The organism is Halorubrum gandharaense, from assembly GCF_054654575.1.
On sequence record NZ_BAAIET010000001.1, the window covers coordinates 1,406,388 to 1,464,058 of the forward strand.

General features: G+C 66.0%; 49 protein-coding genes and 1 tRNA gene (2 of these 50 cut by a window edge). 27 read left to right on the plus strand and 23 right to left on the minus strand.

The window, feature by feature from the left end:
• The 8 genes from ACYQ07_RS06750 to ACYQ07_RS06785 all read left to right on the plus strand — a co-directional run.
• Nucleotides 1-3,019: the 3' portion of a DNA polymerase domain-containing protein gene (locus tag ACYQ07_RS06750; RefSeq protein WP_459879086.1), read on the plus strand. It extends 2,285 nt beyond the left edge of the window; the window shows 3,019 of its 5,304 coding nt (coding positions 2,286-5,304); the start codon falls outside the window, past its left edge; it ends in the stop codon at nt 3,017-3,019.
• Between the two features lie 127 nt (nt 3,020-3,146).
• Nucleotides 3,147-4,070, plus strand: coding sequence for an ABC transporter ATP-binding protein (locus ACYQ07_RS06755; RefSeq protein WP_459879088.1), 924 nt, complete (start codon nt 3,147-3,149; stop codon nt 4,068-4,070).
• Between the two features lie 53 nt (nt 4,071-4,123).
• Complete coding sequence (gene sufB / locus ACYQ07_RS06760; protein ID WP_459879090.1) at nt 4,124-5,554, plus strand: Fe-S cluster assembly protein SufB; 1,431 nt, start codon at nt 4,124-4,126, stop codon at nt 5,552-5,554.
• Nucleotide 5,555: 1 nt separating this feature from the next.
• Entirely contained in the window at nt 5,556-6,785 is a 1,230-nt protein-coding gene (gene sufD, locus ACYQ07_RS06765; protein WP_459879092.1) for a Fe-S cluster assembly protein SufD, read from the plus strand.
• A 153-nt stretch (nt 6,786-6,938) separates the two neighbouring features.
• The gene (locus ACYQ07_RS06770) at nt 6,939-7,424 is read left to right on the plus strand and encodes a ferritin family protein (protein ID WP_459879094.1); all 486 of its coding nucleotides are present in this window, start codon (nt 6,939-6,941) and stop codon (nt 7,422-7,424) included.
• A gap of 22 nt (nt 7,425-7,446) precedes the next feature.
• Nucleotides 7,447-7,878, plus strand: coding sequence for a metal-dependent transcriptional regulator (locus ACYQ07_RS06775; protein ID WP_459879096.1), 432 nt, complete (start codon nt 7,447-7,449; stop codon nt 7,876-7,878).
• A gap of 106 nt (nt 7,879-7,984) precedes the next feature.
• Nucleotides 7,985-8,057, plus strand: a tRNA-Gln gene (locus ACYQ07_RS06780).
• Between the two features lie 1,240 nt (nt 8,058-9,297).
• A complete protein-coding gene (locus ACYQ07_RS06785) occupies nt 9,298-10,464 on the plus strand; it encodes an ISH3 family transposase (RefSeq protein WP_459879098.1) in 1,167 nt (388 codons plus the stop codon).
• 211 nt (nt 10,465-10,675) lie between these two features.
• On the opposite strand, the gene ACYQ07_RS06790 is transcribed toward ACYQ07_RS06785, so the two are convergent.
• Both ACYQ07_RS06790 and ACYQ07_RS06795 read right to left on the minus strand, forming a co-directional pair.
• Nucleotides 10,676-10,987 (minus strand): DUF7521 family protein, encoded by a 312-nt coding sequence (locus tag ACYQ07_RS06790; protein ID WP_459879100.1) that lies wholly within the window; start codon nt 10,985-10,987, stop codon nt 10,676-10,678.
• 2 nt (nt 10,988-10,989) lie between these two features.
• Entirely contained in the window at nt 10,990-11,334 is a 345-nt protein-coding gene (locus tag ACYQ07_RS06795; protein WP_459879102.1) for a helix-turn-helix domain-containing protein, read from the minus strand.
• A 106-nt stretch (nt 11,335-11,440) separates the two neighbouring features.
• Here ACYQ07_RS06795 and ACYQ07_RS06800 point away from each other — a divergent pair, with 106 nt between their 5' ends.
• Together ACYQ07_RS06800 and ACYQ07_RS06805 are read left to right on the plus strand one after the other, a co-directional pair.
• Nucleotides 11,441-11,686: a PRC-barrel domain-containing protein gene (locus ACYQ07_RS06800; protein ID WP_459879104.1), complete on the plus strand. Its 246-nt coding sequence runs from the start codon at nt 11,441-11,443 to the stop codon at nt 11,684-11,686.
• Between the two features lie 102 nt (nt 11,687-11,788).
• Nucleotides 11,789-12,655 (plus strand): DUF7847 domain-containing protein, encoded by an 867-nt coding sequence (locus ACYQ07_RS06805; RefSeq protein WP_459879106.1) that lies wholly within the window; start codon nt 11,789-11,791, stop codon nt 12,653-12,655.
• A 529-nt stretch (nt 12,656-13,184) separates the two neighbouring features.
• Here ACYQ07_RS06805 and ACYQ07_RS06810 read toward each other — a convergent pair.
• Together ACYQ07_RS06810 and ACYQ07_RS06815 are read right to left on the minus strand one after the other, a co-directional pair.
• Nucleotides 13,185-13,418: an RDD family protein gene (locus ACYQ07_RS06810; RefSeq protein WP_459880258.1), complete on the minus strand. Its 234-nt coding sequence runs from the start codon at nt 13,416-13,418 to the stop codon at nt 13,185-13,187.
• A 427-nt stretch (nt 13,419-13,845) separates the two neighbouring features.
• Complete coding sequence (locus tag ACYQ07_RS06815) at nt 13,846-14,961, minus strand: M20 family metallopeptidase (RefSeq protein ID WP_459879108.1); 1,116 nt, start codon at nt 14,959-14,961, stop codon at nt 13,846-13,848.
• Between the two features lie 134 nt (nt 14,962-15,095).
• Between ACYQ07_RS06815 and ACYQ07_RS06820 the strand changes: the two genes are divergently transcribed.
• Nucleotides 15,096-17,003, plus strand: a complete 1,908-nt coding sequence (locus tag ACYQ07_RS06820; RefSeq protein WP_459879110.1) for a PINc/VapC family ATPase — start codon at nt 15,096-15,098, stop codon at nt 17,001-17,003.
• 137 nt (nt 17,004-17,140) lie between these two features.
• The gene (citZ, locus tag ACYQ07_RS06825) at nt 17,141-18,289 is read left to right on the plus strand and encodes a citrate synthase (RefSeq protein ID WP_459879112.1); all 1,149 of its coding nucleotides are present in this window, start codon (nt 17,141-17,143) and stop codon (nt 18,287-18,289) included.
• 220 nt (nt 18,290-18,509) lie between these two features.
• On the opposite strand, the gene ACYQ07_RS06830 is transcribed toward citZ, so the two are convergent.
• Entirely contained in the window at nt 18,510-19,655 is a 1,146-nt protein-coding gene (locus ACYQ07_RS06830) for an ABC transporter ATP-binding protein (protein WP_459879114.1), read from the minus strand.
• A gap of 208 nt (nt 19,656-19,863) precedes the next feature.
• Between ACYQ07_RS06830 and ACYQ07_RS06835 the strand changes: the two genes are divergently transcribed.
• The 3 genes from ACYQ07_RS06835 to ACYQ07_RS06845 are packed head-to-tail and all read left to right on the plus strand — an operon-like array spanning nt 19,864 to nt 23,222.
• A complete protein-coding gene (locus ACYQ07_RS06835) occupies nt 19,864-21,099 on the plus strand; it encodes a substrate-binding domain-containing protein (protein ID WP_459879116.1) in 1,236 nt (411 codons plus the stop codon).
• Between the two features lie 21 nt (nt 21,100-21,120).
• Nucleotides 21,121-22,155 (plus strand): carbohydrate ABC transporter permease, encoded by a 1,035-nt coding sequence (locus ACYQ07_RS06840; protein ID WP_459879118.1) that lies wholly within the window; start codon nt 21,121-21,123, stop codon nt 22,153-22,155.
• Nucleotides 22,152-23,222: a sugar ABC transporter permease gene (locus tag ACYQ07_RS06845; RefSeq protein ID WP_459879120.1), complete on the plus strand. Its 1,071-nt coding sequence runs from the start codon at nt 22,152-22,154 to the stop codon at nt 23,220-23,222. The genes ACYQ07_RS06840 and ACYQ07_RS06845 overlap by 4 nt, the downstream gene beginning before the upstream one ends.
• Before the next feature lie 126 nt (nt 23,223-23,348).
• On the opposite strand, the gene ACYQ07_RS06850 is transcribed toward ACYQ07_RS06845, so the two are convergent.
• Entirely contained in the window at nt 23,349-25,445 is a 2,097-nt protein-coding gene (locus tag ACYQ07_RS06850) for a DUF7997 domain-containing protein (protein ID WP_459879122.1), read from the minus strand.
• Nucleotides 25,446-25,549: 104 nt separating this feature from the next.
• Here ACYQ07_RS06850 and ACYQ07_RS06855 point away from each other — a divergent pair, with 104 nt between their 5' ends.
• The gene (locus ACYQ07_RS06855) at nt 25,550-27,832 is read left to right on the plus strand and encodes an alpha-amylase family glycosyl hydrolase (protein WP_459879124.1); all 2,283 of its coding nucleotides are present in this window, start codon (nt 25,550-25,552) and stop codon (nt 27,830-27,832) included.
• A gap of 63 nt (nt 27,833-27,895) precedes the next feature.
• Nucleotides 27,896-28,942, plus strand: coding sequence for a TrmB family transcriptional regulator (locus ACYQ07_RS06860; RefSeq protein WP_459879126.1), 1,047 nt, complete (start codon nt 27,896-27,898; stop codon nt 28,940-28,942).
• Nucleotides 28,943-29,075: 133 nt separating this feature from the next.
• Here ACYQ07_RS06860 and ACYQ07_RS06865 read toward each other — a convergent pair whose 3' ends face one another.
• On the minus strand, nt 29,076-29,990 hold the full coding sequence (locus ACYQ07_RS06865) for a serine/threonine-protein kinase RIO2 (protein WP_459879128.1): 915 nt from the start codon (nt 29,988-29,990) through the stop codon (nt 29,076-29,078).
• Nucleotides 29,991-30,155: 165 nt separating this feature from the next.
• Nucleotides 30,156-30,701 carry a DUF6149 family protein gene (locus ACYQ07_RS06870; protein WP_459879130.1) on the minus strand — a complete coding sequence of 182 codons (546 nt, stop codon included), beginning with the start codon at nt 30,699-30,701 and terminating at the stop codon, nt 30,156-30,158.
• 99 nt (nt 30,702-30,800) lie between these two features.
• Between ACYQ07_RS06870 and ACYQ07_RS06875 the strand changes: the two genes are divergently transcribed.
• Entirely contained in the window at nt 30,801-31,616 is an 816-nt protein-coding gene (locus tag ACYQ07_RS06875) for a lipoate--protein ligase family protein (RefSeq protein ID WP_459879132.1), read from the plus strand.
• 33 nt (nt 31,617-31,649) lie between these two features.
• On the opposite strand, the gene ACYQ07_RS06880 is transcribed toward ACYQ07_RS06875, so the two are convergent.
• Complete coding sequence (locus ACYQ07_RS06880) at nt 31,650-32,183, minus strand: redoxin domain-containing protein (protein WP_459879134.1); 534 nt, start codon at nt 32,181-32,183, stop codon at nt 31,650-31,652.
• A 99-nt stretch (nt 32,184-32,282) separates the two neighbouring features.
• Between ACYQ07_RS06880 and ACYQ07_RS06885 the strand changes: the two genes are divergently transcribed.
• Together ACYQ07_RS06885 and ACYQ07_RS06890 are read left to right on the plus strand one after the other, a co-directional pair.
• Entirely contained in the window at nt 32,283-33,113 is an 831-nt protein-coding gene (locus ACYQ07_RS06885) for a deoxyribonuclease IV (protein WP_459880262.1), read from the plus strand.
• A 273-nt stretch (nt 33,114-33,386) separates the two neighbouring features.
• Nucleotides 33,387-34,196 carry a class I SAM-dependent methyltransferase gene (locus tag ACYQ07_RS06890; RefSeq protein WP_459879136.1) on the plus strand — a complete coding sequence of 270 codons (810 nt, stop codon included), beginning with the start codon at nt 33,387-33,389 and terminating at the stop codon, nt 34,194-34,196.
• 397 nt (nt 34,197-34,593) lie between these two features.
• Here the strand turns inward: ACYQ07_RS06890 and ACYQ07_RS06895 are convergent, their stop codons facing one another.
• Together ACYQ07_RS06895 and ACYQ07_RS06900 are read right to left on the minus strand one after the other, a co-directional pair.
• Entirely contained in the window at nt 34,594-35,298 is a 705-nt protein-coding gene (locus tag ACYQ07_RS06895) for a DUF7095 family protein (protein WP_459879138.1), read from the minus strand.
• A gap of 580 nt (nt 35,299-35,878) precedes the next feature.
• On the minus strand, nt 35,879-36,403 hold the full coding sequence (locus tag ACYQ07_RS06900; RefSeq protein WP_459879140.1) for a DUF4442 domain-containing protein: 525 nt from the start codon (nt 36,401-36,403) through the stop codon (nt 35,879-35,881).
• A 197-nt stretch (nt 36,404-36,600) separates the two neighbouring features.
• On the opposite strand from ACYQ07_RS06900, the gene ncsA reads away from it, so the two are divergent.
• Both ncsA and mtnP read left to right on the plus strand, forming a co-directional pair.
• On the plus strand, nt 36,601-37,602 hold the full coding sequence (ncsA, locus tag ACYQ07_RS06905; protein ID WP_459879142.1) for a tRNA 2-thiolation protein NcsA: 1,002 nt from the start codon (nt 36,601-36,603) through the stop codon (nt 37,600-37,602).
• A 63-nt stretch (nt 37,603-37,665) separates the two neighbouring features.
• The gene (gene mtnP, locus ACYQ07_RS06910) at nt 37,666-38,532 is read left to right on the plus strand and encodes an S-methyl-5'-thioadenosine phosphorylase (RefSeq protein ID WP_459879144.1); all 867 of its coding nucleotides are present in this window, start codon (nt 37,666-37,668) and stop codon (nt 38,530-38,532) included.
• Nucleotides 38,533-38,557: 25 nt separating this feature from the next.
• Here mtnP and ACYQ07_RS06915 read toward each other — a convergent pair whose 3' ends face one another.
• The 4 genes from ACYQ07_RS06915 to ACYQ07_RS06930 all read right to left on the minus strand — a co-directional run bounded on the left by ACYQ07_RS06915 (nt 38,558) and on the right by ACYQ07_RS06930 (nt 44,461).
• Nucleotides 38,558-39,574: a segregation/condensation protein A gene (locus ACYQ07_RS06915; RefSeq protein WP_459879146.1), complete on the minus strand. Its 1,017-nt coding sequence runs from the start codon at nt 39,572-39,574 to the stop codon at nt 38,558-38,560.
• Nucleotides 39,567-43,148 (minus strand): chromosome segregation protein SMC, encoded by a 3,582-nt coding sequence (smc, locus tag ACYQ07_RS06920; RefSeq protein WP_459879148.1) that lies wholly within the window; start codon nt 43,146-43,148, stop codon nt 39,567-39,569. Before smc ends, ACYQ07_RS06915 begins: the two co-directional genes overlap by 8 nt.
• A gap of 27 nt (nt 43,149-43,175) precedes the next feature.
• Complete coding sequence (locus tag ACYQ07_RS06925; protein ID WP_459879150.1) at nt 43,176-43,538, minus strand: DUF7518 family protein; 363 nt, start codon at nt 43,536-43,538, stop codon at nt 43,176-43,178.
• A gap of 134 nt (nt 43,539-43,672) precedes the next feature.
• Complete coding sequence (locus ACYQ07_RS06930; RefSeq protein WP_459879152.1) at nt 43,673-44,461, minus strand: PAS domain S-box protein; 789 nt, start codon at nt 44,459-44,461, stop codon at nt 43,673-43,675.
• A gap of 296 nt (nt 44,462-44,757) precedes the next feature.
• Here ACYQ07_RS06930 and ACYQ07_RS06935 point away from each other — a divergent pair, with 296 nt between their 5' ends.
• The 3 genes from ACYQ07_RS06935 to ftsZ all read left to right on the plus strand — a co-directional run bounded on the left by ACYQ07_RS06935 (nt 44,758) and on the right by ftsZ (nt 46,990).
• Entirely contained in the window at nt 44,758-45,369 is a 612-nt protein-coding gene (locus ACYQ07_RS06935; protein WP_459879154.1) for a double zinc ribbon domain-containing protein, read from the plus strand.
• A 224-nt stretch (nt 45,370-45,593) separates the two neighbouring features.
• On the plus strand, nt 45,594-45,773 hold the full coding sequence (locus ACYQ07_RS06940; RefSeq protein WP_459879156.1) for a transcriptional regulator CdrS: 180 nt from the start codon (nt 45,594-45,596) through the stop codon (nt 45,771-45,773).
• Nucleotides 45,774-45,775: 2 nt separating this feature from the next.
• The gene (gene ftsZ, locus ACYQ07_RS06945) at nt 45,776-46,990 is read left to right on the plus strand and encodes a cell division protein FtsZ (protein WP_459879158.1); all 1,215 of its coding nucleotides are present in this window, start codon (nt 45,776-45,778) and stop codon (nt 46,988-46,990) included.
• 129 nt (nt 46,991-47,119) lie between these two features.
• Here ftsZ and ACYQ07_RS06950 read toward each other — a convergent pair whose 3' ends face one another.
• Both ACYQ07_RS06950 and ACYQ07_RS06955 read right to left on the minus strand, forming a co-directional pair.
• Nucleotides 47,120-48,115 (minus strand): YeiH family protein, encoded by a 996-nt coding sequence (locus ACYQ07_RS06950; RefSeq protein ID WP_459879160.1) that lies wholly within the window; start codon nt 48,113-48,115, stop codon nt 47,120-47,122.
• Nucleotides 48,115-48,270: a hypothetical protein gene (locus ACYQ07_RS06955; RefSeq protein WP_459879162.1), complete on the minus strand. Its 156-nt coding sequence runs from the start codon at nt 48,268-48,270 to the stop codon at nt 48,115-48,117. The genes ACYQ07_RS06950 and ACYQ07_RS06955 overlap by 1 nt, the downstream gene beginning before the upstream one ends.
• 136 nt (nt 48,271-48,406) lie before the next feature.
• On the opposite strand from ACYQ07_RS06955, the gene ACYQ07_RS06960 reads away from it, so the two are divergent.
• Nucleotides 48,407-48,565, plus strand: a complete 159-nt coding sequence (locus tag ACYQ07_RS06960; RefSeq protein WP_459879164.1) for a hypothetical protein — start codon at nt 48,407-48,409, stop codon at nt 48,563-48,565.
• A 30-nt stretch (nt 48,566-48,595) separates the two neighbouring features.
• Here ACYQ07_RS06960 and ACYQ07_RS06965 read toward each other — a convergent pair whose 3' ends face one another.
• The 5 genes from ACYQ07_RS06965 to ACYQ07_RS06985 all read right to left on the minus strand — a co-directional run bounded on the left by ACYQ07_RS06965 (nt 48,596) and on the right by ACYQ07_RS06985 (nt 53,811).
• On the minus strand, nt 48,596-49,291 hold the full coding sequence (locus ACYQ07_RS06965; protein ID WP_459879166.1) for an HD domain-containing protein: 696 nt from the start codon (nt 49,289-49,291) through the stop codon (nt 48,596-48,598).
• A 12-nt stretch (nt 49,292-49,303) separates the two neighbouring features.
• Nucleotides 49,304-49,999 (minus strand): phosphoribosyltransferase, encoded by a 696-nt coding sequence (locus ACYQ07_RS06970; RefSeq protein ID WP_459879168.1) that lies wholly within the window; start codon nt 49,997-49,999, stop codon nt 49,304-49,306.
• A 161-nt stretch (nt 50,000-50,160) separates the two neighbouring features.
• Entirely contained in the window at nt 50,161-51,675 is a 1,515-nt protein-coding gene (locus ACYQ07_RS06975) for a tripartite tricarboxylate transporter permease (RefSeq protein ID WP_459879170.1), read from the minus strand.
• The gene (locus tag ACYQ07_RS06980) at nt 51,672-52,595 is read right to left on the minus strand and encodes a hypothetical protein (protein ID WP_459879172.1); all 924 of its coding nucleotides are present in this window, start codon (nt 52,593-52,595) and stop codon (nt 51,672-51,674) included. The genes ACYQ07_RS06975 and ACYQ07_RS06980 overlap by 4 nt, the downstream gene beginning before the upstream one ends.
• A gap of 142 nt (nt 52,596-52,737) precedes the next feature.
• Nucleotides 52,738-53,811 carry a Bug family tripartite tricarboxylate transporter substrate binding protein gene (locus ACYQ07_RS06985; protein WP_459879174.1) on the minus strand — a complete coding sequence of 358 codons (1,074 nt, stop codon included), beginning with the start codon at nt 53,809-53,811 and terminating at the stop codon, nt 52,738-52,740.
• Between the two features lie 330 nt (nt 53,812-54,141).
• Between ACYQ07_RS06985 and gatB the strand changes: the two genes are divergently transcribed.
• Entirely contained in the window at nt 54,142-55,629 is a 1,488-nt protein-coding gene (gatB, locus tag ACYQ07_RS06990; protein WP_459879176.1) for an Asp-tRNA(Asn)/Glu-tRNA(Gln) amidotransferase subunit GatB, read from the plus strand.
• Nucleotides 55,630-56,286: 657 nt separating this feature from the next.
• Here the strand turns inward: gatB and ACYQ07_RS06995 are convergent.
• Nucleotides 56,287-57,671: the 3' portion of an MATE family efflux transporter gene (locus ACYQ07_RS06995; RefSeq protein WP_459880265.1), read on the minus strand. It continues 76 nt past the right edge of the window; only the last 1,385 of its 1,461 coding nucleotides appear in the window; the start codon falls outside the window, past its right edge; its stop codon occupies nt 56,287-56,289.

Genomic DNA, 57,671 nt, shown 5'->3' on the forward strand with positions numbered 1-57,671 from the left:
CCTTGACCGAATGCGACTGAACTACAGCGTTGATGAGGACCGCTACACCGTCTCCAACCGCTACCTTCACGACTGGTTCCTGGACAACTGTGGCGACGGGTACGACCAAAAACACGTCCCGGACTGGGTGTTTGAACTCGACGCCAGCCACCTCGAGACGCTTCTCGACGCGATAATCGCGGGCGACGGGAGCCGCGCGGACAGCGGCCTCGCGAAGTTCTGGACGAAAAGCGACCAGTTGAAAACGAATGTCGTTCGTCTCGCGATCCGGTGTGGCGAAAAGCCGACGGTATCGAAGCAGTCTGACGGAACGTGGTACGTCTCAATCGGCAAGCAGGGTTCGATGAAGAAGGCGGAGGCGACGACGGAACCACACGACGGTGACGTGTACTGTCTCACCGCGAAGGACAACCACGTCGTGCTCGCGGGACGGAACGGCCACCTCCAGTGGGTCGGCCAGTCACTCTACCCGATGTCAATGGTGACGATCAACGCGTCGCCGGAGACGAAAGTCGACCCCGAAACGTACGACGGCGAGACGTATCGGACGCCGACGGGCGTCCACTTCCGGAAGGAGCCCGACGGCATCATCCGGGAGATGGTCACCGAACTCCTCGACGAGCGCGAGGAGAAGAAGGCGCTGCGGAACGAACACGACCCCGGCAGCGAGGCGTACGAGCGCTACGACCGCCAGCAGGGCGCCGTGAAGGTGATCATGAACAGCCTCTACGGCGTCTTCGGCTGGGACCGCTTCCGGCTGTACGACCGCGAGATGAGCGCCGGCGTCACCTCGACGAACCGAGAGGTGATCGACTTCACCGCGGATGTCACCGATGAAATCGGCCACGAGGTGACCTACGGGGACAGCGTGACCGGGGACAGACCGGTCGTCGTTCGCGACCCCGATGGAGTCGTCAGAGTGCTTCCCATCGAGGACCTGTTCGACCGGGCCGGATCTGAAGGCACTGCCGACGTGCTCATCGCCGCCGACGGCGGCGCAGTGGCCGAATCATCGCTCGGAAAGGACCGCCGACCGATCAAGGAGTGGGAGGCGCTGTCGCTGTCCGACGGTGGAGAACCTGAGTGGCAACCGATCAACAACGTGGTCCGACACGAAACCGACAAGCCGGTCGTCAGGCTGCGACACAAGTTCGGTGAGTCGACGACAACACGAGACCACTCGTTCGTGGTTGACGACAACGGGGAGTACGTTGAGGCCACACCGGAGGATGTTGAGGAGCCGCTTCGGATCCCCGGCCTCCCCGACGTGGAGCCACTTGAGACGATTGACGTGTACGAGGTGCTGAACGGGTACACCCGGGAATACGAAGACGGCCGCAGCGTTGGGACGGGGAACGCGGAAACGAAGGTCAAGCACGTTCATGCGGACGATGAGTGGGTTTGGTTCGGCCACGCGCATCACGATGACCTCGGCAAGACGATTAAGGTGCAGCGACACGTCGACCTCGACTCGGAAGACGGCGAGGCGCTGCTCCGCCTCCTTGCCGCGTACGTCACTGAGGGAAGCGCCTCGACGGTCGAGACGACGAGCTCGCGGTTCGGTGCGAGCATCGCTGAATCCCGTGAGGAATGGCTGCAAGGACTCAAAGCGGACTACGAGCGTCTCTTCGAGGGCGCGACGGCGAGCATCATCGCATCCGACTCGTCGGTTGAGCGGACGGTTGAGTACGAAACTGCCGGCGGCGAGCAAAGCGTTACGTATGACGATACGACCTTCAAACTCCAGATGATGAACGAGCTGTCGGCGGTGTTCTTCCGGGGGTTCGCCGGACAGACATCCAGAGGAAAACGGATCCCCGGCTTCGTATTCAACCTCCCGGCGGAGAAACAGGCGATGTTCCTTGACGTGTTAGTTGAAGGAGATGGGTCGCGAGAATTCCCGCGATATTCCGACGAATACGCCGAGCGTAACTTCGACTTCGAGACGACGAGCCAAGAACTGGCCGCCGGGCTCTCGACGCTACTGATCCAGCGCGGCAAAAAGCACTCACTCAAGTATCGTGATACGAAGGACAGCTACACGATCCGAACGTGCGACTTCTATCGCAGCGGCCGTGCTCCCGTCGTCGAAGAGGTCGAGCACAACGGTTACGTGTACGACCTCAGTGTCGCGGAAAACGAGAACTTCGTAGACGGTGTCGGTGGGATCGTCCTCCACAACACCGACTCCGTCATGCTCTCGCTCGGTGATCGCGACAAACAGGGGGCGATCGACGCCTCCTTCGACATCGAGGACCACATCAACGACCGGTACGACGACTTCGCGGCCGACGTGCTCAACGCGGACGACCACCGCTTCCAGATCGAGTTCGAGAAGCTCTATCGGCGCTTCTTCCAGGCGGGCAAGAAGAAGCGGTACGCGGGCCACATCATCTGGAAGGAGGGGAAAGACGTCGACGACATCGACATCACCGGCTTCGAGTACAAGCGCTCGGACATTGCGGGGATCACGAAGGAGGTCCAGCAGTCGGTGATCGAGACGATCGTGACGGGCGACGACATCGACGAGGACCTCGAGGAGATCCGGACGTACCTCGCGGGCGTCATCGAGGACGTGCTCGACGGCGACATCGACCTCGAGGAGCTCGGGATCCCCGGCGGTATCGGCAAGCGACTCGACGCGTACGACACGCCGACCGCACAGGTCCGGGGCGCGAAGTACGCCAACATGCTGTTCGGCACGAACTTCGACCGGGGATCGAAGCCCAAGCGGATCTACGTAAAGAAGGTCCACCCCGACTTCTGGCAGCGGATGGAGTCCGGTGAGGATGCGCTCGATCCGCAGACCGACCCGTTGTACGGCGAGTTCAAACGCGACCCGGACGTAATCTGCTTCGAATACGCCGACCAGGTGCCCGAGGAGTTCGAGGTCGATTACGAGAAAATGCTCGAAAAGACGCTGAAAGGGCCGATCGAGCGGGTTATCGAGGCGCTCGGGATGTCGTGGGAGGAGGTCAAAACGGGCCAGGAACAGACCGGGCTCGGCTCCTTTATGTAGTGCATCGGGAAATTGAGTTTCTAATTCACAAAAAGACGTTCATTGTTCACCGACTTCCTCCGGGTGGATGCGTAAGCATTAACCCCCGTTGTGCCCACGTTACAGGCACGAGGCACTGACACTACATATGGCAACTCTCGAGATCAACAACCTCCACGCGAAAGTGGCGGAAGAGGGCGGCGAGCGCATTCTCCGCGGCGTCGACCTGACGGTCAACTCCGGCGAGATTCACGCGCTCATGGGACCGAACGGCTCCGGGAAGTCGACGACGGCGAAGGTCATCGCCGGCCACCCGGCGTACGAAGTGACCGAGGGGGAGATTCTGCTCCACCTCGACGAGCAGGACGTTGCCGACATCGACGCCGAGCTCACCGAGGCGGACCTGACGTGGGAACTGCTCGAACTGGAGCCCAACGAGCGCGCCGCGCTCGGCATCTTCCTCGGCTTCCAGTATCCGGCGGAGATCGAGGGCGTCACGATGACGAACTTCCTCCGACAGGCGCTCAACGCGAAAGCGGACGAGCGCGAAGAGCTGTTCGAAGACGAGGACGACGAGGAGGCCGAGGCGGCCGACGACGAGGGCGCCGGCTACGACTCCTCCCCCATGGAGGGTCCCACCGACGAGGGCGAAATCGGCGTCGCCGAGTTCCAGCAGATCCTCAAAGAGAAGATGGAGCTGCTCGACATGGACGAGAAGTTCATGCAGCGCTACCTCAACGCCGGCTTCTCCGGCGGGGAGAAAAAGCAGAATGAGGTGCTCCAGGCCGCCATGCTCGAGCCCGCCATCGCGGTGCTCGACGAGATCGACTCCGGTCTCGACATCGACCGCCTGCAGGACGTCTCCGAGGGCATCAACGCGCTCCGTGACGAGCAGGGAACCGGCGTGCTCCAGATCACCCACTACCAGCGGATTCTCGACTACGTCGAGCCCGACAGCGTCCACATCATGCTCGACGGCAAGGTCGTCAAGAGCGGCGACGCCGAGCTCGCAGAGAAGCTCGAGGAGAAGGGATACGACTGGGTCCGCGAGGAAGCCTTCGAGACGGCGTAACCCCACGTGATTACGCACCAACGCTATACGACCAGAGACGCAAACTCTACCCAATGAGCTCAGAACAAGACCACCTCAAAGAGACAGACACCGAAGCCCGCTTCGAGTTCAAGAAGGAGGAGAAGTCCGCCTTCAAGGCCGACAAGGGGCTGACCGAGGAGACGATTCGACTCATCTCCGAGGACAAGGACGAACCGGAGTGGATGCTGGAGCGCCGCCTGCGCGCGTTAGAGCAGTTTCAGGCGATGCCGATGCCGACCGACTGGCCCGGACAGCCGGACCTCTCGGAGGTCGACATCGACGAGATCGTTCCGTACATCCGTCCCGACATCGACAAGCGCGGCGGCGCGGACAACTGGGAGGACCTTCCTGAGGAGATCCAGGACACCTTCGACAAGCTCGGCATTCCGGAAGCCGAAAAGCAGGCGCTCTCGGGCGTCGGCGCACAGTACGAGTCCGAGATCGTCTACCAGAACATGCAGGAGCAGTGGGAGGAGAAGGGCGTCATCTTCTGTGACATGGACAAGGCCGTCCAGGAGCACGAGGAGATCGTCCGCGAGCACTTCATGACGAAGTGCGTCCCCCCGAGCGACAACAAGTTCGCCGCGCTGCACGGCGCCATCTGGTCCGGCGGCTCGTTCGTCTACGTCCCCGAGGACGTGACGGTCGAGATGCCGGTCCAGGCGTACTTCCGGATGAACTCCGAGGGGATGGGCCAGTTCGAGCACACGCTCATCATCGCCGAGGAGGGCTCCGAGATGCACTACATCGAGGGCTGTTCCGCGCCGAAGTACTCGGCGTTCAACCTCCACTCCGGCGGCGTCGAAGTGTTCGTCGGCGAGGACGCCCACGTCCAGTACTCCACGGTACAGAACTGGTCGAAGAACACGTACAACCTCAACACCAAGCGCGCCATCGTCGAGGAGAACGGCCGGATGGAGTGGATCTCCGGCTCGATGGGGTCGAAGGCAACGATGCTGTACCCGTCGACGATCCTGAAGGGTCGAGGCGCCTCCGACAACCACATCACCATCGCCATGGCCGGCGAGGGGCAGGACATCGACACCGGCGCGAAGGTGTACCACAACGCGCCCAACACCAAGTCGACCATCGAGTCGAAGTCGATCGCGAAGGACGGCGGCCGCACGAACTACCGCGGGCTCGTCCACATCGCCGACGGCGCCGAGAACTCCTCGACCGCCGTCGAGTGCGACGCGCTGATGTTCGACAACGAGTCGACGTCCGACACGATGCCGTACATGGAGATCAACGAGTCGAAGGTCGACGTGGCCCACGAGGCGACCGTCGGCAAGATCGGCGACGAGGACATCTTCTATCTCCAGTCGCGCGGTCTCGACGACGACGACGCCAAGCAGATGATCGTCTCGGGGTTCATCGAGCCGATCACGGAGGAACTGCCGATCGAGTACGCGGTCGAGCTCAACCGGCTGGTTGAACTCGAGATGGAGGGTTCGCTCGGGTAACATGAGCACGAAAGCAATCGAGAGTCTCTCGGACGAGACGGTACGACGCATCGCCGACGAACGCGACGAGCCCGAGTGGCTCCTCGAGGCCCGCCTCGACGCGCTCGCCGCGCTCGAAACGGCCGACCTCCCGGACGTCATCCAGACGCCCGGTCGCAAGTGGACCGACCTCGAGGCGCTCGACTTCGAGCAGCTGGTCGACCCGCTCGACCAGTCCGACGCCACGGAGCGGACGGGCGGCGGCGACGCCGTCGTGCTCCCGTTCACCGAGGCGCTCGACGAGTACGGCGACGTGCTCGAAGAGCACTTCGCGTCCGTGATCGACCCCGAGGAGAACTACCTCACGGCGATGTCGGTCGCCCTCTTCACGACCGGCACGTTCGTCTACGTTCCCGAGGGCGTCGACGTCGAGGACGTGACGATCCGCGCGGAGATGAACTCCCGCTCGCTGTTCAGCCAGACGCTCGTGGTCACCGAGGAGTCGTCCTCGGTGACGATCCTCGAGTCGATCGAGTCGGGCGATGGCGAGGCCGCTGCCTCGAAGCCCGTCGACGGCGACCGCTACTTCTCGAACCTGGTGGAGGTCGTCGGCGGCGAGAACGCGAACGTCCAGTTCGGGTCGCTGCAGAACCTCGACGACGACACGTACACGTACTCGCTCAAGCGGGGCGTGACGGACACGTACGCGACAGTCAACTGGATCGAGAGCAACTTCGGCTCGAAGCTCACGCGCTCGGACGTCGAGACGGAGCTGAACGGCGACGGCTCCGAGAGCCAGATCGTCGGGACGTTCTTCGGTAACGAGGACCAGCACTTCGACATCAACGCTCGCGTCTGGCACCAGGCCGAGAACACGACGGCCGACCTCGTGACGCGCGGCGTGCTCGACGACGTGGCGCGCTCCGTCTACGAGGGCGTTCAGGACGTGGGTCAGGACGCCTGGAACACGTCGAGCTACCAGCGTGAGAACACGCTGATGCTGTCGGACGACGCCGAGGCCGACGCGTCGCCCAAGCTCATCATCCACAACCACGACACCGAGGCGTCCCACTCCGCGACGGTCGGGCAGGTCGACGCCGAGGACCTGTTCTACCTCGAGAGTCGGACGATCGACGAGCGGACGGCCCGCAACATGCTCGTCGAGGGATTCTTCGTGCCCGTCCTCGAGGAGATCGCGGTCGAGGAGTTCCGCGACGACGTCGAGGAACTCGTGCGCCAGCGGCTGGCGTAAGCGGTCACGCCCCTTTTTCAACGCCGGCGGGTGAACGGAGCTCTCGTGTCGGAGCGGCGCGCTCGCCGGGCGCGCCCGCGAGGGAACCCCTTAAGTCGGGGTGGCCCCGACGTGTGGTCGTATGCGAACGGGTGTACCGTCCGGGTGGCGACCGTGAGCGTCGGACACAGCGTCCAGTCCGACGACCAGCTCGCACGCCTGCTCCAGATCGGCATCGTGCTGGAGGAGGTCGTGGAGGCGCGGGCGTACCACCACTACCGGAGCCTCGACGAGGAGCTCGACGAGGACATCGAGGAGCTGTTGGAGCACGCCGCCGAGGAGTCGGCCGAACACCGCGAGCGACTGGAGAACCTCATCGAGGGGCTGGGCGTCGATAGCGTGCCGTTCGACGAGATCGAGTCGCTCGTGGAGGCGCGCTACGGGCGCACGCAGCCGAACGACTTCGACGGCGTACTCTACGACCAGCTCTGTAACGAGGAGACAGCCTACAAGTTCTACGACGACCTCATCAAGGCGATCGAGGACTCCGACACGGAGTTCTCGCTGGATCGCGAGGAGCTGCTCGACACGCTCCGAACCATCCGCGAGGAGGAAGCGGAGGGAGTGCGCGAGGTAACCGAGATCATGGAGGAACGATGAACGGCGGCGACGGAGGGCACGCGTGAACACCGCCGACCAGTATCTCAAGACGATCTACGTCGTCCAGAAACAGGAGGATGGACCCGCTTCTACGGGCGCTATCGCCGACGCGCTCGGCGTCAGCCCCGCGAGCGCGAACGAGATGATCGGCAAACTGGAGGAGCGCGGCCTCGCCGAACACGAGAAGTACAAGGGAGTTCAGCTCACCGACGACGGCATCGTCCGCGCCCGGGACGCGCTCTCCACCTACTGCATCATCGAGCGCTTCCTCGCGAACGTGCTCGGCGTCGAGGAGTTCCGCGAGGAGGCCCGCGAGCTGGAGGCCGTCATCGACGGCACGGTCGCCGAGCGCCTCGACACGATCATCGACCGCGAGCCCGAGTGTCCCGACTGTTTCGACCCCGAGACGGACGCCTGTGCCTGCCTCGAACTCGCGTTCGAGTCGGCGGACTGAGGGCGGCGAGGGCTGCGGGGCCAGCGCTTGCCGGCGCCCGCCGACGCAGGCGCTGCTCACCGCGGAAAGTAACCTACTTGAGTGCCCAACGGCAACAAGAAGACGAAGTCTCGTGGTGTAGTGGCCAATCATATGGGCCTTTGGAGCCCATGACGGCGGTTCGAATCCGCCCGAGACTATTTTGCGCGAACGACGTGATCGCGAATAGCCGCATCACGAATTCGAACTAGGGAATGGAAAGTGGGCGAGGTGGCTCTGTTGAAAACCTTAGCAGGTGACAAATTCAGACCGTGCTGCGGTCTATACAGACTCCTCGGTGAGTGATATCGGGAGTAGGTGTTGCAGATCGTCGGTTGCGTCAGAGTATATAAACAAACGAGAGTGACATCGACGCTTCCCTTATAAACGGTCATGCTGTGCGGTGGCGCGCCCGGCGAGCGCCCAGCGGGTGCTCGCCGGCGCGCGAGGGAGTCGTCGCCGCAGGCGACGACGAGGCTGGGGAGGCGTGAGGTGCGGTGCTGTGTGGTACGGGGTGGGACTCAAAGGGGCAGCCGGCTCCGGGAAGACGGCCGACGCAAGCACTCAAAAGGCCGGGCCGTGCGGAGAGGCCTTTTGAGCGCGCAGCGAGGGTCCCGCGAGCAGGGCGAGAGCGACCGGAGGGAGCTCTCGATAGCGAACGGCGAAGCCGTGAGCAGCGAGCGGGACGACGGAAGTCGCAGCCGGCGAGCGCCCAACGGGCGCGAGCCGGACCGTCTTCCGGAACCCTCGACCGGAGCCGGCTGGGGCTTTGCAGGCGGTCCTCACCAGCACAAAACCAGCAACTCACCGGTCAACCTCTGCTTATAAACGAACCACAACTCCACCAACGCCTCACTCATAAACGCCGCACCCTCTCACCTGAAACACCGACTCCCGATCTCGATCAACAAGCAGGTCTCATCGACCGGCTGTTTTATCCAAATTTCAGTACCTCACAAAGCTAGTTAGCTGATATTACGGTAATTCCAAAGCTATTTACTGTAATAGAGATCCATGAGAGGCTATGCCGCCAGAAGGGAACCACACGATTACGGTTTCTGACGAGGTGTTTCAGCAGGTTCTCGCTGTGATGACTGAGTACGAATGTGACAGTGTAGCCGACGCGGTCGGCACCGCGTCGACGATCGCGCTCAGTCGAGATGAAGCTGAGCTCGCACGGATCCTCGCTGATCAACTTGCTGAATAACCACACTAAACCGCGGGACAGCAGCGGCTACCGTATAAATCGGCTAAATTACGGTAATATCACTCAAATTACTTTGTGAGGTACTGAATTTGTGTCTGAAAAAGAGGATTCCAACAGAGCTAACGGAGCCTCTTGTTTTGGGAGACTCAGTACTTCACAAAGCCGGTTAGTTAGAACGTCTGCTTGCTGAGGATGTGCACTCCAACAAGCAAGCAGACGGTGTGATCCACGAGGACCAGCTTCTTAACTTTCTCGTCAACCGGCTTGACGAGGAAGTTCCGCTCTCCTTAGCGAATAATGCTGAAATCACTGCTGAGGACATCTATGAGGTCCTCGTCGGCGCGTGCGCCGACGGGACCTCTGTCTCTACGCTCTGTGCGTCGAGCCAGAACACACCGACTGGGAACACGATCCTCTACCATCTTCGGACGAAGTTCGAGCCGGATCGGCTCGAACGAGTCGCTAATACGCTTCTTCGGAAGGACCTCGATGAACTACTTCCCGAGCAGGTGGAGGTCTGCGTAGACCTCCACCTGCGACCCTACTACGGTGACGAAGACGACACAGACGGCCTCTATCATTCGGTCGCAAAGCGTGGAACCACCGCGTTCCACGCCTACGCCACACTCTACGCGCGTGTGAAGAACAAACGCTACACGCTGGCGGTACGCCGTCTCGAAGACGGCGATACCGCCAGCAGCGTCCTCGCTGAGTTCCTCGGTGTCCTTGACGGCCTTGACACCAAGGTCAAGGCCGTCTACCTTGATCGTGGATTCTACGACAGTAAGTGCCTCACGCTGCTTCAAGCGCACGATTACGCGTACGTGATCCCGATCATCCGGTGGGGTGAGACGATTCAGCAAGAGCTCTCGAAAGGGTGGAGCCGCGTCATTCAGCATGATCTGACGGGGAAACTCGACGGTCACAGCTGGACCGTCGAGTTTCCCGTCTACATCGACTGTACGTACCTAAACGGGAAGTATGACGAGAACGGGATAGCGCGTCACGGCTACGCCGCTGACGCGCCGTTCATCGACTCACCACGAGACGCTCGATACCACTACAGCAAGCGGTTCGGTATCGAGTCGAGCTATCGCTTGTTTGAGCAAGCGATAGCGACAACAACAACACGAGATCCAACGGTACGGCTGCTGTACGTCGTGGTGAGCCTGCTCTTACAGAACGTCTGGCGGTACCTCCACTACGAATATGTGGCGACGCCCCGCCGAGGCGGGCGTCGCCTCTGGTGGTGGCCGTACAAGGAGTTCGTCAATATGATTCGACGAGCTGCGTGGACGGTCCTCGCGGTGCGTCGGGCCGTCCCCGCGAATCGGCCACCTGACGACCGATTCCACCGCTAACCACCGACGAGCAAGCCAGCGGAGTGAGTGGCGACGCTGTCGCGTCGGCGGCTGACCGCCGCCGACAGCGACAGCTCACCATCGATCCATCCGTGATTTCTTTGTCGAGACCGTCAGTACGACTGCTTCGACACAAAACTCAAGCTTCAGAAACAGCTAGCCGAGGATACTTTGTGAGGTACTGAGACTTGCTCTCGAAGTGAGTCGTCGACTACGTACGATAGAGTGAGTACAAGATCAGACAGAGGCCGGTAATCTCGAACAATCGGCTCGACATCGGGAGCACGTACGAGAGCAGGAACTCGCCGCTCTCGAGGTTCGGTGCAAGGAGGGTAAACAGCAACGAGATCCCGAACGGGGCAACGGTGATCAACGCGAGTCCAGCTGCGAGATACAGCATTCGCTGACTATCGTTGCGTCGGTATCCTCGGTAGGCCTGAAAGACGATGATCAGACCGAGTGCGCTCGCGATGAGCGTTGCCGCGAGCAACGAGAGGTACAGAAACGGTTCAGTTGTCGTCATCGTCAAATATCCTCCCACATTTGTGTGAATCGGTCCGCGGCATCAGGCGGCTCAGTTGTGATCTCTGTGGAGAACTCGCCATCCTCGAGCTCAAGCGTGACGCGGCTCAACGTGGCTTCGTACACGCTGTAGTGTCGTCCTTCGTCACCGAACTCCTTTCGCTCGGCAAGGAGGTCCTGCTCGGAGAGGCGGTCGATACGCCGATAGATTGTGGGAAGAGAGGCGTCACACGCCTCCGCGAGGTCCTTTGCAGACATCGGTTGTGTACTCGTTTCAAGGAGGATCCCGCGGGCGTACTCGTCATCAAGGAGTGACAACAACCCCTCGATCCCGGAATCCTCACTCACAATATCAGTGTGGACTCATGCCGACGTATAAACGGTCGGTCTTTTCAGCGGGAGAAAGTCGATTCTAGCCGTCCAATTTTATTACACGGGGCAGACATACACCGGCATGGAGCAGGTCCTCGCATCCTCCCTCAGCGGCTACAGCGTCATGACCACGACCGGATCGGAACTCGGCGTATTGGAGAACATCACCGTCGATCTCGAAACCGGCGAACTCCAGTATCTGCGTGTCGATCCGGACGGACACGATATTGGCGGTTTCAAAAAGGCTGATGACGGCCACGTACTCGTTCCTGCCGATGCGGTCTCCGCGAAAAAAGATTATCTCCTTGTTGAGCCAACGATGTCGTAGTAGTTCGTCGAATCAAGAATCGATATAAAAATACACCCGTTATCTTCCGGTTGCGAACAAGATAGTGGGTACTATGTTGTGTGCGTGAATCCAGCCGAACGAATGGCCCTCCACATTCGGCAGGTCGTTTCGGATGGTATTTCACTTGCAGTATCGCGAAACGGTGCGATCCTCGCATTCCTGTTTCTCGCAGCTGAGACCGCTGGGTTGCTTTTGTTTTTCGGTGCGGGAACGCTCTACATCCCGATCGATATCGGGACGGGTCTCGCCCCCGGGAGCGACATCGAGGCAGGCGGTGAGCTGCCGAATATCGCTTCCAGCATCGCGGTCATGCTCACGAGTTTGTTCATGTCCGTCATTACGATCCCACTTTCGATCATCGCGATCAGGACCTTCGTTGGGGGACGGACGGAGTCGATCCCCGATGCGTACATTTTCGACCGGATCGGACGGGCAACGCTCTCCGGTCTTATCGCCAACCTCCTGTACGGATTCATGCTGTTTCTCGTTCCGTTCGCCGCAGGGATCGTCTTACTCCTGTCGATTGGAGCGATCGGCGAGATCGGCGGCATTCCTGATCAGTACGCTGGGATCGTATTCGTCCTCGTCGCGCTCGTCGGAGTCCTCGCCACTATCGGCCTCCTCATCGTCATCTGGCTCCATTTTCTGTTTCTCCTTCACGAGATCAGTGTACGCCATCGCGGTGTGATTGGTGCGTTCAAGGGTAGTTGGGCGGCCGTGCGTGGGAATCGGATCAAATTGGGCCTCTTCGGAACCGTCCTCGTGACGATGCGCTTCAGTGCTGGCTGGTTCGGTGTGCCCCCCGCCGATGGTCAATGGACACTTTTTCAGTTCATCACGACACCGATTTCGCTCGTGATTTCGGCGATCGTTGGTGTGGTTGTTACAGCGATCTTCGCACGAGCGTATCGCAGTCTCCGTCCGGACGTAACTGACGATTTCTTGTGACTCCAGAAGGGTCCGTGGATCGGTCCCAGAGCGCTACTGTGCGATGGGCTCATGCACGGTGTCTCCAGAGTCCCGTTCGTCGGTCTGCTACTCCCGCTCCTCCGGGTACAGGCATATCCTGAGCGGACAACTGAGATCTGATCAAAAATAAAGCCGAATCGGAGGGCCGAAACGACAGCAAAGGGAGAGCGGTCAGCCGGCATTTTGCTGTCTCGCCAAATTCAATTATAAACAACCGAACTTTTCTCACTCAGAAAATCGCCGACTCTGGGTACCGGTTTTTCGGATCTGTTCGAATATTTATTAATTGATGACGCTCTTGTGTAGCACATTGTTGATGGAGAGCCGTCTTGCGATTCCGTGGTGGGCCGATCGGATCGAGAACGTACGACTCAGCGGTTCTGACGGCCGGCTACTGAATAAGATCTGTAACGGGTGACTGTAGCAACAATCTCCTACGGAAGGGCGAATTGATGATTTTGGCTCGTCTACAGCCGATACAGCTGAAGCAGATACCGACTCGCTCCGGTTACTGTTGCTTGACGACGACTGTATCCACAACGAGATCGCCAACTCGCTGGTTTTCGTCCGTAACCAGTATTAATACCATTGCGACGATGTTCCCGGTCGGGAGTGTGTCAACAACCCATAACGGATTCCGTACTATTGACGCACCGAGGGTACAGTTTGAGCCGTCGGACTTGATAACGACCAGTCCGAGTAGGTATTTCCCCGGCGTGTAGCCGTACAGACCCTCAAGCAGAAATCCGTACTTCTCATCGACCGGCTATTTCATGCAGTGTGTGCGAAGAATAGGCCTTCAACGGAGGTCTCCCAACCGGCTCCTTTTAACCGGTTGTTCGAGTGGGTGCGACGCCGATCGCGGGGAACACGACCGCAAAACCCCAGTCGGAACCTGATAAGTGGTTGGGAGATGACCACGCCGGCGAACGCCTCCAATGTCCTGTCGGCTCTTTGTAAGCAGTGAGTGCGGGAGCACGCCGACGAACCACGACAACGCCCCAGCTGGCGACGGCTCGTGCGGCTTGCTGCGCTCCTCGCTCGCATTCGCTCGCTTCGGTGTCGCCGGCGCTCCGAGCCGACCCTGGCGGGTCGAGCCCTCGGTCGCAAACTCGCGAGGACGCCGGCTTCAGGAGGGACCGCCGGTGTCGGGGTGGCCGTCTCGCCGCTCACCACTCCCGTTCGGCGAGGTCGACGTAGATCCGGTAACACCGGTCGAGCACGTCGATGCCGACGCTCTCGGTCTTCGTGTGAGCCTCGCCGGGCTCGGAGGCGCCGCAGACGACGGGCTCCGTGCCGGCTTCCGTCAGCCAGCCGGCGTCGGTCGCGTGGGGCTTGACGACGTGTTCGGGCGCGTCGAGACCCAGGTGGTCGTGCACGTCGCGGGCGCTCGCGAGCGCGGCGGCGGCGAACGCGTCGTCCTCACAGGCCATCGGCGGGAGGTCCTGCTCGACGGTCCACTTGACGCCGTGGACCGACTCGGCACGCCCGAGGTCGGCGCGCTCGCCGGGGACGGTTCGCTCGTCGACGGTGACCTCGCAGCGCTCGGGGATCACGTTCCACGTCTCGCCGCCGTGGAGCTTCGTGACGGCGACGGAGCCCGTCACCGTCTCGCCGAACACCGCCGTTTCGGGTGCGTCGAGGTCCCGGACCACGTCAACAGCGTCACAGGCGCGGTAGACGGCGTTCTCGCCGGCGTCGGGCTCGGAGGCGTGTGCGGCTTCGCCGCGCGCGACGAGCGTCGAGGCCCGCCGGCCCTTGTGAGCGACGACCACGTCCGTGACGCCGGCTTTCGAGTAGTTGGTGGAGCCCTCGGCGACGAGCGCGTAGTCGGGAGCGAACCCCTCGTCGATCGCGTGGCGGGCGCCGGTGCCGCCGACCTCCTCGCCGACGAAGGAGGCGAACGCGAGCTCGCGGCCGTCGGGCACGTCGGCGTCCCGGAACGCGAGCATGCAGGCCGCGACGGCGCCCTTCATGTCGGCGGTGCCGCGGCCGTAGATCCGCCCGTCGCGGCGCTCGACGACGTACGCGCCGTCGGTGCCCTCCCCCTCGGTCTGTCGTTCGGCGGGCGGCACCACGTCGTGGTGGCCGACCAGCGCGAGCGTGTCGGCGTCCGGATCGGCGGCGGCGCCCCGGCGGGCGATCACGTTGCCGACGGCGTCGCGCTCCACGGCGGCGTCGGTCCCGGTTCGGAGCCACTCCTCGACCGCGTCGCCGGCGGCCGTCTCGTCCTCGTGGGAGGGGATCGCCACGAGCCGTTCGGTCAGGTCCGCGAGTTCGTCCATACGCCCCGGTGGGGCGACGAGCGGTTAAAATCGGGTGGCACCGCGTCGGCGCGCGGCCGGCCGGGACGCCCGGAGCCGGTCGCGCCGGACGGCCCGTCGAACACCCTTATACGCTTCCCGCCCGGAATCGGGGTATGAACGTAGTACCGGACACCAGTGCGGTCATCGACGGCCGCGTGTCCGAACGCGTCGAGGGCGGCAGCTACGAGGGTGCGACGGTCGTCGTCCCCGAGGCCGTGGTTGGCGAGCTGGAATCGCAAGCGAACGACGGGCTCGAATCGGGCTGGGACGGGCTGAGCGAGCTCCAGCGGCTCGCGGAGTACGCCGACGAGGGGACGATTAGCCTCGACTACGTCGGGGTTCGCCCCGAGGGCGGCTCGAAGGAGCGCGCCGACGAGGGCGAGATCGACGCGATCATCCGTGACGTCGCCGCCGAGCACGACGCCACCCTCCTCACGAGCGACGTGGTGCAGGCGGAGGTCGCCCGCGCGAAGGGGCTCTCCGTCGAGTACGTCGAGCCGGTCACGCGCGGCGTCGTCGAGGAGCTCCCCATCGCGGACTTGTTCACCGACGAGACGATGTCGGTCCACCTGAAGGCGGGGACGAAGCCGAAGGCGAAGCGCGGCTCGCTCGGCGAGATGCGCTACGAGGTCATCGACGACGAGGTGACGAGCGACGAGCGGATGAACGAGTGGGCGACCGCCATCGTCAACCTCGCCCGGCAGTCCAATGAGGGCTTCGTCGAACTCGCCGGCGACGGGATGGACATCGTCCAGTATCGCAACTACCGGATCGCGGTGGCCCGCCAGCCGTTCGCGGACGCCACGGAGATCACGGCGGTCCGCCCCATCGCCAAGACGACGATGGACGATTACGAGAACGCCGACGTGCTCCGTGAGCGGTTCTTGGAGCGGAAACGCGGCGTCCTCATCTCGGGCTCGCCCGGCGCCGGGAAGTCGACGTTCGCGCAGGCGGTCGCGGAGTTCCTCAACGACTCCGACTACGCGGTCAAGACGATGGAGAAGCCGCGGGACCTCCAGGTCGGCCCGGAGATCACCCAGTACGGCGCGCTCGACGGCGAGATGGAGAACACCGCCGACTCCCTCCTCTTGGTCCGACCCGACTACACCATCTACGACGAGGTGCGCAAGACGAACGACTTCGAGGTGTTCTCGGACATGCGGATGGCCGGCGTCGGCATGGTGGGCGTCGTCCACGCCTCCCGCGCCATCGACGCGCTCCAGCGGCTCGTCGGCCGCGTCGAGCTCGGGATGATCCCCCAGATCGTCGACACCGTCGTCTACATCGAGGCCGGTGAGGTCCACACCGTCTACGACGTGACGACCGAGGTGAAGGTGCCCGCCGGCCTCACCGCCGAGGACCTCGCGCGCCCGGTCATTCAGGTGTCGGACTTCGAGACCGGCACGCCCCAGTTCGAGATCTACACCTTCAACCGGCAGGTCGTCACCGTTCCCATCGGCGACGAGGACGAAGAAGAGGCCGAAACCGGCGTCGGCCGGATCGCCAAAAAGGAGATCGAACGGGAGATCCGGTCGGTCGCGCACGGCCACGTCGACGTGGACCTCAAAGGCCAGAACGACGCCGTCGTCTACGTCGAGGAGGACGACATCGCCTCCGTCATCGGAAAGGGTGGCGGCCGAATCACGGACATCGAGAACCGTCTCGGCATCGACATCGACGTGCGCACCCACTCCGAGAAGCCCGGCGGGCGTGGCGGTTCGAGCGGTTCAGGCGGCTCGGGCAGCGCGGGCGGTTCCGGCGGTCCCGCCAGCAACGGGAGCCAGGTCGGTGAGGAACGCGGCACCGTCGTCCAGCCGGAGATCACCTCCCGACACGTCGTGATCAACGCTGAAACCGACGTGGGCGAGACCGTGGAGGTGCGTGCCGACGGCGAGTACCTCTTCACCGCGACCGTCGGGCGCGGCGGCGAGGTGCAGGTGTCGCGCGGCTCGGCGATCGCCGAGGAGCTGGAGGACGCCATCGACCGCAAGCGCACCATCACGGTCGTCCCGGCGCGGTAGCTGACGGCGACCGACACCACATCGAGGCGGAAACCCGAATAACGGACGGCGTCCGACGCACCCTATTTCGACGATCGACGTATTTCAATCCTCCTGAAAGATAACGCTTTTTGGAGGGTAGTGGGAACCACTAGCGTATGTCAGACGAGTTAAAGCGGGGGTTGGAAGGTGTTCTCGTCGCGGAGTCCGCACTGAGCCACGTCGACGGGGAGATCGGCAAGCTCGTGTACCGCGGCTACGACATCGAGGATCTCGCTCGCGGTGCCTCTTACGAGGAAGTGCTGTATCTGCTGTGGAACGGCGAGCTGCCGTCGCGCGCGGAGCTCGACGAGTTCGCGGACAATCTCGCGGCCGAGCGCGCCGTCGACGACGACGTGCTCGACGCCGTCACGATGATGGCCGACGCCGGCGAGTCGCCGATGGCGGCGCTCCGGACGGCCACGTCGATGCTCTCCGCGTACGAGCCGGAGGCCGACGCCGAGCCCGAGGATCTCGACGCCACGCTCCGGAAGGGACGCCGGATCACCGCGAAGATCCCGACGGTGCTGGCGGCCTTCGAGCGCGTTCGTCAGGGCGAGGAGCCGGTTGAGCCGGACCCGGAGCTCTCACACGCCGGCAACTTCCTCTACATGCTCACCGGCGCCGAGCCCGACGACGTGAGCGAGGAGACGTTCGACATGGCGTTAACGCTCCACGCCGACCACGGGCTCAACGCCTCCACGTTCACGTCCATCGTCATCGGCTCGACGATGGCCGACATCTACTCCTGTGTGACCGGCGGCATCGGTGCGCTCTCCGGCTCGCTGCACGGCGGCGCCAATCAGGACGTGATGGAGATGCTCCACGAGGTCGACGCCTCCGATAAGGACCCGGTCCAGTGGGCGAAGGACACGCGGGAGGCCGGCGGGCGCATCCCCGGCTTCGGCCACCGCGTCTACAAGGTGAAGGACCCGCGCGCGAAGATTCTCGAGGAGAAACTGCGTGACCTCTCGGAGTCCTCCGGCGACACCAAGTGGCTCGACTACACCACCGCCATCGAGGAGTACCTCACCGACGAGGGGTTAGTCGAGAAGGGGATCGCCCCCAACGTCGACTTCTACTCCGGCTCCGTCTACGACCACCTGGGCATTCCGATGGACATGTACACGCCCATCTTCGCGATGAGCCGCGCCGGCGGCTGGATCGCCCACACGATGGAGTACCAGGAGGACAATCGGCTCATCCGCCCGCGGGCACGCTACACCGGCCCCGAGAACGCGGAGTTCGTGCCGATCGACGAGCGGTAGAGTCGGTCGTCGCGCTCGCGCCACACGCCGACCGCTGCCGCCTCATTTCTAAGTCGCTGCCTATTCCACGGAATGACCGACGACTGGGACACGGACGCCTACGACGACTCACACGGGTTCGTCTTCGAGTACGGCGCCGACGTGCTCGACCTGCTCGACCCGTCGCCCGGCGAGCGCGTACTCGACCCCGGCTGTGGCACCGGCCACCTCACGGCCCGGATCAGCGGGCCGCCGGCGTCGGCTCTTCGGCATCCCGGTTCGGGTCGTAAAAGACGTTCTCTCCGGTCCCCACGTCGAAGAGATGGATCGCCTCCTCGACGAAGCTCACGCCGACCTCGTCGCCGGATTCTGGCTTGATCGACGGTTTCGACCGGGCGAGGAAATCCTCACACAGGTCGAGGTGGACGTAGTTGTCGGAGCCGATGGGCTCGACGACCTCGACGGTGGTGGTCGCGGCCTCGTCGCCGTCGAGCTCCTCGTGGATGCGGACGTTCTCGGGACGCACGCCGAGCGTGTACGTCTCGGCGTCGAGCGCGTGGTCGGCGACGTACTCCGCCGAGAGGTCGAGCTGGAAGCCGGCCGACTCGTTCACTAGCGTGACGCCGGTCTCGGCCCGCTCGACGTCCACCTCGAAGAAGTTCATCGAGGGCGAGCCGATAAAGCCGGCGACGAACCGGTTGATCGGGTTCTCGTAGACGGCAGTCGGCTTCCCGACCTGCTGGAGTTTGCCGTCGTTGAGGATCGCGAGCCGGTCGCCCATCGTCATCGCCTCCTCCTGGTCGTGGGTGACGTACATCGCGGTGACGCCGAACTCCTGCTGGAGCTTCTGGATCTCGGCGCGCATCTCCGTCCGAAGCTTGGCGTCGAGGTTCGAGAGCGGCTCGTCGAACAGGAACACCTCCGGTTCGCGGGCGATCGCACGCCCGAGCGCGACACGCTGTTTCTGACCACCGGAGAGCTCGTCCGGCTTGTCGTCGAGGAGGTCGCCGATCCCCATCATCTCCGCCATCTCCGTGACGCGCTCACGACGGGCCTCCTCGCCCATCTCCGTGCTCATCCGAAGGCCGAACTCCATGTTACCCATCACGGTCTTGTGGGGGTACAGCGCGTAGTTCTGGAACACCATCGCCACTGGCCGGTTTTTGGCGTGGATGTCGGTCACGTCCTCGCCGTCGAACCGGATCTTCCCGGATGTTGGCTCCTCTAGCCCTGCCACCATCCGGAGCGTGGTGGTCTTCCCGCACCCCGAGGGACCGACGACCGTAATGAACTCCCCGTCCTCGATCTCCAGATCGATGTCGTCGACCGCGACGATCGTCCCCCTGTCGAACTCCTTTCGTAGCTTCTCGAGCGTTACATCCGCCATTTAGTAACTACCAATTGTGTACGACCGTATTAGTGTTTTCCCGTTTTTCGAATTTTTGATGAACAACTATCTCTCGAATTCACTGAGAAACCCGCCTCATGCCGGATTTACCAGTATTCGACCTGTTAAACTTCTCTCCTGCCGGTTCTACCGAATCGACCCAAAAGACTAAATGAGTGAAAACGTAATTCATCATTCGTTACGTACCATGTACAAGAACCGACGGAATCTGTTGAAGGCGATCGGGGGATCGAGTGCGCTGGCGGCGTTTGCAGGGTGTGTGAGTCTCGGTGACGACAGTCCCGAGGACATCGACGAGGAGGCGGACGCCACGATGTGGATCGACATGGAGGAAGCGGAAGGTGAAGACTTCATGTCCATGGCCGACGAATTCGAGGCCGAAACGGACCTCGAGGTGGCTCTCGAGGAGCCCGGTGGCGAGCTCGACGAGCAGCTCGACACGGCGATTCCGGCCGGCGACGGCCCGGACGGATGGGTCTGGGCACACGACTGGGTCGGCCGGTTCGCCGTGCGTGATGAGCCGGCGTTCCTCTACGATGCGTCTGACGACATTGACCTCGATCTCGATGTCTACACCGAACCTGCCCAGGAAGCGGTCCAGTTCGACGGCGGGCTCTACGGCTTGCCGTTCGCTTCCGAGACGGTGTCGCTGTTCTACAACGAGGACATGGTCGACGAGCCGCCCGAGACGCTCGACGAGATGATCGACATCATGGACGAGTTCCACGACCCCGAAGCAGGCGAGTACGGGCTCTCATATCCCGTCACGGACCCCTACTTCGTCAGCGGGTTCCTGCAGGCGTACGGCGGCAACATCTTCGACGAGGAGAACCTCGAGGTCACGCTCGACTCCGACGAGGTGAAACAGGGACTCGGTCAGCTCGAACGCCTGTTCGACTACGTTCCCGCCGACCCCGGATACGAGTCGCAGATCGTCGCGTTCGCCGACGGGCTCGCGCCGTTCGCGATCAACGGCCCGTGGGAGATCGGCAACCTCGACGACGAGATCGACAACCTCGGCGTCACCACGCTCCCGACCATTGAGGGGAACCATCCCCGCAACTACACCGGAATCCAGATGATCTACTTCAGCGCGATGCTGGAGGAGTCCGGCGACGACGCAGTCGACGCGCTCACGGAGTTCGCGGAGTGGTACACGACGAACGAGGAGGCGGTCACGAACAACGCCGATCGACACGGTCTGATCCCCGTACTTCAGGACGTCGTCGACGGTAACGACCTCGACGGTCCGGTCCAGGCGTTCGCCGAGCAGGTGGACCGCGGCACCCCGATGCCGACCCACCCCGACATGGACAACGTGTGGGACCCGCTGGAGGAGGCGTTGACCCGCGTGTTCAACGGGGATCAGGACGGTGACGACGCCCTCGACCAGGCCGCCGAGGAGATCCGCGACAGCCTCTAACCAACCACCTCACCAACCAATATGGCCACCTCAACGGGGACCGGGTCGAGCGAAAGCACGCTGTCACGGATCGGCGGTGCCCTTCCGTTCACCAGACGTGACTGGGCGCTGCTGCTCGTGCTTCCGGGCATCGTGCTGTTTTCGGCGTTCATGCTCTACCCGATCTTCTACCTGTTTTACATCTCGCTGACCGACGCGACCTTCGCCGGCTCGGTGATCGGCGGCGGCGCAGAGCTAATCGGCCTCGACAACTACGCCCAACTCCTCACGGACTCACAGTTCTGGACCTCGATGTCGATCACCTGGGCGTTCGTCGCCGTCTCGCTGGTGATCAAGGTGTTCGTCGCCGTCGGCATCGCCCTGCTGTTGAACCATGCCCGCGTCGCCGGCAAGCGCTACATGCGCGCGGCGGCGATCGTCCCGCTCGGCTTCCCGGCCATCTTCACCATCACGGTGTGGCGTGGGATGTTCAGCGATGCCCGGTTCGGCGTGTTCAACGTGATGCTCGACTACTACAACACCGCGGTAGTCGGCCTGTTCGGTGCAGTTGACGCCGTCGTGTTCTTCGCGGCGATCACGGCACCGACCGCCCTGCTGGTCGAGCTCCCGGTCGGCTTTCTCAGCGGCCGCTGGTCGGCCTTCTTCGCGTACGTCACCACCGAGGTGTGGCTGGCGTACCCGTTCATGGTGATCATCATCGTGAGCGCGCTCCAGGACGTCCCGCGAGAGCTGCACGAGGCGGCCATGGTGGACGGCGCCGGCTACCTACAGCGGTTCTACACGGTGACGCTCCCCTCGATCAAACGACCCGTACTGTTCGCGTCGATCCTCACGGGAGCAACGTCGTTCCAACAGTTCCTGATCCCGTGGGTGTTCAACCAGGGTGGCCCCTCGCGCCAAAACGAGCTGATCATCGTGTACGGCTACCGTGAAGCGATCAGCTTCAACGAGTTCGGGCTGTCGGCGGCGATCCTGATCGTGGCGATCGCCTTCATCGGCCTGTTCATGTATGTGGCCGTCAAATACGGCCGCCTCGCGGAGGGGGTGGACGGATGAGGGATGCGATCCGCGACGCGGTACGGCTGCTCGTCGCCAAGCTCGTTCACTTCGCGATGACGCCCAAGCGGTTCGTCCTGATGGTCCAGCGGGCGGTCCACGACGTTCGTACCGGCGAGCGCACCGCGTTCGACGTGTTCAAGAGCGTCCTCATGACGGCGTTCGGCGTCGCGATGCTGCTCGTGTTGCTGTTCCCGCTGTACTGGATCACGGCGGCGTCGTTCGCCGAAGGAACGCGGCTGTTCAACACGCAGGGGATCTTCCCCGACCCGGCGACGTACAACCTCGACGCCTACCGCTGGGTGATCTTCGAGTCCGACTTCTTCTTCGAGGACGGCGACTGGGGCTATCCCCAGCTCGTCATCGGCGGTGGGAGCGGACTGATCCCCCTCGGCGTCAACTGGATCGGCACCGAAACCGGCCCGGGTGCGCTGTTCAACAGCCTCTATCTCGTCTCCGTGACGATCGTCGCCGGCTTCGCGATGATCGTCCCCGGAGCGTACGCGTTCTCTCGCCGGAGCTTCATCGCTCGCAAGCGGATCCTCTACGGCTACGTGCTGTTCACCCAGATCGGCGCCGGGCTGTCGATCGCGACGCTCGTCGCGCTCTACTCGCTTTTCAGCACGTACGGCCTGACGAACAACCTGTTCGTCCTCGGACTGTTCTACGCTGCCGGCGCGATCCCCTTCAACACCTGGCTGTTGAAGACGTACATGGACAACATCCCCGTCTCCTACGAGGAGGCGGCGATGGTCGACGGCGCGAGCTTCCTGCAGACGATCCGGGAGATCATCATCCCGCTGACGAAGCCCGGGCTGGCCGTCATCCTCATCTTCGTCTGGCTCGCGGGCTGGAACGAGTTCATCATCGCCCAGACGCTGCTCAGTCCCGAGAACTACCCGCTCTCCGTCGAGCTGTACAATCTCGCGACCGAGGGCCGGTTCCAGACTCCCTGGACGCGGTTCGCGGCGTTCGCGAACCTCTTTGCGCTGCCGGTTGCGATCGTCTACTTCCTCGCCCAGCGGTCCGTCGAGAGTGGGCTCTCGTTCGGCGGCATGGAAGGGTAGCTCTCTTCCGTTCTTCTCTTCTCCCCCGTCGTTTGGTTGTCGACGGCGCACACGTATCACCGGGGCACGGGCTTCGTCGTGGCGTACGAGATGAAGAAGAGTCGGGAGACCGCTCTGTGAGGCCGTTCAGTCGTCGTTCGCGACGACGCGCTCGTCGTCGAGTAGTTCCTCCTCCGCGAGCAACGCGACCGTGTCGAGCCGGATCGCGTGGGGCCACCCGAGCGGCGTCGCGCTGTCGGGCGTGCCGTCGTCGAAGAACTGCTCGGGGAGATAGCTCGTCGGCTCACACAGCGACCCGCCGGGCGAGACTTCCGCGAGCAGCTCGCGGGCGCGCTCGGCCAGCCGTTCGGCGCGCGGATCGTCGTGGTCGGCGAGGAGGACGGCGAGTTCCGCGCAGGCGTTGGCCCCCCACGCGGTCGACACCGTCCACACCTTCTCGGACGCCTGCCCGTTCGTCCGCCAGCCGTCGCCCTCGTAGCGGACGAGTCCGGAGATGGCGTCCGTCTCGTGGGAGAGCTCGTCGACGACGGTCTCGACGTGGCTCACCAGCCGGCCGAGCCGGTCGGCGTCGACGCCGCCGTCGATCGCCTCGTCATAGGAGCGATGTGCGCTCGCGAGCGCCAGCGTCGCGGAGTCGTAGCGGTCGTCGGTTTCGCCGTCGAGCGTCTCGCGTAGCGCGTAACACTCCCGCTCGGGCACCCAGAGGTCGTCGAGCGCGTCGTACACCTCGCGGGCGCGCTCGGCGGCGTGGGCGGCAGGGTCCGCGACATCGTCGAGGGCGTCGGAGTCTACGTTCGCACTTTCGGCGGCCGCGTCCAGCCCGTCGCCGTGGAGCGCGAGCTCGCTGTACGCCTCCAGAAACGTCGCGGTCGTGTGCGTGAACCGGCCGGTCATGTCCTCCCAGGCGTTCTGACAGGGGACGGGGCGGCCGTCCTCCGCGAGCGTCTCGTCGAGGCCGGCGAGCGCCCGCACGAGGGTGGCGTCGAGGTCGTCCACGTCGACGCCGGCGGCCCGTGCCTGCGCGAGATAGGCGATCACGCTGCCGGTCTGGTCGGCCTGATAGTCCACGTCCGGCCCGTCCTCGATCCGGGCGTTGGCCCAGCCGGGGGCAATGGAGCCGTCGCGGGGCCACACGCGGTGGGGCCACGAGCCGTCCGGTCGCTGCGTGGCGACGTACATCGCCGCGGAGCGGGCGTGCCAGTCGTCGAGCCCGAGCCCGAGCCGGTCGTCGGCGCCGAGCAGGAACGTCGAGATCTCGGCGTCGTCGCGGAACCAGGTGTAGCCGTAGCCGCCCGAGTGACGGTAGTAGGGGTCAAAATCGGGACCGGCGATGCGCAATCCCGTCTCCGCCGAGAGCAGCGAGAGCACGCGGAGATCAGCCGCGAGCGTCTCGGGCTCGGGCACGTCGCTCGGAAGCGTCGGCAGCGACTCCGCGCTCGCCGCCACCATCGCGTCTGGCGAGTTGAGCGTCTCGAACAGCTCCGCCAGGTGCTCACGGGCGGCCTCGCGGTCCGTCTCCGTCCGGTCGGTCAGCAGGGTTCCGACCGTCGTCTCGCCGTCGACGAACGGGGCGTCGATGACGACCTCGCCGGAGAGCCGCTCCTCCTCGTAGCGGTCGCCGTCGCGGCTCCGGGGGCGCTCGACCGGCGTCGCGTCCAGCAGTTCGGGGAACGTCGTGGGAAGGTGGCCCCGCAGCGCCGCGAAGCCGGTCGCGCTCGCGAGGAAGTCGTGTTCGTCCGCGTGGTACACCTCGACGGCGTCCTCGTAGCGGAGCTGGCCGACTCGGTCGTCCCGGCCGTCGGGCGCGAACGCGGCGTAGACGACGAGTGCACAGTCGTCGGCGTCGATGCCCGACGTCGGCTCGATGCTCGCGTGCGTCAGGTGGGCGTCGCCGACGGTCAGGTCGTGACGAGTTACCGTCCCGACATCGGCCTCGTGGACCGTTCGCACGACGGTGGTCTCGTCCAGATACGTCTGCGTTGTCTCGACGGCGTCCAGCCACGTTACGTCGCCGTCGACTTCGAGGCCGATCCGTGAGTCGGCGAGTCCCGATTCGCCGGTGAGCGGGTAGCCGAAGTCCCGAAGTTGGCCGCCCGCATCGACGTGTACCAGCCGTCCGTCCGCCCCCGTAAACCGCCCGGAGACGGTGCGGCGCTCGCCAGGGAAGCGCGCGCCGTCGTCGGCGTGGCGCTTGTAGTCGTCCAGTGCGTCGCGCAGTTGCATTAGCGTCGAAAAGACGCTCACACGCTATCAATCTTTGGTGTAATTCTCCTTCACTATTTCACCAAAGCACAACGCTCAAACCATCCGCGCCGGACTCCGGACGTATGCACGAACCCGGCCCGCCACGAACGACTACCGTCGGCGACTCGGTCGAACTGGTACCCCGATCGCCGGATCCTGCGGGGACCTACGAGTGGACGCTGACGACGACGCCCGCCAACAGCGACGCTGCGGAGGGAACGACACCCGCCGCGCGCGACGGCGACGGCGTGCTCCTCGCGGGCGAAACCTCCCGAGGAGACACTCCGGTGGTCCACCTCCACCCGGACGCGCCGGGCGAGTACGTCCTCGAACTCGACGCGCCCGACGGAACACACCGTCAGCGCGTGCGCGTCTTCCCCGACGAACGCGTGTCGACGACGGTTCGAGTGCCGGCCGCCGACCTTCCGCTTCCCCCCGAGGAGGTCGAGGACGTCTCCGTGATGGCGGCATTTAACGACCGACTGCTCGCACGCGACCGCCCCGAAAAGCGTGGCGACGAGTGGGTGTGGGAGACCCGACTCCAGCCGGGACGCCACCGGTTCAGCTTCGTCGCCAACGACGACCTGATCGAGAACCCGCATCAGGCGGTCCACGAGGTCGAGGGACCGGGTCGGCCGCACTGCTCGGTCGACACGCACGTGGAGGCGGACGCGGTTCACCTGTCAGCAACCGTCGGGCTCCCGCCGAACTCCAGTCTCGCAGCCACTGACGCGGACCCTGCCGACGCCACCGACGACGCCGACGCGACGTTCCTCGTCGACGACCGCGACGCCGACCCGGAGACGGTCGCGGACTTGGAGGCGCGCGCCGCGGACGGCGAGCTGGTCGTCCCACAGTTGTCGGTTCCGGAGGACGACGGGCTCCGCGTTCATGTCGTTCCTCACGCCGAGCGGCTCGGGGCTGCCGAGACGGTCCGGATCGAGCGGGATGCGGGCGCCGCAAGCTCGTCCGCCGACGACGACGCCGCCGACCTCACCGCAGACCTCATCGCGTCCGACCCGCACGCCACCCCCGAGTGGGCCGAGTCCCCGACGATATACGAGGTGTACGTCCGCTCGTTCGCCGGCGACACGCTCCCGACCACGTTCACGGAGATCGAGCGGCGCGTGCCCTACATCGAGAGTCTCGGCGTCGACGTGTTGTGGCTCACGCCAGTGCTCGCGTCGCCAACCGAACACGGCTACCACATCACCGACTTCTTCGACACCGCCGACGACCTCGGCACACGCGCGGAGTTCGAGTCGCTGGTCGACGCCTGCCATGACGCGGGAATTCGCGTCGTCTTCGACCTCGTCATCAACCACTCCTCGCGGGACCACCCGTACTTCCAGATGCACTCGGCGGGGGTCGACGCCTACCGCGACTACTACCGGCGTGCGCCGGGCGAGTTCGACGTGACCGACACCGACTGGGCCGAGCTGGCGCCCGGCGACATGCCGGAGTACTACTTCAACTGGCGGCGGATCCCCAACCTCAACTTCGACAGCCCGGAGGTCCGCTCGTGGCTGCTCGACATCGTCGACGAGTGGGCTGCCGTCGTGGACGGCTTCCGCTGTGACGTGGCGTGGGGCGTCCCGCACGGCTTTTGGAAGGCGGTCGCGGAGCGCACTCCCGACGACTTCCTGCTGCTTGACGAGACGATTCCCCACGACCCCTTCTACGGAGAAGGGGAGTTCGACCTCCACTACGATACCTCGCTGTTCCACGCGCTGGAGGCTATCGGCGCGGGCGAGGAGCCCGCCGATCACGTTTCCGACGCGCTCGACCGAGGCACCTGGCTCGGCTTCGAGCCCGGCGGCTTCGACCAGATGCGCTACGTGGAGAACCACGACGAGGACCGCTACTTCGCGGAGTACGGCGAGGCCGCCCAGCGCGCGGCCGGCGCCGTGACGTTCACGCTCCCGGGGGCGCCGATGATCTACGCCGGTCAGGAGCGCGGCAACGAGACGTACCGCGGGCCGATCCGATGGCACGACGGCGACAACGCGCTCACTGACTTCTACCGGGACCTCGCCGCGCTTCGGGATGCCGAGCCCCTCCTTCGGGAGGGTTCGGTTTCGTTCGATGGCCCCGCCGCGGACGTGACGGTCGCCGCCGGCGACGCCGACCGCGTGGTCGCGTACACGCGGGAGACCACGGACGACGACGCCGGCGCGGCGGAGGCGGGGGACGCGGCGGACGACGCCGCCACCGACGCCCTCCTCGTCGTCGTCAACTTCGGCGAGGCGCCCGCCACGGTCGGTCTCCCGCCGGCGTTCGCCGGCGCGACGGACCGGTTTGCGGAGGCGACGCCACACGACGGTCGCCTAGGGGTCGAGACGGTCGCCGTCCTCCGTCGAAACTGACCCGAAACTCACCCGGAACTGACCCGCACACCTATTTAAGCACGGACGCGCACCGTACCGCCAATGGACGAACGGACGCTTACGGACCTCCTCCGCCGGTTCGGGCTCTCCGAGAAGGAGGTCGCCACCTATCTCACCATCCTCGAACACGGCGAGGCGAAAGCCAGCACGGTCGCAGAGGACGCCGGCGTCTCCAAACGCTACGTGTACAGCGTCAGCGAGTCGCTCGCCAAGCGCGGCTTCGTCGAGGTGAACGACCACGTCGTCCCAACCACGATCCGTGCGAACCCGCCCGAGGAGGTGGTCGAACAACTCCGCGGGGACGTGGAGTCGATCCGCCCCGGACTCACCGAGCGCTACTCACGCGCCGAGCGCCGCACCGAGCAGTTCGAGGTGGTCAAATCCCGCGTGACGGTTCTCAAGCGGATCCGGTCGCTGGTCGCGGATGCCGAGCACGAACTCGTCCTCTCGATTCCCGCCACACACCTTTCGGAGATCCGCGAGGCGCTCGCGGACGCCGTCGACCGTGGCGTGCTCGTCCTCCTCATCGTCTCGGACGACGACGCCGAGTCGGTTCCCGACGTGGAGGGCGTCGCGAGCGCTGCGCGCGCGTGGAGCGCGGGAATGCCCACCCTGCTCACCGTCGACTCCGCGGTCGGCGTCGTGGCCCCGCCCGAGATGATCCGCCGGGCCAACTCCGACCGGCAGGCGATCGTATTCGCCCAAGAACAGCTCGCGCCCGTCATCGTCGGCTCCTTTCTCGGCAACTACTGGCCGGCCGCCGACGAGGTTGCCACCATCGACCCCGAGCCGCTGCCCGCCGAGTACGCGAACTTCCGGAAGGCGGTGTTCCAGGCGACGCTCCACCTGCGGGCCGACGCCGAGCTCCGGGCGACCGTCGGAGGGCGGTTCACCGACGACGACGAGCCCGTCGAGCTCGACGGCGAGGTCGTCGACGTGAAACAGGGGATGGTCGAGCCCGCGAACAACGAGTTCCCGGTCCAACACTCGCTCGTCGTCGAGACCGAGGACGGAACCGTCACCGTCGGCGGCCCCGGCGCGTTCGTCGAGGACGTGGAAGCCGACCTCGTGCGGCTCGAATCCGCGTAGGACGGACCGCGGGCGCCGCATCGCGCCTCGTCTCCGTTTTTCGCACGCGTTACCCGGTGAGCAGCGGCCCCGTCACTCGCTGGATGAAGGTTGTCGAGAAAATCCGACGGAATTCAATATAGCGGTCTTTCGTTTACTCCGCCGCAAACGCCCGAACCGTCTCGAACTCGTCGTCGGCGATAGCGCCGGCGATCGCGGCGATATCGGCGTCTTTGGGCACTTCGTGGGGGTATTTGCGCCCGAAGTACCGCAGGAGGTTGCGAACGTCGCGTTCCAGGAACTCGCCGGCGTTCTCGTGGTCCGTCGGCACCGCCTGCGGCCAGTCGAAGATCGTGACCCCGCTTTCGGCGACCGCAACGTTGTGCTCGGACATGTCCGCGTGGACCCAGCCGAGCTCGTAGGTGGTCGCCAGCTCCCGAAGAATCAGGTCGAGGACGCCGATCGCCTGCTCCGGCTCCAGTTTCGCGCGCGAGAGCTCGACGCCGGGGAACTTGTCCATCACGATGGCGTGACGGTTGTGGTCGATCGGCCGAGGAACGCTCACCTCGGGGTAGAGCTCCTCCATCGCCTCGTACTCGCGCTCGGCGGCCTTCCGGGCGGTGTAGAGCCAGGAGACGTGGTCGCGGTCGGCGGTGTACTCCCGATCGCGGTTCACCTCGCGGAAGTTGGTGTACCCCTCGCGGTGGTACTTCAACGCGAGCGGCTTGAACGACTGTGCCTCGTACACGTCGCCCTCCTTGCCGAGTCCGAGCGGGGAGCCGATGCCGTCGACCGTCTCGCGCTCGGCGAACGTCCGGAGCGCGAGCGCGTCGTACCCCTCGAACGTGAGCTGGTAGCCCTCGTACTGGATCGTCTTCCGCTGGACGAGCTCGCGGTCGAGACACCGGTCGAGCCGGTAGTCGACCTCCTCCCGCGTGAGATCCGAATAGTCCGGGAGCTTGTCCCGGCGGACCCACTCCGAGAAGCGCATCCCCTGCTCGACGCCCGAGAGCAGATAGAAGTCCTCGGGTTCGAGCTCCGCCATGATCCCGGCGATGTTCTGTACCATAACCCCGTCTACTCCGTCGAATCCTAAAAGGACGGCGTGTCGCGGGGATAGCTCTGGTAAATCCCATAATGCGATATTAAATTCAGCCACGATGCCCGAGCTGCCGCTCAGCACCGCTCGGCAGTCGTCAAAAAACGATCCACAAAATCCCTCCGTGAGAGGCGCTTAAAACGCCGAACTCCGCCCGCCGCCGCAGCGCGCCTCGGTGTTCTCGGCGACGATGTAGACGCCGTCGGTGAGGTCGGGCGCGGCGAAGGGGTAGTCGCCGTGCATCCGCTCGGGGGTGGCGGGCGCGTCGGGGAGCCCGCCGGCGGGCGCGAACTCGCCGAGCGGGTCGTCGGGCGAACAGCCGTAGCGGTCGAAGAAGTCGGCGTAGCGCTCGTGGTACGCCTCGCGCTCGTCGGGCGGGAACTCCACGAGCTCGCCCCAGCCCTGATTCTGGAACGCCCAGGTGCCCTGAATGTGGGTGATCTCGCGGGCCTGCGCCTCCGGGAACCCCTCCTCCAGCGCGCGGAGGTACACGTCCATCGTCGCGTCGAACAGCGCGTTGAGGTGGTCGCGCCGCTTCTCGCCGTCGGTCTCGGCGTGCTCCACGAAGAAGTCGACGTGGAGCCCGACGAGCCACCGGCGCGTCAGGTCGGTGACCACCGGCAGGTCCCGCTGGAGCAGGAGCTGTGAGACGTAGTTGCGCCACGACTGGTGGAGTCGCATGAACGAGGATTCGCCGTGGAGGGCCTTGGATGCGGTGGCCGAGCCCCCTTTTCACCACGGAGCGCAACCGCTTTCGGGGATGTGGTCGTACCCGCGGCCATGACCGCGCCCGAGGGCAACTGGCGGCTGATCCGTGAGGAGGCCCGACCCGGCCCGCTGCAGATGGCGCTCGACGAGGTCGCCGCCGAGACCGCGGCCGCCGGCGGCCCCGCAACCGTCCGCACGTATCAGTGGGACCCGAGCTGTCTCACGCTCGGCAACCATCAGGACCCGGACACCGTCGACTGGGCGTTCTGTGCCGACGAGGGGATCGACGTCACCCGCCGGCAGACGGGCGGCGGCGGCATCTACCACGACCACCACGGTGACCTGGCCTACTCCATCGCAGTGCCGGCCGACGACGTGCCGGGGAAGCTGCTCGACTGCTACCACCTCCTCTGTGAGCCCGTCCTCGACGCCTTCGAGCGGCTGGGCGTCGACGCCGACTACGTCGCGGAGGCGATGCCGGAGCTCCACCACCCGGCCTGTTACCTCCGGGAGCTCCATCCCGCACACGACGTGGTCGCCGGTCCCAAGGGCGACCGCCGAAAGGTCGCCGGCAACGCACAGTATCGCAAGCGCGAGGCCGTCATCCAGCACGGCTCGATCACGTACTCCGTCGACGCCGAGCGCCATCTCGGCGTCTTTGCTGACCCGCCGGTGACGCCCGAGCAGTTCCGTGAGCGGGTCGTCGGCATCGACGAACTCGTCGACGCGGACCGCGCGACGGCGGTTGGAGCGCTGGAGGACGCGCTTGCGGAGTGGGCTGACGCCGTCGAGGGGTCGTGGACGGACGCCGAGTTGGAGCGCGCCCGCGAACTGGTCGCGGAGAAGTACCGCGACGACGAGTGGGTGCGGACGGTGCCGGGTCGCTGAAAACGACGACTTCGGGACGGAGATTCTAGCGGTTCAGAAGCCGAACGTGTCGGGATCTTCGACGTCGAGTCGGTCCCGAATCGCCTCGTGGATCTCAGCGACGGGTGGGTCCGAATGCGTCGGGTCGAGCCAGTGCTCGCCGATCCACTTGTACCGGACCGTCAAGTCCTCATCCAGCAGGAAACAGGAGCGCCGCGAACGTCGAAGGATGCCAAAAACCCGGTAGTCGACGCCGAACGCGCTGGCCAGCCGGAGGTCGGTGTCCGAGTACATCGGAAACGAGAGGTCGAGCTGGTCGATGAACCGGCGGTGCAGCCGGGGTCCGGATTTGCTTGCGCCGACCACCCTGACGTGGTCGCCGGAGGCGAACCAGTCGAAATCGCGGAACGCACACCACTCCTCGATGCACTTGGGGCTAAAATCCGCAGTGTAAAAACAGAGCAATACCGGCCCCTCGGCCGTCAGATCGGACAGTGACGTCTCGGCGGACTCACCATCCGGGTGGATGAGCGTCTCGGAGACGTCGGGAGCGCGCTCACCGACCGCGAGACCGGGGTCGTTGGTCATTGCGTAGAGCCACGCAAGGAGGACACAAAAAGACCACGAGAGACCGGCCGCCGCTTCCGAAGCGGCTTTTGGACCCCGCCTCGTGGGTGCGGTATGAGCCTGAGAGTCGGCGCGCACGTCTCCATCGCCGGGGGCGTCGACAACGCCGTACAGAACCAGATCGACGTGGGCGGCAACTGCGGCCAGATCTTCACGCACTCCCCGCAGGTGTGGCAGGATCCCAACATTGGCGATGAGGAGGCCGAGAAGTTCCGCGTCGGCACCGAGAAGAACCTGAAGGGGCCGTGGGTGATCCACACCTCCTACCTGGTCAACCTCTGTACGCCCAAAGACGACCTCCGCGAGAAGTCGCTCGACTCGATGCAGAAGGAGGTCGACGCCGCCGACACGCTCGACATCCCGTACGTGAACGTCCATCTCGGCGCCCACACCGGCGCCGGCGTCGAGGGCGGCCTCGACAACGCGGCGTCCGTCATCGACGACATCGACGTGCCCGACGGCGTCACCATTCTCATCGAGTCGGACGCCGGCTCCGGGACGAAGCTCGGCGGCGACTTCGAGCACCTCGCCGGGATCATCGACCGGACCGAGACCGACATCGACGTCTGCATCGACACCGCCCACGCGTTCGCAGCGGGCTACGACCTCTCGACATCGGTCGGCGTCAACGAGACCGTCAAGGAGTTCGACGACGTGGTCGGACTGGAGCATCTGCAGTACATCCACCTCAACGACTCCAAACACGAGTGCGGGACGAACAAGGACGAACACGCCCACATCGGCGAGGGGTATATCGGCGATGAGGGGATGGAGCGCATCATCAACCACCCCGATCTCGCGGACGTGCCGTTCGCACTGGAGACGCCCACCGAGGACGGACGGAGCTTCGAGTGGAACATCCAGCGCGTGCGCGAACTGCGTCACGACTGAGAACGGCGTCAGCCGCGGACCGGGGCCGTTTCCCACCGTTTCGGCAGCGCTCTCATGAGGCGCCTGACGAGCGTTACCGGGCTCGCGCGTGTGGGAGCCGTCTGGCCACCTCCGAAGCGCTGCCGGTCGGTCGGGTGCGCAGCCGCGCTCGGCGTCCCGTTCGGTTCGGTCCTGCTTGCGGACCCGCTTTGGGTCGGGTCCGACCCGGACACGTAGCGTCATCCTCCTCGCCCGATCCGGACGCTTAATTTTCCGCCCACACAATCGGGTGGCGTGCGACGTTTCTCCGCCGAGTATCTCGAACGCACGCGGGAGGGGATGTGGGCCGACGGGCGCGAGGCGCTCGCCGACCTCGATCTCCCGAACCGCCGGCGAGTGCTGGATGTCGGGTGTGGAACCGGCGAGCTGACCGCCGTGCTCGCGGCGGAGGCGCCCGCCGACGCGACGGTGGTCGGCACGGACGCCGACCCGGACCTGCTCACGGTCGCACGGAAGGCCACGGAGTGCCCCGTCGTCGGCGGCGACGCGACCCGGCTGCCGTTTCCGGACGACGCCGTCGATCTGGTGGTCTGTCAGGCGCTGCTGATCAACCTGCCCGACCCCGCGGCGGCCGTCCGGGAGTTCGCGCGGGTGTCGAGCGAGCGCGTGGCCGCCATTGAGCCGAACAACGCCGAGGTGACCGTCGACTCGACCGTCGAGGCGGAGCCGCGGCTCGAACGCGAGGCACGCGCCGCGTATCTGGAGGGCGTCGAGACCGACGTTGCGCTCGGCGACCGTGTCGAGGCCTGTTTCGAGGACGCCGGGCTCACCGACCGGACCACCCGGCGGTACGTCCACGAGAAGCGGACGGAACCGTCGTACGCCGAGCACGAGCTGGAAGCGGCCGCGCGGAAGGCCTCCGGCGCGGGGCTCGCCGACCACGATGCGGAGCTTCGCCGCGTTCTCTCGGACGACGCGTACGACGACCTCCGCCGGCGCTGGCGGGCGATGGGCCGCGACGTGGTCGCCGGGATGCAGGCCGGCGACTACGAGCGCGTCGAGCACGTCCCCTTCGACGTGACCGTGGGACGCGTCGACGACTGAAACGGGACCGGTCGCAAACGCACATTTTTGAAGATGCGGTCGGCGCGCGCGAGAAACGCGCGCGAGGGAGTCGTCGCCTGCGGCGACGACGAGGCTGGGGAGGCGTGAGGCTGTGGTGCTGAGCGGTGCGGGGCGGGACCCAAAGGGGCAGCCGTTCCCGCCGGAGGCGGGAAACAGCGAGACGGTCCGCCGGACCGTCTCGCCCGTGGTCCGGGACGACGGCCGATGCAAGCACGTTTCGGGGCGTCGGGCTGTGCGGAGAGACGCCCCGAAACGCGCGCAGCGAGGCCCTCGACCGGAGCCTGCTGGGGCTTTGGCGGTCGTGTTCTTTGCGCCCACCACGACAACCACCTAAAAGAGCCCACACAAAACGTCGGCGCCCTTCCTCACGGATCCCTCAGATGAGGTCGCCGCGGACGGACGCGCCTTCCTGCTCGCTGCGCTGGGCCTTCAGCGTCGCGGCGGCCTCGCTGGCGACATCGTCGTCGGCGCCGAGCATGCCGAGGGCGCGCTCCAAGGTCGGCATCGCGAGGCTGGCTGCGCGCAGGCGCTCGAACGCCTCGGGGTCGCGCTCGCCGTCGACCCACAGACAGACGCCGCGCGGGTCGAGGATCTCGCCGTAGGCGTCGCGGGCGAGCGCGCCCTTCAGCCGTTGGGTGACGTTGTCCTCGAAGGAGGCGTTACAGACTTCGAGGTGAATCGGGGCCTCGGTGGGGGTGGTGCCGGCGCCCTGGCTCTCGTCGGGGTCACCGGACCCGCCCCCCGCCGTCCCGTCCACGAGCTCGGCGGCGAGACACTGCTCGGGCGCCGCGTAGCCGTTGTCACTCGCGCGCACGCGGTCGGGGTTCGCCTCGGCCCACTCCCGGCGGACCGTCTTCCCGACGCCTTTCACGCCGTACTCGGCCTCGAACTCGCGGGCGAACTCGGCGTCGCCGCGCATCAACACGTCCTTCGTCACGTACACGTCCAGCCGCTCGACCGGGTCGAGACCGAGGGCGACGTCGCCGAACGCCCACACCTCGCGGACGGGCACCGGCATCGGCTCGGACTCCACGCGGTCGACGATTGCCTCCAGCCGGTCGACGGCGGCGTCACGCTCCATTACTGGGTGGTAGGTGTGGCGCGTTGAAACGAATTGCGCTTATACGTGAACGAAGACCCTGACGTTCGTGGCGGCTTATAAGTGGCTCGTGGAGTGAGCGCGACGGCGACCACCTCCAAAGTCCCAGCCGGCTCCTTATAAGCGAGTTGAGAGGTTTATGTGGGGAGCACGCCGGCAACCACCTCCAAAGCCCCAGGCGGCGACGACCACCGGAAGACGTTCCTGCTCGCTTCGCTCGCGGGCTGCGTCTTCCGAGGTCCCGCTCACAGAGCTCGCGGGACTCGCGCGGCTTGCTGCGCGCTCAAAAGGCCTCTCCGCACCACCCGGCCTTTTGAGTGCTTGCTACGCCGGGCTTCGTCCTCGCCGCCTGCCCCTTTGAGTCCCGCCCCGCACCGCACCCGCACCCGCACCTCACGCCTCCCCAGCCTCGGCAGACGGCCGCCGGCGGGAAACCGCGCCGCCGGCGACCGCTGCCTCCCTCGCGCGCGGTTCGCGGCCTGCCGGCCGCTCACCGGCGCGCCACCGCAACCGCTCCTGGTCCCTTTTAAGCGCTCAAAAGCCTCAAAATCCCGGAGTCGACCTACTCGTCCCGCCGGACGTACAGCGTCTTCTCGCAGACGGCGTGGACGACGCCCTCCTCGTCGACGAGGTGGACGCGAAACGCGCGGTCGGCGGACTCGCCGGGGTCGAGCGTCTCACGGAGCCCGTCGAGCAGCTCGTCGTCAACGGTGAACTCCGCGTACAGCGTGTCGCGCCCGGGCTTCAGGAACTCGACCGCGGCCGCCTTGTCCCAGACGGTGAAGTCGTCTCCAAGGTGCCGGTCGAGCAGCGTCATGTAGATCGGGTCGACGGCGCCGTAGAGGCTCCCGCCGAAGATCGCGCCCATCAGGTTGCGCGTCCGCCAGTTGTACGGGACCCGGACGCGGACGTACCGCCAGTCCCCGCCGATGTGGTCGACGCGCGCACCCGTTCCGCGGTAGGCGGGAAAGAGGTTGTAGGCGTGGCGCCACAGTCGCGTCCGCCAGCTCTCCGCCGGCGGGTCCGCACGGAGGGGCTGCGGGTCGGGGTTTCGGTTGAGCCCCGTCGGAGTCGAAAAGTCGCTCACAGGTGACGGGGTCGCGCCCGCCGCATACGCCTGTCGGAACGGGGGACAACGCGCCGGCGGTTGTGCGGATGAGGGTGGTAACCGTCAGCGGTCGCCCCTTATGAGGGGCTGCTCACGGCTTCGCCGCTCGCATCATCGGGACCCCCTTTCAGTCGGTCCCGCAACCCGTATCCCCCCACACCAACAACCCCCCACCAATGGAGTGTGACAAGTGCGGGGCGGACGCGGTCCACCACGCCGCCTACTCGGGTGCCCACCGCTGTGGCACCCACCTTCGCCGCTCGGTCGAAAAGCGCGTGAAGCGACGGGTGCGCGAGGACGGCCTGCTCGACCCCGACGCGACGCCCGACGACCCCGACCGCTGGGTGATCGGGCTCTCGGGCGGGAAAGACAGCGTCGTGCTCACCCACATCCTCGACGACGTGTTCGGACAGGACCCCCGCGTCGAGATGCTCGCGTTGACGATCCACGAGGGGATCGAGGGCTACCGCGACGAGAGTCTCGACGCCTGTGAGGAGCTCGCCGCCGACCTCTCGATGCGCCACGAGGTCGTCGGCTACGAGGAGGAGTTCGGCGTCCGGATGGACGACGTCGCCGAGTCCGACCCCGAGAACATGGCGCCGTGCGCCTACTGCGGCGTGTTCCGCCGGGACGTCCTGGAGCGCTACGCCGAGGAGTTCGGCGCCGACAAGCTGCTGACGGGTCACAACCTCGACGACGAGGCCCAGACGGCGATGATGAACTTCCTCGACGGCGACGTGCGGCAGGTCGCCAAACACTTCGACGCCTCGCTCGGCCCGTTCGACGAGCGCGCGTCGACCGACGAGTTCGTCCCACGGGCGAAGCCGCTCCGCGATGTTCCTGAAAAGGAGATCGCCCTCTACTGTCACGTCGCTGACCTCCCGGTCCACATGGCGGAGTGTCCCCACGCCGCGGAGGCGTACCGCGGCGAGATCCAGTCGCTGATCCACGACTTAGAGGAGAACCACCCCGGCGCCCGCCACTCGATCATGGCCGGCTACGAGGAGCTGTCGGCGCTCGCCGCCGACGCCTATCGGGGCGACGTTGACGACGACGAGGATTCGGGGAGTGAGGACGGCCCCGCGCTCCGCGACTGCGAGCGCTGCGGCTCGACGACCAGCCGCGACATCTGCCGGAAATGCCGGCTGCTGGAGTCGATCGAGGCCGCCGAGGGGTGAGGCAGTTCCTCACTCCCGGCTCAGTTCAGACCTTATAAGTGCCGAGCCACCCGACAGGGGACCATGAGCACCATCGGGTTCATCGGCGGCAGCGGCATTTACGAGGCGCTGCCCCTGAACGACGTGCGCGAGGTCGAGTACGACACCCCCTACGGGAAGCCGAGCGACGCCGTCACGATCGGCGAGTTCGCCGACACCGGCCGGGAGGTCGCGTTCCTCCCCCGGCACGGCAGCCACCACGGCGCCTCCCCCACGGACCTCCCGTACCGCGCGAACATGTACGCCCTGAAAAAGGCGGGCGTCACCCACATCTTCGCGTCGAACGCGGTCGGGAGCCTCAAGGAGGAGCTGGAGCCGGGCACGCTCGTCGTCCCCGACCAGATCTTCGACCGCACCAAGAACCGCGACCTCTCCTTCTACGGCGACGGCGTCGTCGTCCACCAGCCGTTCGCGGACCCGTACAGCCCCGAACTCGTCGACCACCTGACGGACGCCGCCGAGGCGACCGCGGACGACGACACGAAGGTCGCGAAGGGCGGCACCTACGTCTGCATCGAGGGGCCCCAGTACTCCACGCGCGCGGAGTCGGAGTTCTACAAGGCGCAGGGCTGGGACATCGTCGGGATGACGGCCATCCCCGAGGCGAAACTCGCGCGGGAGGCGGAGATCGCCTACGCCACCATCGCCGGCGTCACCGACTACGACGTCTGGAAGGCGGACAGCGAGGTAACTCTCGAGGAAGTACTCGAAAATGCCGAGCAGAACCAGGTCGCCATCAAGGCCGCCGTCGAGGAGGCCGTCCGCACGCTGCCCGACGAGCACGAGTGTGACGCACACACCTCCCTCGAAGGGACCGTCAACACGCCCGCCGAGGAGATCCCCGAGGCGACCCGCGAGCGCGTCGACCTGCTGCTCGGCAACTACCTGTAATCTGACGGGTGGGCAGTCCAGAAGGTCAGTCCGCGACCGCCTCGGTCTCCGCGGTCATCGCCGAGGGGTCCTTGACCCAGAGGTCGCCGAACAGGTCGTCCTGCTGGAGTCGCACGGAGCCCCGATGGGCCATGAACAGCAGCGCGAGGAACGTCATGAAGGGGCGACCGCCGGCGGTCTCCACCTCGCTGAACAGCACCTCGGTGCGACCCTTCTCGAAGTGGGTTCGGAGGACGGCCTCGATGTCGTCGATGACCTCCTCGATGTCCTCGTCGTGGGTGCGCTCGGTGGCCTCGCCGGCGGTTGGCTCGCCGTCACGACGGAACTCGTCGCCGGCGTGATAGTCGAGCGTCTGGGTGCCGCGGTCGAAGCCGCCCGGCGAATTCGACGTGTCGTACTCGCGGGAGTTCTTCCACCAGGAGCCGCGTTCGGCCTCGCGGAGCTCGCGGACGAGCTCGTCGAGCGTCTCCGGTGACCCCCGCGTGCTCTTCCGGTCGAGCCGGCGGTCCATCTCCGCTTCGAGGGTGTCGATCGGGTCGAACTCCGGGTCCGCGGGATCGTCGGCGCCGCCCTCCATCGCGAGCTGCCACGGCTCCGCTTCCGGCTCGTCGTCTCCGTCGTCCTCGGCGAGCATCCCGTCGCTTTTCATCCGGAGCAGGACGCTGGCGTAAAACAGCGCCCGCCCAGTCGTCCGGAGGTCGGTCGCGTCGAGCTTTTCGAGGAAGGCGTCCGTCACCTGGACGATGTCGATGTCCCATGGCTCGATCTCGCCCTCCTCGGCGAGCTGCACCAGCAGCTCGACCGGCTCGACCTCGTCGTCGTCCGTCTCGTCCGGGTGTGACACGTCGAGGTCGGTCGGCGGCGACGGCGTGGAATCGTCGTCAGGGACGCCGTCCGCGGCGTCCGCAGCAGACTCGTCACTTTCGTCCGCCTCGTCCGCGAACGGGTTCGCACCGTCGCGCTCGCTCGTCAGGTCGAGGTCGGGAACGCCGCCGTCGGGGGCGGGATCGGGAGTGGAATTGGAATTAGAATCCTCAGTCATCTGCGGGCACCTCCTCTTCGTCGTCGCCAAACTGCATCCCGGTCACGGCCGAGACGTTGTCGCCCTGCATCGTGACGCCGATGGCGCGGTCGGCTCGCTCTAACAGCGCGGAGCGGTGGCCGACGACGATGAACTGCGCCTCCGAGGAGAGCTCCTCGATCATGTCGCCGACGCGCTCGGAGTTGACGGCGTCGAGGAACGCGTCGATCTCGTCGAGCGCGTAGAACGGCGCCGGGTTGTGCCGCTGGATCGCGAAGATAAACGAGAGCGCGGTGAGCGACTTCTCGCCGCCGCTCATCGCGCCCAGCCGCTGGACCGGCTTGTCCGCGGGCTGGGCCTTCATCGTCAGCCCCTCCTCGAAGGGGTCTTCCGGGTTCTCCAAGAGGAGTTCGCCGGAGCCCGCCGAGAGCCGGGAGAAGATCTCCTGGAAGTGCTCGTTGATCGACTCGAACGTGTCCATGAACGTCTCCTTTTTGGCGGCTTCGTAGCTCTCGATCCGCTCCGCGATGCCGTCGCGCTCCTCGACGAGCACGTCCCGGCGCTCCTGGAGCTGGTCGAGCTCGCCTTGGACCTCGTCGTACTCGTCGATCGCGAGCATGTTGACCGGTTCGAGCGCCTCCATCTCGGCTTCCAGCTCCTCGATGCGCGACTCCACCTCGTCGAGCTCGGGAATCTCGTCGGCGTCGTACGCCCCGACCTGCGACTCCAGCTCGTCGATCTCCCACTCCAGCCTGTCGCGACGGTCGGTGAGGTCCTCCAGCGTCGACTCGGCGTCGCGCACGTCGGCCTGCTGTTCGTCTCGCTCGCGGGTGGCTTCGCGGATCTCCTCGCGGAGGTCCTCGCGGTCCGCCTTGAGTTCCTCAAGTTCCTCCTCGAGCTCCGCGATGGACTCGCGTTTCGCCTCGAGCGTTGCCTCCTTCTCGACGATCTCCTCCTCGTGCTCCGTGATCGCCTCCTCCGCCTCGGCCTTCCGGTTCTGGGCCGTCTCGACCGTGTCGTGGAGGTCGTCGACTGCGTCCTCGGCGTACCCCTTCTCCAGCTCCAGCTCGTTGAGCTTGCCGTCGAGCGACCCCATGCGGTCTTCGAGGTCACCGATTTCGCCGCGGATCTCGTCGGCGCGCTCGGAGAGCTCCGGGATCTTCGAGTCGGCCAACTCCGCCTCGATCGACTCGACGTCGGTCTCAAGTTCGTCGATCTCCGCCTCGAGCTCCGCGATGTCGTCGTCGAGCTCGGACATCCGCTGGTCGACCGTCTCGCGCTCCTCGCGGAGCTCCTCGAGTTCCGCTTCGAGGTCCTCGATCTCGTCCTTCTTGTCGTCGAGGTCGGACTCCGCGCGCTCCACGTCGGACTCCAGCGACCGAACGCGGTCGGCGGCGTCGGACTTCCGCTCGCGGGCGTCGTCGATGTCCGCCTCCAGCTCGTCGATCTCGGCTTCCAGCGACTGGCGCTCGTCCTCCAACCCGGAGATCTCGGTCGCAAGTCGTTCGAGCTTGCCGCCGCCGGATTTGGTGAACGCGTATCGCGAGCCGCCGCCGGAGCCGCCGGTCATCGCCCCGGACTTCTCGACGAGGTCGCCGTCGAGCGTCACCATCCGGTAGTCGCCCATCAGGTCGCGGGCGGTCTGCATGTCCTCGACGACCAGCGTCGACCCGAACACGTACGAGAAGATCGACTCGTACTGGCCGTCGTAGTCGACGAGGTTGCGCGCGAAGTCGACGACGCCCGGCATCGACGGTTTGCGCGGGAGGCTGCGGTCGTCCATCTTCGTGATGGGGAGGAACGTCGCGCGCCCCGCGTTGCGCTGTTTGAGGTAGTCGATACACGTCGACCCCACGCCGTCGTCGTCGACGACGACGTTCGCGAGCCGGCCGCCGGCCGCCGTCTCACACGCCTCGGCGTACTCGGCCTCGACGGAGCCCAGCTCACCGACGGCGCCGTGGACGCCGTCGATGGTGCCGTTCTTCACCTCGGTGACCGCACGCGGCCAGGAGGTGTCCCCGCGCTGGTCGGCGGCCGCCTCCAGTTTGGCGTACTCGTTCTGCTTCTCGCGGAGGTCGTCGTCGAGCGCGTCGAGCTCCTCGCTTTTCTCGGCCTTCTCCGCGAAGAGGTCGGCGACGACCTCCTCTATCGTCTCCTCGTTTGTGCGAGCTTTGTCCAGCTCGCTGTGCAGCTCGGAGATGCGGGCTTTCAGCTCCGGCACGTCCTCATGAGCCGTCTCCAGGTCCTCGCGTGCCTCCTCGACGGCGTTCGAGCGCCGGCGCGCCTCGTCGAGGAGTCGGTCCTTCTCGCGTTGGAGCTCGTTTTTCTCCTCACGGAGCGACTCCAGCTGCTCCTTTTTGTCCGCGAGCTCCGTTTTCAGCTCGTCGAACTCCGTGTCGGCACCCTCGATCTCCGCCTGCACGTCGGCGAGCTCGCCGCGCTTGGTGGCGATCTCCGATTTGACCGACGCCTTCTCCACTTTCAGCTCCTTGATCTCCGATTCGAGCTCCTCGATCGTCTCCTGTTTGCGGTCGATCTGGACGAAGGCGTTTCGCCGCTCGGTCTCCGCCTCCTGGGCGCGCTCCTCGGCGGTCTCGATCCGGCCTTCGAGCCGCGAGATCTCGCCTTTGATCTCCTCGATCTCCCGGCGGATCTCGATCTGCTCGTCCTCGCCTTTGGTCTCGATCTCGTGGTTGAGGTCCGCCAGATCCTCCTCCAGCCGGGTGAGCTTCCCCTGGCGGGCGTCGAGCTCCTCGCGGAGCTCCTCGAGTTCCGCCTCGGCGTCGTCGACCTGCTCGGTCACGTCGGACAGCGTCTCACGCTTCTCCTCCAGCTCGGAGGCCTTGAGGAAGCCGCGGTACTCCTCCAGCTCCTCGCGGTACTCCTGGTACTGGAGGGCGGTTTCGCGCTCGTCGGAGAGCTGTTCGAGCCGTTCGGTCTTCTCGTCGATCCGGAGGTCGGCCTCGTCGATCCGCTCTTCGACCGTCTCAAGCTCCTCGTAGGCCGCCTCCTTCTTCTCGTCGAACTCGGCGACGCCGGCGATCTCGTCGATGATCCCCCGGCGCTGGTAGGCGGTCATGTTGATGATCTCGGTCACGTCGCCCTGCATGACGACGTTGTATCCCTCGGGCGTGACGCCCGCCTGTGCGAGCAGGTCCTGAATGTCCGAGAGGTTCACCGAGCGCCCGTTGAGATAGTAGTAGGAGTAGTAGTTGTCCTCGGTCTCCTTGACGCGGCGCTTGATCGTGATCTCGTCCACGTCACCGACGTTCTCGGAGCCCGCCGCCGAGACGACCTGTGAGCGTTCGAGGGTTCGGTCCTCGTTCGAGAGGACGACCTCGACGGACGCCTCCTTGGTGGCGGCGCTCGTCGTCTTGTCCTCGGCGTGGCCGGGGTTGTAGATGAGGTCGGTCAGCTTCTCCGCCCGGATCCCGCGGGTGCGCGCCAGCCCCAGCGCGAAGAGGACGCCGTCGATGATGTTCGACTTGCCGGAGCCGTTCGGCCCGGTAACAACCGTGAAGTCCTCATAAAAGGGGATCCTCGTCGTCCGTCCGAAGCTCTTGAAATCGTCGAGAACGACTTCCGTGATGTGCATGATGTGCTCGCGGGTGGGGTCGCGAGCCTACGCGACGATGATGTCGCTGTCTCCCGACTCCCCGTCTTCGCTCTCCTCTCCTTCCTCCGCCTTTTTAGCGGCTTCGGCGTCGGGCGTCGACGCCTCCTGTTCGGGAACGAGCACGTCGTCGCCCGTGTCCGCGGCGTCGCCGCCGGCGCCAGCGTCGTCCCCGGCGGTCGCGGTCGCCTCGTCGGACGCCGTCTCGACCGGTCCGGGGGCCGGCTGGGCGCCCGTCTCGACGCCGACCTCCTCGGCGTCCTCCACCTGGCGGACGCGCTCTTTCATCTCGACTAACTCCTCGGTCAGCCCGTTGACCGCTGCCTGCAGCTCGGCGACCTGCCGTTCAAGATCCTCGACGCGATTTCCCATGCGTGTGTATGCCCGTGCGGAGCGTATAAAGGTGTGTCAGACGTGCGTGTGACTCCATGACATGAACGGGGGACTCACCGGAAGAATCGCCAAGGGGATGGCCAGGGGAACGGGACAGGGGGACGGTGGGGCGTTCAGAACGTGACGGTGACCGCGTCCGCATCGCGGTCGAGATCGACGCTCATCGCGCTCGCCAGCGCCGGCGCGGCGCCGAGATCGGAGGCGACTGCGGCGCCGGAGACGGTGAACGACTCCTCGTCACCGCGCACCTCCACCGTTCCGTCGAGGGGCGCCGTGGCGGCGAACAGGGAGGCTACCAGCGCACGGAGGCGGTCGGGGTCGGCCTCGACGACTCCCATGGGACCCGTCTCCAGCTCCTCCGCGCCCGTCTCGACGGTTCCCCACGCGGCCGTGCAGACGTCGGGGAGGGAGACGCGCTCGGACGACGGCTCGCCGGCGATGGCGTCAAGCGCGGTCGCGAAGCGCTCGCGGTCGCGTGCCAGCTCGGCCTCGCGGTCGACGCGGTCGGTGATCTCGCGGGCAACCGCCGTGATCACTGGCTCGCCGGCGTGCTCGTGTTCGACCAGCGTGACGGACACCGGCACCTCGTGGCCGTCCGCGTGGCGCGCGTACACCTCCAGCCCGGTCGTGCCAACGGGAGACTGCCCGGTCTCCAGATACTCGGCCGCCAGCTCGCGTGCGGCGGCGGTGAATCGCTCGGGGACGAGTCGAGTGACCGACTCGCCGACGATGGCCGCGGGCGCGTACCCGAGGACGCGCTCGACCGCAGGGTTGGCTGCCGTAACGGTTCCGTCGAGCCCGACGGTGACGGTCGCGTCAGGGCTCGCCCGGAGGAACCCCCCTGCGGGCAGCGACTCGAGCCCGCCGGCGGCCGCCCCGTCCAGCTCGGATTCGATGCTCATGCGGAAACGGCTACCCATCACACGATAAAAATTATTGTGGCCGACAGGGCGGCGACGGCGAGTCCGGCCGAAACGACACACGGGGTCGGCGTCGGACGCGTCGGACACCGTGTGATCGGACGGGGAATGCTCGGCGCTCGACTCCGGCGCTGCTCGTCCGTGCTCGCCGGCGACTCGACGGGACGCCCCCTCGACTGCTGGCGATCCCTCGACCCGTCGGTCGCCAGTCCGCCCTCCGTCAGTCGCTCGTCAGACACGGAGGAAAATACTTGTAGTTGCCCCAGATAGGAGGGAGCATGAGCAAGATCACGTTCCGGGCCGACGACGATCTCGTCGAGCGCCTGGAGGCGTGTGACGCCTCGAAAAGCGAGGTGATGCGCGAAGCGCTCCGCGCGCACCTTGACGACGAGGTGGACGAACCCGACGGGGAGTCGTCCGCGTCGGACGGAACGGTCGACGCCGCCCTGGTCGAGCGCGTCGACGAGCTGATCGCCGACCGACTCGACGTCGCGCTCGAGGAGCGTGGCGTGACGACTGAGCAGAGCGGCCCCGCCGCGCACAACCTCCCGCACAATCCCGCGTATACGCCGGCGAACACCGGAGATATCACCGTAAACGTCACACTCGACGGGGTCGAGGCGAGCGACGACGACGCCGAAGTGACGCGTGAGACGGAGGAGAGCCACGAGGCGAAAACGCGTAAGACGCCCGCGGATCCCGGCGTGCAAACGTCGGATCAGTCGTGCAGCGGATGTGGTGAAAACGTGCCCGAGGAACACGTTTACTGCCCGAACTGTGGTGACAAGCAGTCCCACCGAGCGTTCTGTGAGTGCGGCGACGAGGTCCGAACCGACTGGGCGTTCTGTCCCGGTTGCGGCCGGCGGACGCCCGCAGCGGACGTTCTCTGACGGCGTAAACGCCGGAATCGAGGGGTTTGGTGCACGTATGCGCCACTCTCCACCCCCGTCTTACAACCGCCGTTATCTTTATATACTTTGCATCGGTTGTCACAATTGCGTAAGACGACCGTCTTACAGAAGGTCGCCGTCCGCGGGGGAAGTCCTCATGTCGGGCGGTTCGACGCTGTAAGACACGCATCGGGCGGCGCGTCGTCTTACCGGGGGAATGAACAATGGAGCGTGTGACACTACGAATCCCGAAACAGCAGATCGATGAGGTCGAACAGATGGTCGAAACGGGCGAGTTCCCGAACCGGAGCGAGGCGATCCGGTCGGCAGTCCGTGAGATGTTGAACGAACAGGACGGCGAGCGCGACGGGCGCCGTCGCAACCGCAGCTGGGCCAAGGTGTAACGATGCAGGACATCGTGCAGGACGCCTTGGAGAACGCGGAAGCGGAGAAGAAACAGATGGACGTCGACTCCGACGACGACGACTTCGGCGATCCGCGGATCGTCATCGTCGGCGCCGGCGGGGCCGGCAACAACACGATCAACCGACTGTACAACATCGGCGTCGACGGCGCCGATACGGTCGCGATCAACACGGACAAACAGCACCTGAAGATGATCGAAGCCGACACCAAGATCCTCGTGGGCAAGTCGCTCACGCAGGGGCTCGGCGCCGGCGGCGATCCGAAGATGGGCGAGCGCGCCACCGAGATGGCCCAGGGGACCATCAAGGACGTGCTCGGCGACGCCGACCTCGTCTTCGTCACCGCCGGCATGGGTGGCGGGACGGGGACGGGCGCCGCGCCCGTCGTCTCGAAGATCGCCAAAGAGCAGGGTGCCATCGTCGTGGGGATGGTCTCGACGCCGTTCAACGTCGAGCGCGCCCGCACGGTGAAAGCCGAGGAGGGGCTCGAAGAGCTGCGCGGCGAGGCCGACTCGATCATCGTCCTCGACAACAACCGGCTGCTCGACTACGTCCCGAATCTGCCGATCGGGAAGGCGTTCTCGGTGATGGACCAGATCATCGCCGAGACCGTCAAGGGCATCTCGGAGACGATCACCCAGCCCTCGCTGATCAACCTCGACTACGCGGACATGTCGACGATCATGAACCAGGGCGGGGTCGCGGTGATGCTCGTCGGCGAGACGCAGGACAAGAACAAGACGCAGGAGGTGGTCAACGACGCGATGAACCACCCGCTGCTCGACGTCGACTACCGCGGCGCCTCCGGCGGGCTCGTCCACATCACGGGCGGCCCGGACCTCACGCTGAAGGAGGCCGAGGGGATCGCGGACAACATCACCGAGCGGCTGGAAGCGAGCGCCAACGTGATCTGGGGCGCCCGCATCCAGGAGGAGTACAAGGGGAAGGTCCGCGTCATGGCGATCATGACGGGCGTCCAGAGCGCGCAGGTGCTCGGCCCCTCGACGCAGAAGCAGGCCGACAAGTCCCGCGCCAGCATCGAAGGCGAGCCCGGTGACTCCAGGTCGCGGGCGGCAGACTCGTCGGGCACCCCCGGCGCCGCCGACGTGAAGGGCGGCACCGAGGCGGCGGCCTGGGAGTCCGACGGCGGCACCGAGCCCGCTGAGAAGAACAACGGACTGGACGTCATCCGCTAGCCCGGGCGCTAACCCGGCGGCGAACGCGGACGACAGCCGGTTTCGGCCACCATTTTTCGGCTCACCGATGGACCCGCCGTCGTGAGCGCCCGCGACACGCCGTCGTAGCACGTCCACTTCCGAGTTTTCTCACAGCAGCAGCCGGACGGCGACGAGCGCCGCCGCGCTCACCGCAAGCAGGTGGGCGAGCACGACGCCAACAGGTGCGGCGCCGACCTTGCGCATCTCCCGGAGCCTGATCGAAAGGCCGAGGCCGACGAACGCCAGCGTGAACAGGGCGTCGGACACCGTCCCGATGGAGTCGAGCGCCGCCGTCGACAGCAGGCCGCTGTTGGCGACCGCCGCGACGAGCAGGAAGCCGAGCAGGAACTTGGGGAACTCCGCCCAGAGCTTGCGGGCCTCCGGCTCCGTCGCCGACCGCGCCGTGTACGCCAGCGAGTAGGCGACGGCGACGCCGCCGAGCAGCGAGTTTCTGGCGAGTTTCGTCACCGTCGCCCACTGGCCGGCCTCCGGCGAGTGCGCGAAGCCGGCGGCCGCGACGGGACCGGTCGAGAACATGCTGATCCCCGCCCAGACGCCGAACTGGCGGCTGGTGAGCCCGAGCCACTCGCCGGCGAGCGGGAACGCGACGAGCGTGACCGCGTCGAACAGCAGGATGGTCGCGGCCGCGAAGGTGATCGCGGCGCCCCGCGCTTCCAGCACGCGGCCGACGGCGACGACCGCTGAGACGCCACAGATGCTCGCGCCGGCGGCGAGCAGGGAGGGCGTCGTCCCCTCCAGCCGGAACAGCACGCGCGCGACCAGCTCGGAGAGCAACAGCCCCCCCGCGACGCCGGCGACGACGAGTCCCAACACGGTCGGGCCCGCCGCGAGGAACTCGTCGACGGCGACGGCAGCACCCAACAGCACGATCCCGGTCTCAAGGGAGAGCTTGTGGAGGCCGACGCCGCGCTCGGCGGCTTGGGGGGTGCCGACGGTGTTGCCCACGACGACGCCAACGACGATGGCGACGACGAGCGGTTGGACGCCGGGAACCAGGGCAGCAGAGGCGTGCGCGAGGAGCGCGCCGGCGACCAGCAGGAGGGCGCCCGGCAGGTACGGTCGGGCGGCAGCGAGGAGTCCCATCAGAACGGCTGGACGAGGAGGTGGACGGCGACGACCGCGAGCCCGAGCAACAGCGCCTGCCACCCCCTGTCGAGCCCGCGCCATCGTCGGACGAGCGGCCCGTCGTCGCCGGCTGGCGACTCGTTCGGGGCGTGCTCGTCGGTGTCCGACGCCATACGCACGACTCCCGCCGGCGACCACTTACCGATGTCGTTGTCGGCCGTTCGAGCCGGATACCACCGTGTGACCGGCGCGTCCCGTGCCATCCCCCGTCACGTGGCTTCTTATACGCACCTCACCTCGGAACACGTAGTGTCCTCCGAGGAGCCGTCGCGCGCCAGTCTCACCGAGGGCGACCTCCTCGTCCCCATGGTCGCGCTGGCGTGGTTCCGGTTCGGGTCGTGGGACCGGAAGATCGTCGACGCCGACGCCTCATCGGCCAGTGGGCCGTCCGTGGCAGCCGAGGACTGAGGCGCGTTCTCCGCCGGTCGATGTCCCGGCTCACTCGCCGTCGCGAACCCGCTCGTATCGCTCGCGAATCCGGGTGAACAGCTCGCGCCCGGCGTCCGTTTGGAGCCGCGGTTCGGTCGTCGCGAAGAACTCGTCGAGGTCGTCGTACGCCTCGAAGGCGTTCGGGTCACCCGCCGCGGGATCGTATCTGTCGTCGCGCTCGTAGACGAGCGCCTGCAGACAGACGTCGAGCAGGTCACACTCCTTGACGAGCACGGCCTCGGGGGAGTCGCGCTCCTCGTACGCCTCCCACGCGTTCTCGACCCGATCCGGAAGCGGCCCCGCGAGGTCCTCCATGGCAGCGCGCTCGGCGGCCTCCTTCGGTGTGGGATCGTCGGAGCCGTCGGTTGGCGTTGTTGCGGCGTCTCCCACGTCCGCCGCCCGTGTCGGCACGTCCCCGGTTTCGGCCTCGGCCACGTCGTGGACGACGGCCAGCCGGAGCGCGCGGTCGAGGTCGACGCCGGGGAGGTCCTCGCGGAAGCGGTCGCCGAGCGCGCACACGAGGTAGGCGACGCCCCACGAGTGGGCGGCGACGGACTCGGGGTCGTCGACGCCTCTGAGCTGCCAGCCCGTGCGCCGCTCGTCCTTGAGGCGGTAGGCGTCGAGGAGGGCGTCGATGGCGGGGTCGCCGGATGCGGCGTCCGGGTCGCCGGAGGATGGCGGGTCGGCGGGGAAGTCGCCGGTCATTGGACCGGAGTGCTACTCGGGGAGCGTCCAGACGCCGTCGTCAACGACCTCGACGGCGTCGCGTCGCTCCATCTCGTCGAGCACCTCGTCGAGCCGGCTCGGCTGGGCGATCTCCATCTCGATGCGGCCGATGTCGTGGTACTCCTCCAGGTAGTGGCGCACGTCCTCGCGGTCGAACGTCTCCGTGTCGGCTCGTTCCATCGCGCCGACCGTGAGGTCGATCATGTCCTCGATGAAGTTCCACGGATAGACGACCCAGGTCCACTCTTCGAGGGTCTCGCCGACGAAGTCGGGCTCGAACTCGGAGGTCTGGAGCAGCTGGAGCGTCGCCGTGCGGATCTCGGCGGCGTCGCGCTCCTCGACGTACTCCTGTGCTCGGCGGATCGAGCCGCCGGTGTCGGCGATGTCGTCGATGATGAGGACGTCTTTCCCCTCGACGCTTCCCTCCGGCATCGGGTAGCGCACCTGCGGCTCGTCGGCTTTCACGCCCGTGCCGACGTAGTGTTCCATCTTCAGACTCGTGAGGTCGTCCAACCCGAGGAAGTCGCAGGTGCATCGCCCCGCGAACCAGCCGCCGCGGGCGAGCGCGACGACCACGTCCGGCTCGAAGTCCGCGGCCTTCACCTCGTTCGAGACGTTCCGGCAGAGCCCGTAGATGTACTCCCAGTTGGTGATGGTGCAGTCGAAATCGTCCGGGAGGTCACTCATGTCCGGGGATGCGATGCGGGACCCAATAAGGAGTCTGGTTCGCGGAGCGACGCCTCAAGGGGGAGTGCGTTGGAAGGCGGCGGATCCGCGCGTCGACCGACGAGGGATCCGCGCGTCGACCGACGAGGGATCCGCGCGTCGACCGTCGCCGGGCGAGCCCACTACTCGCCCCGGTATCGGTCGATGCGGGCCTTGAGGAATGGGCCGAACAGCAGCAGCGCGATGGTGATCGACAGCAGGAACGACAGCCATCGCCCGTGAGCGAGGGGATTGTAGAAGATGTCGTACGTGCCGCCGGAGAGCTGCAGGGCGGTATACAGGTTGTCCTCCGCGATGTCGCCCAGCACGACGCCGAGTACGAACGCGATCACGGAGTAGTTGTACCGCACCATGTAGAACCCGATGACTCCGAACACGATGATCGTGATGATGTCCATAGGATTGACGCGCAGCGCGTACGTCCCAAGGAACGACAGCACGACCACGATGGGGATGATGTAGTCCGTATCGATGCGGGTGAGGATCCCAAGCCGGGTCACCATCGTCAGACCGAAGACCAGGATGACGACGTTGCCCACGAATAGTGCGAGAAGCATCGTGTACGTCAGCCCGAGCTCGCCCTCGACCTGGAACATGCTCGGGCCGGGCTGGAGCCCGTGCATCAACAGACCGCCGATCAGCACGGCAGTCGACGAACTCCCCGGGATGCCGAATGAGATAGCCGGAACCAGTGACCCCGCGACGGTCCCGTTGTTCGACGATTCGCTGGCGACGACGCCAACGGGATTGCCGGAGCCGAACGAGTCGGGATCCGGCGAGGATCGCACCGCCTCGGAGTAGGCGACGAAGTTTGAGACGGTGGCGCCGGCACCAGGGATCGCCCCGACGACCATACCGATCATTCCGGATTTGAACACCGTCCCCGGCCGCCGGACCGTTTCGAGGATGCCCTCCTTGATGCCGGCGCGGTCGATCGTCACGTCGCCCTCGGCGATGCCTCCCTCCTGTCCGGCGAGTTTCATCATCTCCGCGATGGCGAACAGGCCGATGAGGACGGCAACGAAGTCGATACCGTCGTACAGCAGCAACGATTCGGCGTACCGGCGCTCCAGAGCGATCGGCTGTGCGGAGCCGACCGTCGTCACGAGCAGGCCGGCGGCGCCGGCGAGCAGGCCCTTCGCGAACGATCCCCGCGTGATCACGGTGATCATCGAAAGGCCGAGCAGCGCCACGAGGAAGCGCTCGGGCGTGCCAACGGCGAGCACGAGTTCGATCAGCACCGGGGAAAACAGGATCAGCGCCGTGATCGTGAACATGCCCGCGAACGCGGAGGCGGTCGCGGAGATCGACAGTGCAGTCGCTGCCTTCCCCTGTTTGGACATGGGGTAGCCGTCGAACATCGTCGCCGCGGACGACGACACTCCCGGCGTGTTGATGAGGATCGCGGCGATCGACCCACCGTACATCGACCCGCTGTACACGCCGACGAGCAGAATGATCGCGTCGGCGGCCGCGAGTGGGATCGTCAACGGGAGGATGATCGCCATCCCAAGCGGCGGGCCGAGCCCCGGAAGTCCGCCGACGACGATGCCGACGAGCACGCCGGCGAGCAGCCAGGCCATCGTCTCCAGCGTGAGCAGCGCGAAGATGGCGCCGACGAACGTCTCGACGGTCATACCGGCACCACCACGCCGAGGAGTGTATCGATCAGCCGCATGAGTGGGAAGATGACGTACTGGTCGATCACTCGAAACACGGGCTGAAGCAGCGGATCCACGTACCAGTCGTAGAGGTCGTCCGGCGGCGTCGGCTGCCAGCCGGTGAGCCATCCCTCGGAGATGTCCGACTGGATCAGGTCATAAAACAGGTACGAACAGAGCATCCCGACCCCCGTGAGGGCCGCGCCGTTTCCGAATTCCATCCGGGACCACAGCGCCCACGCCATCACGAAGAGAGGCGTCGCGTACAGCATCCCGATCGCGAAGGTGACGAGCATGTAGGCGAGACAGAGGAACGCCGTCACGATCGGCCCCTTCGGGTCGTCTATCTCGTAGACGTACATCGCCGCTGACTCCTCTTCGGCAGCCGGCTCCTCTTTGGCCGCCGGCCCCTCCGATTCGTCGCCGACGAGGTCCTCCTCACCGAGCACCTGCATCGGCTCGGCGACGAACGACTCCGCGCCGTCGATCAGCTGTCGCCGGAACCCGACGACCGCGACCGACAGCCCGAGACCGGCGAGAAGTCGGACGAGCCCGCCGTCGCCCGCGAGGAGACTCGTCCCCCCAGTGTAGACGGCGTAGACCCCGAGTCCGGCCGCGAGAAGCGGCGCAACGAACTCGAGGTAGTTGCGTGCGAGAACGAGGAACGCGAGGACCGCCGTCGTACCCGCCATCAGCTGCGGGAATTCGGCGGCGGCGTCCGAGAACTCGCGTGCCCCCCAGTACATGTAGACGCCCGTCACCAAGAACGCGAGGAGCAGCACGTGCTCCATCGTCGGGCGCTCGCGGAACACCGGTTCGCCGGCGTTCGCAAGCGCGCCCCCCACGCCACGGAGGCGGGCCAGCAGTTCGTCCGTCGTCGATTCGTCTTGTGCCATCGTGTGTTACGTCGCCTGGTTGCCGGCCGACGAGTCGGTCGACTGCCGTCGCTCTCGTCTGGTCCCCGGGCGTGGTCTCACGCCTTCGGGATCGACGCGGTCCATCTGTGTGGGAGTCAAAGAAGTACGGTGGGAACTCGAGTTACGACTCTTCCTCGGCGATCTCGAGGAACTCGTCGAAGCCGCCGATCGCTTCCTCGACGTTCGTCTCCATCTCGTCGAGGATACCGGTCCATAGCTCCTGGGCGTCCTCGCGGTCGCCGTACTGCACGATGTTTCCGGTGTCCTCGGACCACTCCTGTACGTCGTCGGAGAGGGCGGCCTCCTCGACGGCGGCCGACAGCGTGTCGAGCACGTCGTCCGGGGTTCCCGCCGGCGCGAGCTGCGTCTGGGTGAACTCGGTGATCCATCCGAGCCCGTCGCCGTAGTTGTCGATGCGGTCGATCTCGGGCCAGGTGTCCGTGAGGTCGATGTCCATCAGATTGACGATGGTGCTCGCCTCGCCGGACTCCTCGGCGTTCACCGCGGAGGTGTTGGTCGCGATGCCGGCCGCGACCTCCCCGCTGATGACGGCTTCCATCGTCGGGCCGCCGCCGTCGTACGGAACGGAGTTCTCGTACTCCAGTCCGTACTGGTCGCGGAGCAGCAGCGTGCTCAGGTGGGAGTCGGAGCCCGCACCCTGGTAGCTGAACGTCTCGATGTCGCCGTCCTGGTAGGCGTCACGGAGACTTCCGTAGTCGTCAATCCCGTACTCGTCCGCAATGTCGTCATTGACGATGAGAGTGTATCCGAAGGTGCCGGAGTAGGCGAACGGCTCGAAGTCCTCCTCGATGTGCCAGTCGTCGACGCCCTCTGCACGCCACGTGAAGTGGGCGCCCGCGCTGTTGATCGTCCCGAACGTATAGCCGTCGGGATCCTGATTGGCCAGCCACTCGGAGCCGACGAGGCTGCCGGCGCCGGGGCGATTATCGATGGTGATCGATTCGCCGATCGACTCCTCCATCGGCACCGCAATCTGCCGCGCGTACGTGTCCGTCCCGCCACCTTCGGACCACGGGATCATCCAGGTGAGGTCGTCAGTGGGGAACTCGTCGGCGGGAGCGTCCCCGTTGCCGTTCCCGGTATCATCGGGCTCCTCGTCGGCGCAGCCGGCGAGACCGGCGATACCGGCGGTTCCAATCGCTCCAGTCGTCCGCAGGAAGTTACGTCTCTCCATGCTACAAGGTCTCAAGAGAGGCGGCGATATAAACCTATACATTCACGGCGAGTCAAGTGACCAAACTAGTGCTTCTGCCCATTAGTCACCAACCATCTACAAGCCATTAGGTGGGATCGTGGTAAATTCTGACACCATCCTCCGAGAGAGTGGGGATTCACCGGCATGCAATACCGGACGAACTCGACTCCTGGCTCGGGCCCGAGCGTGGCACGGACGCTGTCACCGGAGCGATATGGCGTCGCCGGTGCCGCCGCTCGTCCCCGGCACCCATCCGGTTGCGCCCCCGTCCCGACACGGTTTAGGGGGCCGACGCGCAACGACTCGCCAATGAGCACTCAGGCCGCGGCGGAGGAGACGGCGGTCGTGATCGGGCTGGAGGTCCACGTCCAGCTCGAGACCGACACGAAGATCTTCTGCGGCTGTTCGACGGAGCCCGCCGACGACGAGGAGCCCAACACCCGGACCTGCCCGACCTGTCTCGGGCTGCCCGGCGCGCTCCCCGTCCTCAACGAGGGCGCCGTCGAGGCCGCCGTGAAGATCGGGAAGGCGATCGACGCCGACATCCCCGAGACGACGACGTTCCACCGGAAGAACTACTACTACCCCGACCTGCCGAAGAACTTCCAGCTGACCCAGTACGACGCCCCGATCTGTCAGGGCGGCGCGCTCGACGTGCGCGTCGAGGGCGAGCGCTCCACGATCGGGATCACCCGCGCGCACCTGGAGGAGGACCCCGGCAGCCTCCAGCACGCCGGCGGCTCGATCGAGACGGCGACGCACACGCTCGTGAACTACAACCGCGCGGGGACGCCGCTGATGGAGATCGTCACGGAGCCGGACTTCCGGTCGCCGGCGGAGACCCGCGCGTTCCTCGCGAAGCTCTCGGAGGTGCTGGAGTATCTCGGCGTCTTCGACGCCACGCGCGACGGGAGCCTCCGTGTGGACGCCAACGTCTCGCTGGTGCCGGCCGAGGAGATGGCCGACGACGGGAGCGTGAGCGAGGACGTGCTCGCCGACGCCAACCGCGCCGAGGTGAAGAACATCTCCAGTCACAAGGGTGCGGAGAAGGCGCTCGCCTACGAGATCACCCGCCAGCGCAACGTGCTTCGGCGCGGTCGCGAGATCGAACAGGAGACGCGCCACTGGGACGAGGCGCGCGGGGTCACCGTCTCGATGCGCTCGAAGGAGGCCGAGAAGGACTACCGCTACTTCCGCGAGGCCGACCTCCCCGCACTGGAGGTGTCCGACTGGAAGGCGCAGATCCCGATTCCGGAGCTGCCCGACGCTCGCCGCGAGCGCTTCCGCGAGGAGTACGGCCTCGACCGCGAGTCCGCCTCGAAGCTCACCTCGACGAAGGCGGTCGCCGACTTCTACGAGGACGTGGCCAGCGAGTTCGACCCCGAGCTCGCGGCGACGTGGGTCGCCGACAACCTGCTCGGCGAGCTCAACTACCGCGAGCTGGAGATCACCGACGTGGACCACCGGCTCGACGAGTTCACACGCCTCGTGGAGCTTGTCGCCGCCGGCGAGCTCACGGTGAAGAACGCCGAGGAGGTCGTCCTCCGCGAGATGCTCGACGAGGGCGACGACCCCGACACGATCATCGAGCGCGAGGGGCTCGGCAAGGCCGAATCCGGCGAGGTGGCGGCCGCCGTCGAGACCGCCATCGAGGAGCACCCCGAGGCGGTCGCGGACTACCACGCCGGCGACGAGGGCGCGATCAACTTCCTCGTCGGACAGGTGATGGCCGCCACCGGCGGCTCCGCCGACCCCGGCGAGGTCAACGGGCTGCTCCGCGAACGGCTGGAGGAGTAGAGGACGGTGGAGGTGCAGCGGGGATCGGCCGACGACCCGCTTTTAAGAGGGGTCTAGCTGTGGGAGCGTGCTTTATCAGCGGTTTCTGTGGTGAGAGCGGTGCGACCGCCGCAAACACCTGCTGGGCGCTTATAAGGGGACCCGTGGGATGCGTGCGCCGGCGTGCTCCCCCACGATTCCCGTCGACCGCTCATAAGTGGTTGGTGTGGTAAGCACGACGGCGGACACCTCCAAAGCCCCAGCCGTCTCCTAATAAGCGGTTGGTGTGGTGAGCACGCCGGCGGACACCTCCAAAGCCCCAGCCGGCTCCGGTCGAGGGTTCCGGAAGACGTTCCGGCTCGCTACGCTCGCGGGCTGCGACTTCCGTCGTCCCACTCGCAGGCTCGCGGGACCCTCGCTGCGCGCTTTTCAGGGCGACTCTCAGCACCACCCGACGCCCTGAGACGTGCTTGCTACGGCCGTCTTCCCGGACCACGGGCGAGACGGTCGGAGCCGTCTCGCTGTTTCCCGCCTGCGGCGGGAACGGCTGCCCCTTTGAGTCCCACCTGACCGCACCGCAACCGCACCTCACACCTCCCCAGCCTCGTCGTCGCCGCAGGCGACGACTCCCTCGCGCACGTTTCTCGCGCGCGCCGACTGCACGGTGGGGGGTTCGGGTCAATCGTCGACCGCAGGCGCTCCGTCGTCGCCTCCCGCCGTTTTCCCGCCGGCGTCGACGACGCCCTCCTTCCACGTCCCGCGGAGGAACCACGCGACGCCGACGACGAAGGAGACGACGGCGGCGGTCGCGTACGCCCACCAGAGCCCGGAGACGCCCCAGTCGAGTCCGGTGTATCCCACCTCGTAGGCGGGAATCTCGACCGGGCCGAGCGCGACGCCGCCGAGCGTGAGCGAGACCGTGCCGAACGCGAGGAGCGCGGCGAGCGGGATCCGGACCACCCACCGTGAAAGCATCGAGAGCGCCATCGCGGCCTTGGTATGGCCGGCGCCGCGGAACCCGCCCTGGATCACCATCAGGCCGCCGAAGAACAGCCACGAGAAGGCGACGATCCGGAGGAACACGATCCCCTCCGCGATCGTCGCGGGGTCGTCAATGAACACACCCATCGCCCGGGCTGGGAACAGCCAGACGAGCGCGCCGGCGGCGAACAGCAGCCCCATCGTGGCGAGCGTGGCGACGCGAACCACCTCGACGGCGCGCTCGGGCGTGTCCGCGCCGAGGTTCTGTCCGACGCCCGTTGCAGTCGCCTGCCCGACCGCGCCGGCGACGGTCCACGAGACGGACATCAGCCGGACGCCGATGCCGTACGCGGCGGTGGCGGCGGGCCCGAACCGGGCGACGAGCGCGGCCATGAAGACGGCCGCAAAGGAGCGCGCCCACCCGTCGAGCGTGGCGGGGTAGCCAACGTCGACCAGCTTCCGGAGGATTTCGGGATCCGGCTTCAGGTCGCGGAGGTAGAGCTTCACGCCCCAGTCACCCTTCAGGAGGATCCAGATGCCGATGGCGGTTGCGAACAGTCGCGCGACGAGCGTCGCGAGCGCGGCGCCGCGCGTGCCCATCGCCGGGAACGGCCCCCAGCCGAGGATGAAGAACGGGTCGATGACGATGTTGAGCCCGGCCGACGCCGCGACGAGCCACATCGCGGTTTTGGTGTCGCCGGCGCCCTGCAGCGAGGACCGGAAGGCGAAAAACAGGAACGTCAGCGGCAGCGTCGCGAGGATCACCTCGAAGTACGCCAGCGACTCGACGGCCACCTGGTCGCGCGCGCCGATCCAGAAGATCAGCCAGTCGCGGGCGAGAAAGCCGACCACGGCCAGCGCCATCGAGACGACCGTCGCCAGCAGGCAGGTCTGCGCGACGACCCGGTCCGCCCGGCGGTCGTCGCCGGCGCCGACGTGCTGGGAGACGAGCGCGATGGTCGCCGCCGTCAGCCCCATCGCCGTCGAAACGAACATCCACGACAGCGGGAACATCAGCGAGACGGCGGCGACCGCCTCCGTGCTCACCCGTCCCACCCAGAACATGTCCGCGAGGTTGTACA

Coding starts and splice junctions, on each gene's coding strand:
- ACYQ07_RS06850 (WP_459879122.1), bottom strand. CDS start 25,445: ATGCAACTGCGCGACGCACTGGACGACTACAAGCGCCACGCCGACGAC.
- ACYQ07_RS06955 (WP_459879162.1), bottom strand. CDS start 48,270: ATGGCGTCGGACACCGACGAGCACGCCCCGAACGAGTCGCCAGCCGGC.
- smc (WP_459879148.1), bottom strand. CDS start 43,148: ATGCACATCACGGAAGTCGTTCTCGACGATTTCAAGAGCTTCGGACGG.
- ACYQ07_RS06835 (WP_459879116.1), top strand. CDS start 19,864: ATGTACAAGAACCGACGGAATCTGTTGAAGGCGATCGGGGGATCGAGT.
- ACYQ07_RS06915 (WP_459879146.1), bottom strand. CDS start 39,574: ATGACTGAGGATTCTAATTCCAATTCCACTCCCGATCCCGCCCCCGAC.
- ACYQ07_RS06975 (WP_459879170.1), bottom strand. CDS start 51,675: ATGACCGTCGAGACGTTCGTCGGCGCCATCTTCGCGCTGCTCACGCTG.
- ACYQ07_RS06895 (WP_459879138.1), bottom strand. CDS start 35,298: ATGGAGCGTGACGCCGCCGTCGACCGGCTGGAGGCAATCGTCGACCGC.
- ACYQ07_RS06925 (WP_459879150.1), bottom strand. CDS start 43,538: ATGGGAAATCGCGTCGAGGATCTTGAACGGCAGGTCGCCGAGCTGCAG.
- ACYQ07_RS06880 (WP_459879134.1), bottom strand. CDS start 32,183: ATGACCAACGACCCCGGTCTCGCGGTCGGTGAGCGCGCTCCCGACGTC.
- ACYQ07_RS06965 (WP_459879166.1), bottom strand. CDS start 49,291: ATGACCGGCGACTTCCCCGCCGACCCGCCATCCTCCGGCGACCCGGAC.
- sufB (WP_459879090.1), top strand. CDS start 4,124: ATGAGCTCAGAACAAGACCACCTCAAAGAGACAGACACCGAAGCCCGC.
- ACYQ07_RS06845 (WP_459879120.1), top strand. CDS start 22,152: ATGAGGGATGCGATCCGCGACGCGGTACGGCTGCTCGTCGCCAAGCTC.
- gatB (WP_459879176.1), top strand. CDS start 54,142: ATGAGCACTCAGGCCGCGGCGGAGGAGACGGCGGTCGTGATCGGGCTG.
- ACYQ07_RS06830 (WP_459879114.1), bottom strand. CDS start 19,655: ATGGCGGATGTAACGCTCGAGAAGCTACGAAAGGAGTTCGACAGGGGG.
- ACYQ07_RS06855 (WP_459879124.1), top strand. CDS start 25,550: ATGCACGAACCCGGCCCGCCACGAACGACTACCGTCGGCGACTCGGTC.
- ACYQ07_RS06930 (WP_459879152.1), bottom strand. CDS start 44,461: ATGAGCATCGAATCCGAGCTGGACGGGGCGGCCGCCGGCGGGCTCGAG.
- ACYQ07_RS06755 (WP_459879088.1), top strand. CDS start 3,147: ATGGCAACTCTCGAGATCAACAACCTCCACGCGAAAGTGGCGGAAGAG.
- ACYQ07_RS06970 (WP_459879168.1), bottom strand. CDS start 49,999: ATGAGTGACCTCCCGGACGATTTCGACTGCACCATCACCAACTGGGAG.
- sufD (WP_459879092.1), top strand. CDS start 5,556: ATGAGCACGAAAGCAATCGAGAGTCTCTCGGACGAGACGGTACGACGC.
- mtnP (WP_459879144.1), top strand. CDS start 37,666: ATGAGCACCATCGGGTTCATCGGCGGCAGCGGCATTTACGAGGCGCTG.
- ACYQ07_RS06805 (WP_459879106.1), top strand. CDS start 11,789: ATGGCCCTCCACATTCGGCAGGTCGTTTCGGATGGTATTTCACTTGCA.
- ACYQ07_RS06980 (WP_459879172.1), bottom strand. CDS start 52,595: ATGGCACAAGACGAATCGACGACGGACGAACTGCTGGCCCGCCTCCGT.
- ACYQ07_RS06820 (WP_459879110.1), top strand. CDS start 15,096: ATGAACGTAGTACCGGACACCAGTGCGGTCATCGACGGCCGCGTGTCC.
- ACYQ07_RS06940 (WP_459879156.1), top strand. CDS start 45,594: ATGGAGCGTGTGACACTACGAATCCCGAAACAGCAGATCGATGAGGTC.
- ftsZ (WP_459879158.1), top strand. CDS start 45,776: ATGCAGGACATCGTGCAGGACGCCTTGGAGAACGCGGAAGCGGAGAAG.
- ACYQ07_RS06840 (WP_459879118.1), top strand. CDS start 21,121: ATGGCCACCTCAACGGGGACCGGGTCGAGCGAAAGCACGCTGTCACGG.
- ACYQ07_RS06860 (WP_459879126.1), top strand. CDS start 27,896: ATGGACGAACGGACGCTTACGGACCTCCTCCGCCGGTTCGGGCTCTCC.
- ACYQ07_RS06870 (WP_459879130.1), bottom strand. CDS start 30,701: ATGCGACTCCACCAGTCGTGGCGCAACTACGTCTCACAGCTCCTGCTC.
- ACYQ07_RS06985 (WP_459879174.1), bottom strand. CDS start 53,811: ATGGAGAGACGTAACTTCCTGCGGACGACTGGAGCGATTGGAACCGCC.
- ncsA (WP_459879142.1), top strand. CDS start 36,601: ATGGAGTGTGACAAGTGCGGGGCGGACGCGGTCCACCACGCCGCCTAC.
- citZ (WP_459879112.1), top strand. CDS start 17,141: ATGTCAGACGAGTTAAAGCGGGGGTTGGAAGGTGTTCTCGTCGCGGAG.
- ACYQ07_RS06800 (WP_459879104.1), top strand. CDS start 11,441: ATGGAGCAGGTCCTCGCATCCTCCCTCAGCGGCTACAGCGTCATGACC.
- ACYQ07_RS06875 (WP_459879132.1), top strand. CDS start 30,801: ATGACCGCGCCCGAGGGCAACTGGCGGCTGATCCGTGAGGAGGCCCGA.
- ACYQ07_RS06790 (WP_459879100.1), bottom strand. CDS start 10,987: ATGACGACAACTGAACCGTTTCTGTACCTCTCGTTGCTCGCGGCAACG.
- ACYQ07_RS06935 (WP_459879154.1), top strand. CDS start 44,758: ATGAGCAAGATCACGTTCCGGGCCGACGACGATCTCGTCGAGCGCCTG.
- ACYQ07_RS06950 (WP_459879160.1), bottom strand. CDS start 48,115: ATGGGACTCCTCGCTGCCGCCCGACCGTACCTGCCGGGCGCCCTCCTG.
- ACYQ07_RS06865 (WP_459879128.1), bottom strand. CDS start 29,990: ATGGTACAGAACATCGCCGGGATCATGGCGGAGCTCGAACCCGAGGAC.
- ACYQ07_RS06815 (WP_459879108.1), bottom strand. CDS start 14,961: ATGGACGAACTCGCGGACCTGACCGAACGGCTCGTGGCGATCCCCTCC.